This is a genomic window from Butyricicoccus sp. Marseille-Q5471 (assembly GCF_951230135.1).
Lineage (GTDB): Bacteria > Bacillota > Clostridia > Oscillospirales > Butyricicoccaceae > Agathobaculum.
Genome location: NZ_CATNVC010000004.1, coordinates 173,015 through 230,685 on the forward strand (window position 1 = coordinate 173,015; position 57,671 = coordinate 230,685).

Genomic DNA, 57,671 nt, shown 5'->3' on the forward strand with positions numbered 1-57,671 from the left:
GCAGAAGGTATGAACACGGCCCTTGGGGTCGATGGACAGTTCGTCCGTGTGGGCGAACACCACGCCCGAGGTGCCGATGGTGGCAAAGGCCTTGCCCTCTGTGACAACGCCGGTGCCCACGGCTGCCGCCGCATTGTCGCCCGCGCCGCCGACCACGATGGTGCCTGCGGCAAGACCGGTGTCCGCCGAAGCTTCGTCGGTGATGCGTCCGGTCACTTCGGGACTTTCATAGACCTTGGCAAGCAGATTTTTATCAATTTCAAGCTTTTCGAGCACTTCGTCTGACCAGCAGCGATGCGGTACATCAAGCAGTCCCATGCCGGAAGCATCCGAAACCTCGGTGGCGTACGCGCCGGTGAGTTTGAGGCGGATGTAATCCTTGGGCAGCAGAATGTGTCGGCACTTCGCATAGAGTTCCGGCTCATGCTTGCGCACCCAAAGAATCTTGCCGGCGGTAAAGCCGGTCAGCGCGGGATTTGCCGTCAGCTCAATCAGGCGGTCGCGGCCGACGCGGGCATGGATTTCCTCGCACTCGGCGGCCGTGCGTCCGTCGCACCAAAGGATGGCGGGACGCAGCACGTCATTGTTTTCATCGAGCAGCACGAGCGAATGCATCTGACCCGACAGGCCGATGCCGCGAATTTCCTGCGGGTCTACCCCGCTGGTTTTCAGCACGCGCCGGATGCCCTCCCGCGCGGCGTTCCACCAATCCTCCGGGTTCTGCTCTGCCCAGCCGTTTTCCGGCTGCTGCATGGGATATTCGAGCACAGCGCTCGCCATCACGCCCCCCGCGGTGTCAAACAGCGCGGTTTTCGTGCCGGAGGTACCAATGTCGATTCCAAGTAAGTAATTCATTCTTTATCCCTTTCTCATCGGGACTTGTTCTGCTTCTTGCTCACCACGTCAAACACGACCGCGAACAGCAGCACCAGACCCTTGACCACCTTCTGCCAGTTGGCGTCGATGCCGAGGATGGACATACCGTTATTGAGCACGCCCATGAAAATTGCACCGATGACCGCGCCGCCGACTGTGCCCACGCCGCCGTAGGCCGAAGCGCCGCCGATGAAGCAGGAGCCGATTGCATCCATCTCATAGTTGGTGCCTGCGGAGGGCGCTGCCGAGTTGAAACGGCCGATGCAGACGAGCGCTGCGACCGCCGACAGGAACGCCATGTTGACATACACACCGAACATGACCTTTTTGGTGTCAATACCCGAAAGCTGCGTTGCCTTCTGGTTGCCGCCGAGGGCGTAAACGTGGCGGCCGGGTACGGTGCGTGTGGTGAAATACTGATAAATGAACACAACGACCGCGAGCAGAATCAGCACGCTCGGCACGCCCTTGTTTTTGCCGAGCAGATAGAACACGACCAGAATGGCCGCGCAAACCACTGCCAGACGAACCATCAGCATGACCGGAGAGCCGGTCTGATAGCCCTTGCGCTTTTTCTGCACGCGTCCGAGCAGCGTCAGCGCGACAAACACTGCGCAGCACACCGCGCCGACCGCAATGGTCACGCCGAAAATCGTGCCCGCATCCGTGCCCGCGCCGGGCAGGTACGAGGTAAAGTATTTCAGATAATTTTCCGGGAAGGGCGAAATCGTCGTGCCATCCAGAATGATGGTTGCCAGACCGCGCCAGATGAACATGCCGCACAGCGTGCAGATGAACGGCGGGATGTTGACATACGCAATCCAGAAGCCCTGCCAGACGCCGACCAGCAGGCCGATCCCCAAGCAGATGAGCATCGCCAGATAGATGTTCATGTGCCAGTTGACAATCAGCGTACCGGCGACCGCGCCGACCAGTGCGACGATTGAGCCGACCGACAGGTCGATATTACCGCCGGTCAGGATGCACAGCAGCATGCCGGTCGCCAGAATGACCACGTAGCTGTTCTGCATGATGAGGTTTGCAATGTTGGACGGGGCAAACAGCGAACCCTTGCCCGCCCCCATAATCAAAATCTGGAACAGCGCCATGACGACAATCAGCGCCACCAGCATCGTATTCTTTTTCAGTGTCTCTTTTACCTTTGTCATTTACGACACACCCTTTCCGCTTGTCTGCAGGATACGAGCCATAATGGCCTCGCTTGTCGCCTCCGCGATGGGGAATTCACCGACCATGCGTCCCTCGTTCATGACATAAACGCGGTCGGACATGCCAAGTACCTCGGGCAGCTCGGACGAAATCATGATGACCGACTTGCCTTCCGCAACGAGCTGGTTGATGATCGTATAAATTTCGTACTTTGCGCCGACGTCGATGCCGCGCGTCGGCTCATCGAGAATCAGGATATCGGGGTCGGCGAACATCCACTTGGCGAGCAGCACCTTCTGCTGGTTTCCGCCCGACAGATTGCCCACGTTCTGCTCAACGCTCGGGCACTTGGTGTGCAGCTTCTGCCGGTATTCCTCAGCCACCTGCGCCTCTTTATCCGCGTCGATGACGTTGTGCTTTGAAATTTTGTCCATCTTGGCCAGCGTCGTGTTGACGCGGATGGGATTGGACAGAATCAGACCGTTGCCCTTGCGGTCCTCGGTCACATAGGCCAATTTTGCGTCAATCGCGTCCTTGACCTTTTTCAGCTGCACCTCTTTGCCGCCGATTTTGAGCGTGCCCGTGATGTTCGAGCCGTAGCTGCGGCCGAAAATCGACATGGCAAGCTCGGTGCGTCCCGCGCCCATCAGGCCGGAAATGCCGACGACCTCTCCGCGGCGCACATTAAAATCAACCTTGTCGACCACCTTGCGCCCTTCATAAATCGGATGGTACACCGTCCAGTCCTGTACCTCCATCGCAATCTCACCGATTTTCGGCACACGCTTGGGGAACCGGTCGGACAGGTCGCGGCCGACCATGCCTTTGATGATGCGCGTCTCGGAGAAATCATCCACGCCCTTGGTAAGCGTCTCGATGGTCGAGCCGTCGCGAATGACGGTGATTTTGTCCGCTACATAGGAGATTTCGCCCAGTTTATGCGAAATGATAATGCTTGTCATGCCCTGCTTCTTAAACTGCAGCAGCAGCTCGAGCAGCTTCTGGCTGTCCGACTCGTTGAGCGACGCGGTCGGCTCGTCCAGAATGAGCAGCTTTACGTTTTTTGCCAGTGCCTTGGCGATTTCGACCAGCTGCTGCTTGCCCACACCGATATCCTTAATGAGCGTATGGCTGGACTCGGTCAGCCCCACCTGCGCGAGCAGTTCGTCCGCACGGTGATAGGTTTGATCCCAGTCAATGCGCGCGGAGGTGCCGCGCTCGTTGCCGAGGAACATGTTTTCGCCGATGGATAAGTACGGCACAAGCGCCAGCTCCTGATGGATGATGACAATGCCCTTGGCCTCGCTGTCCTTAATGGTCTTAAAGCGGCATTCCTGTTGCTCAAACAGAATGTCCCCCTCGTAGGAACCGAACGGGTAGATGCCGCTCAGCACGTTCATCAGCGTGGATTTTCCCGCGCCGTTCTCACCGACGAGCGCGTGAATCTCCCCCGCCTCGACCTCGAGGTTGACATTGTCCAGCGCCTTGACACCCGGGAACAGCTTGGTGATGTTTTTCATCTGCAAAATTGTATCTGCCATTTGTCTTGCTCCCCCTTTCCGAGGTAAAACCGGGGCAGGCGGTCAGTCAGCCGTCCGCCCCGGTTTTTGTCGTTATGCCAAATCCGCTTCGGTGTAGTATCCGCTGTCGATCAGGATGCTCTTATAGTTGTCCTTATCGGCAAATACCGGGTCGCACAGGTAGGACGGAATCACGCCCGTGCCGTTGTCGTAGGTTTCGGTGTCGTTCACTTCAGGCGCGGTGCCCTTGATGATTGCATCAACCATCTTGACCGTGGCGTCTGCCAGCGTGCGGGTATCCTTGAAAATCGACATCGACTGCACGCCTGCGATGATGTTCTTGACGTTCGGCTTGTCGCAGTCCTGACCGGTGATAACCGGCATGTTATCCTTGTTGTAGCCGGCTGCCAGCAGTGCGTTTTGCACACCGTAAGAGGTGGAGTCGTTCGAGCAGAGCACGGCGTCGAGCTTCTTTGCGTCCGGGCCGTAGCCAACCGAGGTGATGATGTTTTCAAAGCGCTTCTGCGCTTCTTCGGTCGACCAGTTTGCGGTTGCGCACTGTGCCTTCTCGGTCTGACCGGACGGAACGACCAACTTGCCGCTGTCGATATACGGCTGGAGAATATCCATCGCGCCGCCGAAGAAGAAGTTTACGTTGTTGTCATCCGGTGCGCCGGTGACCAGTTCAATGTTGAACGGACCTGCCGCATTGTCCAGATCGAGCGCGTCGCGGATGTACTCGCCCTGCATGGTGCCGACCTTGTAGTTATCAAAGGTGGCGTAGTAGGAAACCGCGTCCGAGTTCATAATCAAGCGGTCATAGGAGATGACCGGGATGTTCTTTTCCTTTGCGCCCTTGAGCGCTTCGGTCAGCGCCGAACCGTCGATAGCCGCGATGACCAGTGCGTCGCAGTCGCCCGAAATCATGTTCTCAATCTGGGAAACCTGCGTCGGGATGTCGTTGTCGCCCGCGTACTGCAAATCGACCTGATAGCCTGCCGTTTCGAGCTGCTGCTTCATGTTCGTGCCGTCCTGATTCCAGCGCTGGAGAGACTGGGTCGGCATCGAAACACCGATTTTCGCTGTAGTGCCCGCGTCTGTCGCGCCCTCTGCCTGCGCGCTGCTGTCCGTAGTCGTGTTTGCGTCCGAACCGCCGCCGCACGCCGTCAGGCTCAGTGCCATTGCCCCTGCCATCAGTGCTGCCAATAACCGCTTTTTCATCATGTACACACTCCTTCGAAATTCTCTCTTGCATTTGTTCCATGCCATCGACTGACCACTTGGAATGATATTTGCTAATTACTTTTGTAAATATCATTTCCTTATGTTGTGTTCACATCATACGTTTGCCGGCCGTAAAAGTCAATAGGATTTATACATATCTTCCAATTTTCAGAGTTTTGTCCAAATCCGTTTTTTATTTTTTATCTATTTTTCCGTCTTTTCCCTTTTCCCGTTTTGAGCACAAAAAGGGACGTATCCAATCGGATACGTCCCTCAAAACCCATTTTCGGGTCATTCGTTGATAAAAGTGTCGACAAAATGCAGCGCTACACCGATGCAGTTTGCCTTGGCGCGGCATTTTCCGAGGTGCAGATAGCGTCCGTCATCCCCAAAGCTATTCAGCGCGGCCAGACGCGTGCGGATATCGGGCAGATAATCCTCCATAAAGGGGGTAATCATGCCGCCCAGCACCACATCGCAGTCCATCACCATGCGGATGGAGTTGATGCCGACCGCCAGATCGTCCATATACTGCTTCCAAATCGCAAAGCAGTCCGCATCGCCCTGCTGCAGTTTTTCAAAAAACTCCTCAATTTGAAGATCCAAATCGTCCGTCAGGCGCGAAACCGAGCAATATGCCTCCAAGCAGCCGCGCTTACCGCAGCTGCACGGACGGCCGTCCGGCACGATGCCCATGTGGCCGAACTCACCGCTGCGGCGGTTGACGCCCGCATACGGCCTGCCGCCAATCAGCAATGCACCGCCCACGCCCTTGCCGAGGAACAGATACGCCATGCTGTCCAAATCGCTGCGGTTCCACCACTCGGCATAGCCGCCCGCCGACGCATCGTTTTCCACGAACACCGGATATGGAAACAGCTCGGTCAGCAGCGCGAGATTCATCTTGCGAATGCCAAGAATGGGCGCGACCTCAATCAGGCCCCGCGCTTCATTGATGATGCCGGGCAGCGTTACGCCAATGCCTAGCAACCGCGCGCGGTCAAGATGAAAGGCATCCAGGAACGCCTCTACCGCCGCGAGCAGCTGCTGACGGTATGCCGCATCGTTGCTGAACGGGCAGGAAATGCGCTGAAACGCGATTTCGTTTGCAAGCAAATCAATTGCGACAATGCGGATATGCTTCGGCGAAAGCTCCACACCGACCGAGAAGCGTGCATCTGCCGCCATCTGCATGGTGCGCGCGCGGCGGCCACCGGTCGAGTCAATCAGACCCGCGTATTCGATGAGTCCCTGCTCCATCAGGTCGCGCAGGTTCTGCGTTACCGTTGGCAGGCTCAGATGCAGCGCCGCGGCAATCTCCTGCTTGGTGCGGGGCGCATCCGCATTATAAAAATAGTGATAGACATTTCTTCGGTTGCGCCTGCGCAGCTCCGCCGTGGACATTTTTTCCGCCATGATCGATGCACCAACTTTTATAAAAGTTATTTTCTTTTATTGTAGCACTTTTAGCGGCAAAAAGCAAGGCAATAATTATTCTTTTGCAGTGATTTTCAAATTTATGGATGCTCTTTTCATTTCACCTTAATTTTTTGCGCTCTTTTCTTTTCTGAAAATCCGTGCTACGATTTCGACATACCACGATATGACTGGAGGGGAATCACGATGGGCATGCTTCGGCAGCAAGCCTTTGGAAAAACAGCGGACGGACAGCAGGTAACGCGCTTTCTTCTGTCCGACGGCACGGTCACCGCCGCCATTTTGGATTTCGGCGGCACGGTGCAATCGGTCCTCGTCCCAAACCGGCAGGGGACGCCGACCGATGTTGCACTCGGCTATGACACGATTGCGGACTACGAGCGGCAGGACAAATTCCTCGGCGCACTCATTGGGCGCTGCGCCAACCGCATTGCGCGCGGCACCTTTTCACTCGACGGCAAGGCGTATTCCCTGCGCTGCAACGACGGACGCAACCATCTGCACGGCGGGCACGGCTTCGACAAGCGCCTGTGGCAGGCGGACGTGCAGGACGATCAGCTTGTGCTGACGCTGGAAAGCGACGACGGGGACGAGGGGTATCCCGGCGCACTTTCGGTTCAGGTGACCTATGCCCTGCAAAACGGCGCACTGTCCATCAACTACGAAGCGCGGGCGGCGGCGGATACGCTCTGCAATCTGACCAATCACACCTACTGGAATCTCGCGGGGCACGATGCGGGCACGGTCGGCGGACAGCTGATTTCGCTCTGCGCCGATGCCTTCACCCCTGTCGATGCGGAGGCGATTCCGACCGGTGCGCTCAGTGCAGTCGAGGGAACGCCGTTCGATTTGCGCTGCCCCACCCCCATCGGGCTGCATTGGGACGACGCGGCAGAACAGCTGACAAACGTCGGCGGCTACGACCATAATTTTATTGTCAACGGCGCGGCAGGAGGCCTGCGTGCCGCTGCGGCGGCGCACTGCGAGCAAACCGGCATCCGCATGGAGGTCGAAACCACTATGCCCGGCCTGCAGTTTTACACCGGCAACGCACTCGCGGGTGCGCCCCTCGGCAAGGGCGGCTGTACGTACGGACGGCGGCACGGATTCTGCCTGGAAACACAGTTCTATCCGGACGCCATCCACCATCCCCGCTGGCCGCAGCCCATCCTGCGCGCGGGCGAAGCCTACCGGCAGCAAACGGTGTATCGCTTCTCGGTGCACCGGTGACGCACACCCCCTCGCAACTCCAAAGACTCCGCCCTGCGCGGGGTCTTTTTTTCTTTGCTTGCAGCAGCGTTTGCAGGTGGTATTTTTCTGTTAATTTTTCCTATTTCTCGCACGGGTTCTCTTGTGATAATCACCTTTTAATCTGCTCATTTTTATGCATTATCAACAAATGAATTCGCCCTTTTTCTATTCATCTTGACACTACATTTAAAAACACCTAAGATGATAGTGTGTGAAATGGGCGTATTCTTAAATTTTACCAGGAGGACAACCCTATGCAGGAGCAACAGCTTGCCCGCGTGCAGGAAATTGCCGCATCATACGGCTTCGATCAATCCAATCTCATCGCTATTTTACAAGAGATTCAGGCGGACGCCAAATACCTGAGCGAAGAAGCGCTGACCCTTGTCGCCAAGCTTTTGGGCGTCAGCACCGCGAAGGTTTACAGCGTCGCCACTTTTTATGAGAATTTTTCTCTGGAGGCTAAGGGACGGCACATCATCAAGGTCTGCGCCGGCACGGCCTGCCATGTGCGCAAATCGCAGCCGATTTACGACGCGATTGCCGCGCATCTTGAACTTTCCGGCAAAAACAAAACCTCAGCCGACGGCATGTTTACCCTTGAGACCGTCGCTTGCCTCGGCGCGTGCGGACTTGCGCCCGTCATGACCGTTGACGGCGAGGTTTACGCCAAAATGACGCCGGACGCAGCGCTCGAGCTGCTGCAGGATATTCGAGCCAAGGAGGGCGCTGCCACATGAACCGTAACCGTAACAAACTGACGCGGGACAGCTTCCACGTCTTTCAGGCCAACGCCCGCAACGCGCTGCGCCAGAGCGAGCGCATTCCCGCCGTGCTGATCTGCGCGGGCACCGGCTGCATCGCCGGCGGCGCAATGAACATCTATGAAAACATCAAGGCCGAATGCGCGGCGCGCGATCTGCCGGTCTATGTCGGACTCAAGCACGACTCCGAGGAGGAGAAGAGCCTGCACGTCAAGATGAGCGGCTGCCACGGCTTCTGCGAAATGGGCCCGCTGGTACATATCGAGCCACAGGGCATCATGTACATCCACGTAAAGCCCGAGGACTGCCACGAAATCATCGAAAAGACCATTCTCGGCGGCGAAATCATCGACCGGCTGGTGTATCATCTGGACGGTGTGGCCTATCCCAAGCAGGAGGACATCCCCTTCTACAAAAAGCAGCACCGCGTTGTGCTCGAAAACTGCGGCAAGAGCGACGCGGAGGACATTGAGGAATACATCGCCAAGGGCGGCTACGCGGCCTTTGAAAAAGCGCTGTTTGACATGACGGATGAGAGCATCTGCAAAACGATTACCGACTCCGGCCTGCGCGGCCGCGGCGGCGGCGGCTTCCCTGCCGGCCGCAAGTGGGACGGTGCGCGCCGTCAGAACTCGCCGCAGAAATACATCGTCTGCAACGGCGACGAGGGTGACCCCGGCGCGTTCATGGATCGCTCGATTATGGAGGGCAACCCCCACAGCCTGATGGAGGGCATGATGATTGCCGGTCTCGCCGTGGGCGCGAACGCGGGCTATGTGTACGTCCGTGCCGAGTACCCGCTCGCCGTCAACCGCCTGAAAACCGCGATTGAAAAGGCCGAATCCTACGGCCTGCTCGGCGACCATATCATGGGCTCGGACTTCAGCTTCCACATCCATGTCAACCGCGGCGCGGGCGCCTTCGTCTGCGGCGAGGGCAGCGCGCTGACCGCCTCGATCGAGGGCAACCGCGGCATGCCGCGCGTCAAGCCGCCCCGCACGATTGAACACGGCCTGTGGGAAGAGCCGACCGTACTGAATAACGTTGAAACCTTCTCAAACGTGCCGCTTATCATCCGCAACGGTGTGGACTGGTACCGCTCAATCGGCACCAAGACCAGCCCCGGCACCAAGGCCTTTGCGCTGACCGGCAACGTGGTCAACACCGGCCTGATTGAGGTACCCATGGGCACGACCGTGCGCGAGGTCATCTTTGACATCGGCGGCGGCATCCAGAGCGGCAAGGAATTTAAGGCCGTGCAGATCGGCGGCCCCTCGGGCGGCTGCTGCTGCGCGTCGAAGGAGCATCTTGACCTTCCACTCGACTTTGACTCGCTCAAGGGCATCGGCGCGATGATCGGCTCGGGCGGCCTTGTCGTCATGGACGAGGACACCTGCATGGTTGAGGTTGCGCGCTTCTTCATGCGTTTTACGCAGAACGAATCCTGCGGCAAATGCGTCCCCTGCCGCGAGGGCACCAAGCGCATGCTGGAAATTCTGGACCGGATTTTGGACAACAAGGGCTCTCCGCAGGATCTTGACCTGCTGGAGGAACTGAGCGATACCATCACGAGCACCGCGCTGTGCGGCCTGGGCAAGAGCGCCTGCAAGCCGGTGCAGAGCACGCTGAAATACTTCCGCGACGAATATCTCCGCCACGTGGTCGACCACCACTGCCCGATTTGCAACAAGGAAAAGCCGCACCCCACCATCGCGGCCGATTTGTGCAAGGGCTGCGGCAAGTGCCGCAAGAGCTGCCCGATGGAAGCCATTGAGGGCAAGGTCAAGCAGACGCACACCATTGATGCCAACAAGTGCATCAACTGCGGCGCGTGCATTCAGAACTGCCCGTTCGGGGCAATCAAGGAGGGTTAAGCGATGGCAAAGGGAATTATGTATATCGACGGCCAGCGCGTGCCCTTCGACGGGGAGAAAAACGTGCTTGCGGTCATCCGCAAGGCGGGCATTGACATGCCTACCTTCTGCTACTATTCGGAGCTTTCGGTCTACGGCGCGTGCCGCATGTGCGTGGTCGAGGACGAGCGCGGCAATATCGACGCATCCTGCTCGATGGAGCCGCGGGACGGCATGAAAATCCGCACCAACACGGCAAAGCTGCTCAAGCACCGCCGGATGATTCTGGAGCTGATGCTCTCCTCCCACTGCCGGGACTGCACCACCTGCGAAAAATCGGGTGACTGCCGCCTGCAGGAGCTAGCGCTGCGCTTCGGCGTGCGCCGCGTGCGGTTTGAGGACACCCGTCCCGAATACGAGACCGATGTTTCCTCCCCCGCCATCGTGCGCGACCCCAACAAGTGCATTCTGTGCGGCGACTGCATCCGCGTGTGCGAGGAAATGCAGGGCATGGGCATTCTGAACTTTGCCCACCGCGGCAGCGATTTGCAGGTCATGCCCGCGTTCGACCGCAAGCTGAGCGAGACCGACTGCGTCAGCTGCGGCCAGTGCGCCGCCGCCTGCCCGACCGGCGCGATTACCATCTTTAATGAAATCGGCCGTGCGTGGCGTGCGCTGCACAACCCCAAAAAGCGCGTCGTGTTCCAGATTGCGCCCGCCGTGCGCGTTGCGGTCGGCGAGGCCTTCGGCCTGTCGTCCTCGGTCAACGCGATTGACAAGCTGGTCGCCGCCCTCAAGATGATGGGCGCGGACGAGGTGTTTGACACCACCTTCGGCGCGGATTTGACCGTCATGGAGGAATCCGCCGAATTTGTAGAGCGTCTGCAGGCCGGCGGGCCGTTCCCGATGTTCACCTCCTGCTGTCCGGCATGGGTGAAATACGTGGAAAACAAGCGGCCGCACTATCTCAAGAACATTTCCACCTGCAAGTCGCCCATGCAAATGTTTGCCGCCGTGCTGCGCGACCAGTACGCCGAAAAGGACGCGGCGGACGAGCGTGAGACCTATCACATCGCCATCATGCCGTGCACGGCAAAGAAAATGGAGGCCGCGCGCGAGGAATTCATCCGCGACGGCAAGCCAGATGTCGATTTGGTGCTGACCACGCAGGAAATCATCAACATGATTAAGGAATCCGGCATCCGCTTTGACGAGCTTGACGGCGAAGCACCCGACCTGCCGTTCGGCATGGGTACGGGCGCGGCGACCATCTTCGGCACAACCGGCGGCGTGGCGGAAGCCGTGGTGCGCCGTGTGGTCGAGGATAAGTCCAAGAACACGCTGCAGGCGCTGCAGTTCTCCGAGCTGCGCGGCACCGACCCCATCCGCACAGTCACTGTGCCGCTCGGCGACCGCACGCTGCGCATCGCCATCGTGCACGGACTGGTGCACGCACAGAAGCTGCTTGACGATATTGAGGCGGGCAACGCCTATTACGATTTGGTCGAGGTCATGACCTGCAAGACCGGCTGCGTCGGCGGCGCGGGACAGCCCTACGGCCTGAGCCCGCTCAAGATGAAGCGCGCAGAGGGTCTGTACGAGGCCGACCGCAACGCGCTCATTAAAAGCTCGGAGCGCAATCCCTTCATCATCGAAATGTACGCAAACGAGCTGAAGGATCGCAGTCACGAGCTGCTGCATGTGCATTATCCGGCCAGCCACTGATTGAAACACACAAAAGGAGGGACGTCCAAACGGACGTCCCTCCTTTTCTATGTTTTCCTTTACCAGCCTGCGGGCAGTGTGTAGGTGTACCAGCCGTTATAGAAGCACAGGTAGGCCAGCCAGCACCCCAGCACCAGCGCGGCGATAAAGGCGACAATTAAGAAAACGAGCTGCCTTGTGGAAACATCTCCGCGTTTCTTTGTCATGCCGTTACGCCCCTTCCTCTCTCCGCATGCCGCAAAGCCCCTTCAGGTAAGCAATCGCCCGCTCCGCAGCTTGCTCGCCGCTCGGATACGGGAGGCATTCGACCGAAAGATAACCGTCATAGCCGGTGTCCTCCAGCGCCTGCAAAATGCTTCCGAAATCGAACTGTCCGCTTCCCGGATAGCGTCTGGAATTGTCGGCCAGATGGAAATAGCCGAGCCGCCCCTTGCAGCGCCGAATTGCCTCAACAGGATCGCACTCGTCAATGCCCATGTGGAAGGTATCCAGATGCGCATAGCAGTTTTCCAGTCCGTATTTCTCTAAAAAGGACATGATTTCATCGGCCGTCGTGAAGATATTGACCTCGTAACGGTTAATGACCTCAATGTTGAGCTTTACGTTCCGCTCACCGGCATAGGTATCGAGAATGCGCAGGTTTTTGGCAAGCCGGTCGAGGTATTTCTCGCGCTTGCCGCCCTTGGGAATGTTGCCCTTGACCCAGCCGATGACCACGTCCGCCTCTAATCGGTGAGCCATGTCGATATACTGGCGCATCCCGTCGAGCGTGGCCGACACAATGTACGGTTCGTCCGCGACCAGCGAGCACATGCCCTCGGTGTTCAGCCGTCCGGTGACGACCATAGCCACGTGAGCGCCCGTCCGCTCGCTTGCGCGGCGAATCGCGTCGTAATCCAGTTCCACGTCCTCACGGGTGTGCACCTCGATCGCCTGATAGCCGAGGCGGGCCGCCGTTTCCAAATTGTGCTCAATCGATCCCTGCAGCAGGATGGGAGCGGTAACGGGCGCTTCATCCGCCGAGGATACAGCAAATTTCCAGTTTTTCATAGCAGCCTCCAAAAATCCGCGTTATTTGGGAACAGGGCCTCCAGGCGGAGGCCCCGTTCGATGAGAGAAGAAGAGAGAGATGTGTATGGGTAAAATGAAAGAGTGGTATGTGGAATTAATCCTCGAAGGTCAGCATGACCTTGCGGGCGATTTCCTGGTTCTGCGCCATCTTCATGGCTTCGTCCAGATCTTCAAACTTGTAGTAGTGGGAAACCAGACCCTTAAAGTCGTACTTGTCCTTGATTTTGCTCATGAAGCGAATGGTACGCGGGAACCAGTTGGTCGTGCCGCCAGAGCCGGAAATGTGCAGGGTCTTCCAGATGGTCTTGCCGATTTCAACCGGCACCTTGCGGCCGATGGAGTGGCCGACAACGCCAACGCGGGCAGAGTGGCCGGCGATGTCAAACAGGGATGCGATGCCGATGTCGTTGCCCGAGCACTCGATGACAACGGACGGGCCGCGGCCGCCGGTCAGGCGCTTGAGCTCTGCTTCGAGCGCACCCGGCTCCTTGAACTGCGAGGGGTCAACCGCCAGTGTTGCGCCATACTTCATGGCGTTTTCGCGGCGGGATTCCACGGGATCGATCACGATAACGGTAGCGCCCGAGGTTGCTGCTACCATTGCGGCCGAGCAGCCGATCGGGCCGCCGCCGATGATTGCAACATCGTCGGATGCGTCCGGATCGCAGCCATTGCCCCAAACGCCCCAGTAAGCGACGTTGAAGTTCTCAACAAAGATGCCGATTTCGTCGGACCAGTCGTCCGGAATGACATGGGTGTAGGCCTCTTCCAGAATCATGTATTCGCCGAAACCGCCGGGCGAGTCGGGGCGGAAGCCAACTTCACGCATGTTCAGGCATGCGGAGGACATTTTGCCGTCCTTGCAGTTTGCGCATTCGTGGCAGGGCAGCACGCAGTCGCCAACGACCTTGTCGCCAACCTTGACGGAGGAAACGCCGGAGCCGATTTCAGCCGCGGTGCCGACCCATTCGTGGCCGGGGGTATAAGGGCCGAGGTCGTAACGGCCTTCTGCCGATTCACCCTCAAAGCACTCAACGTCAGACTTGCAGATGCCGCAGGCCTTCAGTTTGATGAGGATCTGGTTGGGCTTAAGCGGGGGCAGCTCGAGGTCTTCGATGCGCAGATCAAACGGACCGTGCATAAACGCTGCTTTGCACGTGTTAGGACGATTGTTCATATGTAACACTCCTTAATTTAATTTTAGGGCGGGGACGCGGGCGCGCCGCCGCGATTTTTTGTGAAATGGGGTTGGAAAATGCGGGGAATCTATGCGTTTCGTCGACGGCTCGGCCTCTTTCAGCGATAGCAGACTTGACATGCCCCACTAACTCTGTATTCTGTTTCCGGCCAGATACTGTCGGCGTGCTGCACGGGGATTCTGCGGCGGGATTTGAGAGAAGATAGAAGAGAGAATGCTCCCGCCGCAGGAAATGTATGTACATGTATCGTTGGGATACCGATACGCGGATTAATACTCCAGTGTGTAGATGTGGCGGCCGCCGGGTTCGTTCGGCCCCTTAATGACCGCTTCGATGTCCTCGCGCGAGCGCTGGGTCATCTTGTCGATCGGAGGCAGCGTGCCAGCCGGGTACTTCTCCAGAATGTCGGTGACGAGCTTGGTCAGGTAGTCGAGCGTCTTTTCTACGCCCTTTTCGGCCTTCTTGCCGTCTGCCTTGGTTGCATCGCCGATAACGCCTTCCGGCTGGCAGATGCATTCCATGCCGCAGGAACCGAATGCGTTATACCACTTGATCGGGCCTACGCCGTCCTCGGAAGAGGTGTTGATGTGGCCGGGGGGCAGCAGCGGCGCGGACTTGGTGATGATGGCGTCCTCCATGTGGATAAACTCCGGGAACAGCTCGAGGCACCAGGACTGCTCCACCTCATCGGCGTGCACGAACGGCGTCTCGTAGGGGCCGCCCTTGTCGATGGTGGTCATCTGCTCCTTGGCGCAGTTCCAGAAGTGGGTGTACAGCACGATGCCGGGCACCTGCCACTTCTTGCCGAAGGTGTGAATGGCGAGCGGAATGACGTAGTCCTGTCCGTGGCCGTTGACGATGATAATCTTGCGGAAGCCGGTGTTCCAGAAGCCGGCGAGCACGTAAGAGATGTAATCCGCCAGAATCTTTTCGGGAATCATGATGGTGCCCTTCTGGCCGAGATGGTGATAGGGATGCGAGCCGTACCAAATCGGCTGAGCAACCGTGCAGCCGGTGCGCTCGGCAACCAGTTCGCACAGGCGGGTATCCAGATAGGTGTCCTCACCGTAGGGAGCGGACGGGCCGTGGTTCTCGGTCGAGCCGACCGGGATGAGCAGCACGTCGTTCTTTTTCAGGCGCTCTTCCACCATTTTGGTGGTCATGTTCTGGTAGTAAATACCGTCCTGCGCTTCCATATGTCCGCCCTTTGCGGGCAGGTTCCAGTTCGACATAATGTTATTCCTCCTTGAATGGATTGATTTATCGGAAAATTTTATTTGGAGAGACGGGGATAAGCGGTGGATACCAGCACCTTGCCGGCGGTAATCTTCATACCCTCGGCGATGTCCTCTAGGTTGAAGCGGCCGGTGCACATTTTGCGCATATCGATGCGGCCGGAGGCCATCAGCGCGATTACATCGGGATAAATGCCCTGACCGGACTGTCCGTTCGAGCCGGAAATCGTCGCGGCGTTCCACTGCCAGTTGAAGATATCCACAGGCGTGATGCCTACGGTGTGGCCAATCTGCACGGTCTTGCCGCCGATGGCCAGTGCCTTGCCCATGACAGGATAAGTAAACTTGGTCGCGCCTGCGCACTCTGCGAAGAGCGAGATGCCCGCGCCGTCGGTCAGCTGCATCAGCATGTCCGCCTGCTCCTCGGGGCTCTTGAACGAGGTGGGGTCGAACACATAATCCGCGCCGCAGGCCTTGGCGAGCTCAACGCGCTCGGGTACGCTTTCAAAGGCAATCAGCTTGGCAGCGCCTGCCGTCTTGAGCAGCTGGATGGCCGCCAGTCCGATCGGGCCGCAGCCGAACACCGCTGCATGGCCGCCCGGGCGAAGTCCGCCGCCGCGAACAAACAGGCCGTTATAGGCAACGCCGGTCGGCTCAATCATCGCACCCAGCTCGAACGCGGTCATCTTGTCGCCGCCGTAGTAATCCATGATGGCGTTTAAGGGATAACAGTACTTGGCGTGCACTGCTGCATACTCTGCAAAGCCGCCGTCGTAAGTAAGGCCGGGTTCTTCCAGCTCCTTGCACTGGTTGAACATACCGCGGCGGCAGGCGTCGCACTCGCCGCACCAGTGCATGGACTCAACTGATACCAGATCGCCCACGCGCAGCTTCTTCACCTTGCTGCCGACCTCAACAATCTCGCCGGCGAACTCGTGACCTGTGATAATCGGGTATTTGGAGTGGCCGTCATACATCGAGTAGCCGTCCGCGTCCTTTTTCAGCAGGTGTGCGTCCGTGCCGCAAATGCCGGCGGCGCCTACGCGAATCATGACTTGCTCCTCACCGCAAACCGGCATCGGACGGTCGGTCACTGTACCGCGGATATCCTTCCAAATCTGGTTGCCGCGCAGCGCACGGCCGGTCTTTTTTTCACGCTCGGAGAGAACGTATCCCTCGCGCGGCACATGATCCGCTTCTACATAAAATGCTCTCATACTGTCATCCTCTTTTCACAAATGCTATAAATATCGTACTTTTCGGAGCGCTGCGCGCTTTGCACTCCGTCTTTGCTTTTGTGACTTCATTATATAAATTCGAGGGCATTTCCACTATATTTATCTTGTGCGACTTTCCCCATTTTGAGGGCATTTTCCGATGAATTTCATCGGCGCATTTCATTTTCTTGCGCATCTCTTTTGGAGCGTGTATTTTCCCGATAAAACAAAAGAAAAGCGCGCTTTCGCACGCTTTTCCTCGGTTTGTATGGTAAATCAGGCTGCAGCACTGGCTTTGGCCACTGCAAGGCGCTTTGCATTTGCTTCCATTCGGCTGCGCACCACGTCGACGAATACTGCGACGATGATGATCGCGCCGATGACAATCAACTGCAAGTCCGACGAAACGCCCATCAGGTTACAGCCGTTGCGGATGACGGTAATCATAAACGCACCGATCAGCGTGCCCCAGACGTTGCCTTTGCCGCCAAGGAACGATGCGCCGCCGATGATGCAGGACGCGATTGCATCAAGATCCCCCTCCTGTGAGGCGAGCGGCACCGCCGAATTGAGACGGCCGATATAAACAACACCAGCCAGTGCGCAGAAGAATCCGCTGAGTGAGTAGCAGATAACCTGTACGCGGTCGGTATTGATGCCGGCGAGCCGCGCGGCCTCCGCATTTCCGCCGAAGGAGTATATTTTACGACCGATCGGCGAGTTGGACAGAAAAACATGCATCAGAACAAACACAACCATCGTCAGGATAAATGACAGCGGGATACCGAACGGCTCAGCCGTTCCAATCACCAGTGTACCCTTGGGGAACCCTGCGATAGACGCGGAGCCCATAATGACAAGCGTAATGCCGCGGTACATATTCTTCGTGCCGAGGGTCGCGATAAACGGATGCGGCAGATGCAGCTTGGTCAGCAGCAGGCCGTTAAGCATGCCGGCCACCGTACCAACGACCAGGCAAATCACAATTAGAATTACAGCGTTAAACACAGTATCGGCAGTGAAAAATTTCTTCATCAGTACGGCGGTCACACCGGTTGAGATTGCCAGCAGCGAGCCTGCCGACAAATCAATGCCGCCAAGCAAAATGACGCATAACATACCGACCGACATCAATGCGACAATCGGCACCTGACGCAGCAAATTGAAGACATTAGTCGAGGAAAAAAAGTTTCCCTTCGTCGCAATGCCAAGACCGATGCAAATCAGCGCCAAGGCCAGCAGCGGGCCGAGCTTGCTGATCGCGTCCTTTAATTTGGGTGCTGTTTTTTGTTCTGTCATGACAACGTTCCTCCCCATGCGGCTTTCATAATATCTTCCTGATTAAAGTGCTCTGTGTCGCGGTCAATCTCGGCCATAATCGTGCCGTGACGCATGACGATGACACGATCGGACATGCCCAAAATTTCGGGCAGCTCGGATGAAACCATCAACACGCATTTCCCCTTGCGCACCAAATCGTTCATTACATGGTACACTTCGATTTTCGCGCCCACATCAATGCCGCGCGTCGGTTCGTCAAATATGTAGATATCCGCGTCGGTGTTGACCCATTTTCCTATGACCACCTTCTGCTGATTGCCGCCCGACAGCGAACCTACCGGCGTATCGAGTGTCGGCGTTTTAATCTTGTAGGTTGCAATGTTTTCTTCGCCAATACGACGGTGCTTACTTTGATCGAGCAGCAATCCCTTGCGATCACGGTCGATCGTGGCCAGATGCAGGTTGTTGAGCACCGAAGCCTCCAAAATCAAGCCCTCGCCCTTCCGATCCTCTGTCAGAAATGCCATCTTATTATGGATTGCATCGGCCGGACAGCAAATCCGCACCTTTTTGTCCTGAATATAAACCTCCCCGCCATCACGTGGATCTGCACCGAAAATTGCGCGCATGGTTTCGGTGCGTCCCGCACCAACCAGGCCGGAAAAGCCCAGCACCTGTCCCGCATAAGCCGAGAAGCTGATATCATTCAGCACGCCGACACTGTTCAGATGCTCCACGCGGAGCATTTCTTCTCCCTTAGGTGCAATTTCCTTCGGGAACAGATTTTCCAGACTGCGGCCTACCATATGAGAAATCAACAAATCCTTGGTCATTTCTTCGACCGGCGAAGTGGAAATCCATTTGCCGTCACGCATGACGGTTATATCATCGCAGCATTCAAAAATTTCCTCCAGCTTGTGCGATACAAAAACAATTGCAATCCCCTTTTCCTTGAGCATTTCTATGGTTTTAAACAACTGCTCAACCTCAGATTCGGAAAGGGAGGAAGTTGGTTCGTCCATAATAATCAGCCGTGCATCCGACAAGATCGACTTGCCAATCTCAATTGTTTGCTGAACGCCCAAACCCAGTTTGGAGCATTCGGTGTGCGGATCCACCGGCTGACCAAGCTCTTCCATGATTTCCGACGCACGCTTGTGCATGGCTTTATAATCGCACAGCGGTCCTTTTTTCATATAATAATTGAGGAATAGATTGTCCGTTACATTCAGCTCCTGAATGATGTTCAGTTCCTGATAGACACACCCTACGCCCGCGGCCTTGGATGCCATGGGATTGGACAGGTGCACCTGTTTTCCATCAATATAAATTTCACCCTTATCCGGCTGATTGACGCCGGTAAACACTTTGATGAGCGTGGATTTTCCCGCGCCGTTTTCTCCAATCAGGCCGTGCACCGTTCCTTTTCGTACTGTGAACGACATATCATCGAGTGCGACAACACCCGGAAAATACTTGGTGATATGCTTCAGTTCCATTATAACTTCATGCTTCATGCCCGTTATCACCGACCTTTTCTGTTTCTCGTGTATTTGAAAGATGGGATCGGACACATCGCCGATCCCATCCCGCCCGGTCTACTGTTTATTCACCGACCTTGCTCTTAATATCGGCTACAAAGTCTGCAGCCGTATCCTTGGTGACCACAATGGCGCCGGTGTCAATGCGGTTCTCAATCGTTTCGCCCTGCGCGGCCTTAACGGCTTCCTGCACGCCTACAACGCCCATGTTATAAGGATCCTGTGCAACCGTGCCCATATAAGTACCTTCCGCAGTACCCTCCGCAACCGGAATCGTACCGTCAAAGCCCATGACCTTGGTCTTGGCGCCGGCGGCATCTACCGCGCTCTGTGCGCCCTGTGCCATCGAATCAGCGGTGGTGCAAATAACATCAATATCACCGTACTTGGCCAGCAAATCCTGCGTGACGTTCAGCGCCTTTTCCGCCTGTGAATCAGCCGCCTGCACCTCCAGGATTTCAATGCCGCCCGCCTTCAGCGCTTCTTCCCAGCCTGCCTGACGCTCGTCATGGTTGGTGTCACCCAGACGGCCGCGCAGAATAACTGCCTTGGAGCCTGCCGGGAACTGCGAGCAAACATATTCGCCGCCGAGCTTTGCCGCCGGTGTGTTGCCCGTGCCGATGAACGTCAGCTTTTTCTCGAACACTGAGTCCGTATCCACGGCGAGAATCTTAATGCCTGCGTCATCCGCCTGCTACAAAACCGGCAGAACCGCATCCTGCGATGACGGCGCAACACAGATGGCATCCATCTTCTGACCCACCAGGTTCTGAATCATGTCTACCTGTCCCTGTACATCCGACTCGGAGTTGGGCGCAATGAACTTTAGCTCCACATTGCCCATTTTCTTTGCTTCCGCTTCAGCGCCGGCCTTCATCAGCACGTAAAACTGGTCCGACAGGCTTTTTACGACAAATCCTACTTTAACGGTTTCTCCCCCTGTGCTGCCGCCTTCAGCAGACTGTGCGCCGCCCTCTGCCGCCGTACCGCCCTCCGCCGCTGTACCGTCCGTGCTGCCGCCGCATGCGGTCAGCGAAAATACCATTGCACCTGTCAGCAACATTGCCAGTAGTCTCTTCCTCATGTTTCTTCCTCCTTAGATTTGTTGTTTTATATAAACCGTTATCGGTTCATATTCCATTCATCGGGGTCTGAAACCATTCACCTGGGATTCATATCACGGAAAACCTTGTAATACTGCGTGTTCTGATAAACCATACCATTTCTCTTTGAAAATCATTTCAAAAACATGTGACTATCATATCCACTATCCCTCTACTTTGCTATAGTTTTCTTGCGCATGTTTTTCACTTTTAACCGTGAAATATCGCCTTTTGAAATCAACGATTTCATATTCTTGCGTTTTTACCAAATTCAATGCCTTTTTCCAAGTAAATCTTTGTATTATTTGCATAATTTAAGTTCAACTTTTTTGTATTCTTTTTTTGCGTTCTTCGCTCGACGATACAAATTTCACTTTCTTGCGATTTATGCCTTTGAAATCGCTGCTTTGCACAGGCATTTTCCATATAACCTTAGTATTCTTGCGATTTTACCAGTTTCTGTTCGTTTTTTTGTGATTGACAAGCATTTTTTGTCATGATATAACGAGGTTACTCCATCACAATCTTGCGGATGCGCGGGAGCGATTGTGCAAAAATTATCAATATGACAAGGAAGGATCGGTACGATTATGATTCAATGTTTTGTTACCGGAGAACATCAGTCCAGCTTTGCCGAAGGATACACACCGCAGCTGATTTCAGCCAGCAAAATCGACTCCTATTATACAGACCATCCCCGTGTGCTGCACAAGCATAATGATATGCTGGAGCTGCTGTTTGTCCGCTCGGGCACGGGCGTCTATATTATTGATGAAACGCGTTATCCCATCAAGCAGGGCGACATCATTCTCTGCAACGCAGGTATGTTGCACGATGAGGATCCTTCCTGCAGCAAGGATTTGAACACGTACAGCATTGCCATTACCGACGTGCGTGTCAAGGGTCTGCCGGCCAACCACCTGATTGAGGAAGGCTACTCCCCTGTTTTTCCCGCCGGTGAATGTGCCGACATGATTGAATCGCTCATGTCGATGATTCACAGCCTGCTCGCCTGCAATCCCGAGGGCTCGCTGGAAACTTGCCATCATTTGACCATCGCGCTGCTGAGCAAGCTGCTGCTGGTCATCCGCAAATACTGCGACATGGCGGGCGACACGGTACACACGCGCACCGACATCATCGTGGCACAGGTCAAAAGCTACATTAATACCCACTTTGACGAACCGTTCACCCTGCAGGACATCTCGGAGGCCATCCGCATCAGTCCTTATCATCTGTCGCACGTGTTCAAGGCGCAGACCGGCTACTCGCCGATGCAGTACACGCTGCGCAGACGGCTCGGGGAAGCGCAAACATTGCTCATTACCACCAAAATGTCGATTACCGAAATCTCCGTCGCAGTCGGCGTGGGCAATCCGTGCCATTTTAACACCATGTTCTCCAAGAACATCGGCATGACGCCGAGCAAATACCGCGAATCCTACGTGGAAAAGGCCGGCCGCAATCTTCTGGAATCGAGGAATCTGGTATGACCCCCTCTCTTGCTGTTTACATATTCATTATTATCTCGTGTGCCTTTGTCGTCAAAGGACTGGCAGGCTTCGGCGATCCGCTGATTTCCAACCCCATGCTCGCCATGCGGCTGGATAATAAGGACATCACCCCCGCCCTGTTGCCGGTTTCGCTGATCTTAAACGCCTTCATCGTGCTGAAAAACCGCGCGGCGTTCTCGCTCCGCTCGGTCGCACCGATTGCGGTGTGGGTGCTGCTCGGCATCATTCCGGGCACAATGCTGCTCAAGCTTGGCGCACCGTGGATTCTCAAGGTCGTGCTTGGCCTGCTCATCATCGGTCTGGGCGTTGAGATGCTCACGCGCGACCGCGCCAAGGACATGAAGGCCAATCCCGCAGTGCAGGCGATTATGAGCTTTCTGTCCGGTGTGACGGCCGGCCTGTTCGGCATCAACCTGCTGTTTCTGATTTATCTGGAGCGCACCTCCAAGGGTCGGTCAGAATTTCGCGCCAATGTGTGCTTTGTTTTCTTTCTGGAAAATCTGTTCCGCACCTTTGTTTACCTTTATAACGGCATTTTTACGGCGTTTACCCTGCAAATCACCGCCATCACCGTTCCGGCCGCATTCCTCGGCATGTGGATTGGTTCACAGATTGACAAGCGCATCGATGAAACACGCATCCGCAAGCTGATTATCTATGTATTTATCCTCGGCGGCCTGAGCACGCTCATCAAAGCGCTGCTGCTGCAGGCGTAAGGAAAGGAAACCATGAAAAAGCAATCTTTTTTCCGCAGCCTTGCGCCCAACGACCGCTATATGGTTGGCAACCTGTTCTTTCTGTACCTGATTCAGGGTGTGTTCGTCATTCTGATCGGCTCGATTCTGCCGATGCTGAAGGCCGAGTACCAACTGGATTACCGCACCGGCGGCCTGCTCATCTCAGCGCATTCGGTCGGCAATCTGCTGACCGGACTGATTGCCGGACTGCTGCCGCTGGCCATCGGCATTAAACGCTCGTTGCTCGCGCTCAATGTGCTGCCGTTTGTCGGGTTTGCCATCACGCTTGTGACCGGCAATCCCCTGCTGCTCATCTTCGCGCTGCTGCTCACCGGCATCGGGCGCGGCGCGGTCAGCAATTACAACAACCAAATCATCAGCACAATCTCGGGCGGCTCGGCCGCTCCGCTCAATATGCTGCACGGTTTCTTTGCCATCGGCGCGGTTTCGGCTCCCTTTTTAGCGCTTTTCTGCACCCGGAACGGGGACAGCGGCTGGAAAACCGCTGTGCTCGCTGTCATCGTGCTCGGGGTGGTTTCTATGGTCACCTCGCCCTTTATGAAGATGGGCAGCATCCGGTATGAGCATGCTCAGGGGCAATCCGGCGGTTCGTTTGGCTTTGTGCGTGACCCGCGCTTTGTCCGCTCGACTGCCATCATGTTCTTTTACCTGTGCGTTGAGGCCTCGGTCATGGGCTGGATGGTGACCTATTACATCGATTCCGGCGTTGCCACGCAGGAGTTCGCGCAGCTGCTCACGTCGCTGCTCTGGGTCACGATTCTCATCGGCCGTTTTGCGTGCAGTGCGCTTGCGGGTCGGTTTTCGCCCCCGCGCATCATCCTGCTGCTCTCGTCCGGCATTGTGCTGTTTCTGGGCGTACTGCTGCTGAGCACCGGCCTTGTTCCGATGCTGATTGGCACGGTCGGTCTGGGGCTTGCGCTGTCGGGTATGTACGGCACGACTGTGGCCAACGCGGGCGGGGTATTCGGCGAATACCCGCTTGCCATGGGTGTTTTCGTCACCGTGACCGGCATCGGCTCGGTCGTTACACCGACGCTGATCGGCGCAATCGCCGAACGGGTGGGCATGCGGATCGGCATGGGCATTCTGCTTGTGCCCGCGCTGCTGGTGCTGGTGATTGCGCTGCGCAACGCCGTTCGGGTCTGCGCGCCAACTGCACAGCAGCAATAAGAAAAAAGTCTCAAGCCATTACGGTTTGAGACTTTTTTCTTATTTCAGGCCTGTTTTGCTGAATCTTCCCACCCTGACGCGCTGAAAACGCCTTGTCCTGCGCGTTTTTTGCATGACGCATAATTGCTCGAAAAATGTAATTTTTATCAATTCTTAATTGAAGAATGCATAAAAATAAGGTAAGCTATAAAAGCAGCTTGCGGATGATTCCCGTCCCGCGCTTGCCATCGTTTGATACATACCCGCCATGCATGACGGGTATTTTAGCGGAATCGACAAGAGAAAAGAGGTGGCCTTCCCATGAAGCGGCGAAGTTTGTTCCGTTTGCTTCCTTTATTTATGGTGCTGATCCTGCTGCTGCCGTTCTTTCCGCAGCATGCATCTGCCGCTGAAAAGCGGGTCATCCGTGTCGGTTGGCACGCGCTGCCCGGTTATCAGGATCTGGATTCGCACGGACATCCCTATGGTTTTAATTACGAATACCTGACAGATCTTGCGAAATACGCCGATTGGACCTACAAGTTTGTGACCGAAAATAGCGCAGGTCAGCCGCTGACACAGGCTGACGGCCTGTCCATGCTGGCCGACGGCGAGCTTGATCTTTTGGGCTGCATGTTATATTCGGACGAGCGCACCGAACGCTATTCCTACTCCGCCCTTCCGGCCGGACAGACCTTCACCTCCCTTTTCGTGCGCAATGACAGTCCGCTCACCGGCGATGATTTTTCCGCTCTGAACGGTATAACGGTTGCAACCGAGCGTACCTCCCTCGTCGTGGAGCAGCTTTCCGCCTATGCGGAGGAATGCGGGTTTTCCCTTGGCCGCCAGCAGGACTATGCGACTGTGCCCGATGTGACCGATGCCGTGCTCAGCGGAGAGGCCGATGCCGGCGTGCTCATCAGCTATCAGCCGGGCAGTCAAACGCGCATCATTGCCAATTTTGCTCCGGAACCCTTTTATTTTATCACGACAGCAGGCAATACCGACGTTCTGTCCGCGCTCAACCAGGGCATGAACGCGCTTATGATTAACAATCCCTACTATGCACAGGCGCTTTCCGTCAAATACCACCAAACCTACTCAGCTCAGGCGTCTTTTTCGAAAAAGGAACTGGCTTTTCTGCAAAACGCCGATCCCGTACGGGTCTGCGTCAGCGATGCATCCTATCCGCTCCTCGAATTCAACAAGATTACCGGTACGGTTTCCGGCATTGTGACCGATGTTTTCACCGAGCTGTCCGCCGAAACCGGACTACAGTTTGTCTATCAGCATGCCGGCAGCTATGACGAGGTGCTCGAGCTGGTTTCGTCCGGTGCCTGCGATATCCTCGCCTGTTTTCCCTATGAGACACGCACCGCTGAGGATTACGGCATTCTCCCAACCGACCCGTATCTGACCCTGCAGCTTGTGCGCATCACCAAACCGGGGGAAATCAATCCCACCCCGCTCGTCGGCACGCTCGCCGACTGCGCGGGATATGATGATGTGGCAAACAACCCAAACGCCCGTTATCGGTTCTACAGCTCCCCTGCCGCATGCTTTGAAGCGCTGCACAAGGGAGAAGTAGATGAAATTATCGTCACGACTACCGCGGCGGGGTATTATCTCGCGCAAACACGCTATACGCAGCTGATTCGCACCCCCCTGCAGGGTGTGACCAGCAACATCTCCATCGGCGTGAGCGAGCAGTACGACGCGGCCGACCTGCTGCATTCCGCACTCGACAAAGCGCTGTCCTCTGTAACGGATGCGCGCATCAATCAGTATGCGCTTGAAAACACCATCAAAAGCAGCGGCAGCTTAGAGGCCATGATTAACCGCCTGCCCACGACGACGGCGTTGATTATCATTTTGGTGCTATTTTTGCTGCTTCTGCTGCTGATACTGTTTTTCCGCGCCTTTGTGCACCAGTCTCGCCAGGCGGAGCTGCTGTCAGCGGACGCCAAAAAGAAGGCGGAGCTCGCCAGAGAGGCCGCGGAACGCATCAATGAACTGTTGGTCATGGATGAACGCACCGGACTGTACAACGAAACCGGCTTCGCTCTGACCGCGCGCCGCAGCATCGACAACGATCCCAACGCACGCTGGTTCATCCTTGATTTTGATATTGACGATTTTTCGCATTACAATGCAACGTACGGCTTTGCACGCGGCGATGAAGTGCTGCGGCTGCTGTCTGACAGCATCAAATCCGCGCTGTGCGAAAGCGGGGAATTGTGCGCAAGGTTTTATGCCGATCACTTTGTCTGCCTGCTCCACGCAGACAGCATTGACGAGGTTCGCCGCCGCGCAATGACACTTAACACCGCCCTGCGCCGCGCGGACGGGATACACCCCCTGCTTCTCAACTACGGCATTTATCCGATTGACGATGTTGCACTCCCCATTTCTGCCATGTGCGACCGGGCGCAGGCAGCCAAGCGCACCGTCAAGGGCAACTATGAATCCATTATCGGCGTGTTCGACGAGCATGTGCATCAACAGCAGCTGGCGGATGCCATGCTGATTTCCCGCATGCAAACCGGTTTGGAAAACGAGGAATTCATCGCGTATTATCAGCCTAAATATGATATTCAAACCGAACAGATTTCCGGCGCGGAAGCACTGGTGCGTTGGCGGCACGGTGATGAGCTGATTATGCCGGGCCGCTTCATCGGCCTGTTTGAGAAAAACGGCCTCATCAGCAAGCTGGATTTTTATATGCTGGACGCGGTATGCCGCCGGCTGCGCGCGCAGCTCGATGCGGGACTCGATGCGCGTCCGATTTCGCTCAATTTCTCGCGCAATCATCTGTATGATCCCACTTTCCTGACTCATTTGGCCGATGTGGTTGCGCGCAGCCAAGTGCCGCCCCGGCTGCTCGTGATTGAATTCACCGAATACGCCTGTCTGGAAAACGGGCACGATCTGATTCGCGTGATTGACGGCGTACACGCCATGGGTATGCAGGTGTCAATCGACGATTTCGGCAGCGGCTATTCCTCGCTCAACATGCTCAAGGACATGAATTTTGATGAGGTAAAGCTTGACCGCGGCTTCCTCAGCCCGAGCGCCGATGTCGAGCGCGGACAGACGGTCATTCAGGCGGTGCTTGCGCTGTCCAGAGAACTGCACCTCTCCACCGTTGCCGAGGGTGTTGAGACGCGGGAGCAGCTTGATTTTCTGCGACAAAGCGGCTGCGATCATGCGCAGGGATACTATTTTTCCCGCCCCGTTCCGGCGGAGGAATACGACCGCCTGCTGCGCTCCTGACCACAGTCTACTTTTTGTCGGCAAAAAACTGACGGGTACGCCCGTCAGTTTTTTCTTACCGGTTGACAAGACGAAAAAGATGTACTATCATCCAATTAGATGACAGTACATCTTTTTTTGTGACTTGGGGGAATTACGATGGATGACAGCAAGCGGCAAATCACCAAAATCGCGCGGGAGGTGGGCAAATTCACCGTGCGTATGCTCAAAGCCGAAGGAATCGGCACTGCAGAATACGATTTTTTGCACGCGGTGCGCAAAAATCCGGGCATCACACAGGCGGCCATCCGTGAGCTGCTCCATCTGGACAAGGGTGCGGCAGCGCGGCGGGCGGCAAATCTGGAGGCCAAGGGGTATCTCGTGCGAAAGCCCAATCCGGCGGACGGACGCAGCCGTCTGCTGTACGCCACCGACAAGGCCGATGCGCTCAAGGCATCCAAGGCCTCGGTTGAAACGCTGTACTATGAATGGCTGACCGAATCGCTCTGCGCACAAGAGCGCGAGGAGTTTGCTCGGGTGCTCGGTCTGCTCTATGAACGGTCAAAGGCCGAAAGCCGGGCGGGTTTTCCGCACCTGACCGCGCGTTTTGACGCACGAAAGGCGGAGTCCCTATGAGGGCGGACACGCCGATTCAAAAGGTCAGCCACCCTGACCGCATCCTCTCCTATTTCCGGCTTGAAATATGGCCGCTTGCAGTGGTCACAGTATCCGGCCTGCTCTGCAACATCGGCATGACGGCAGGACCTTATTTCGAGGGACAGCTCGCCCAGCGGCTGTTTGATATCATGCGCGGCGAGAAGCGCTTTTTCGACATGCTGTCGCTCGCTGCGCTTTATCTTGCGGTCATTTTTGCCGTGCAGGGCATGCGCTGCGTCAAGCGGTTTTATGTGCGTCGCTTCGCAAACGACACCGCACGCAACATGCGGCACATGCTCTACAACAGTCTGGTACACAAGAGCAAGGCGGCGCTTGCCGAGGAGAGCGTGGGCGCAACGATGACCCGCGCGGTCAGCGATGTGGACGCCTGCGTCGAGGGCATGCGCAAATTCACCACCGAGCTGTTCGACACCGGCGTGCTGCTGATTGCCTACCTCGCGCTGTTGTTCGCTTACGACTGGCGGCTCGCGCTGCTGTCCTGCGTGTTCACGCCCGCCGCCTATTTCATCGCCGGACGGCTCAAAACAGTGGTCACACGATGCAGTGCGGCCTATAAGAAGAGTGCGGGTGCGCTGAACGACGCAACGCTTGACCGCGTGACCAACGCCGTCACCTACCGCGTCCACGGACGCGAGGGCGACCGCGACGAAGCCTACGAGCAGCGGCTTTGCGATTATGAAAAGAAGGCGGTCGCGGCCAACCTCTGGGAAAGCACGATGCAGCCGATTTACAACCTCATTTCGATGTGCGGCGCGGTGCCGATTCTCTATCTCGGTGCAAAAAATGTGTTGGGAACTGGGTGGACAGCATGGGATGTCGCGGCTTTCGCCACCTTTTTCTCCTGTTTCACCAAAATCGCGCTCAAATCCTCTAAAGCGGCGCGGCTGCTCGGCGCGGTGCAGAAGGCGCAGGTGTCCTGGCAGCGCATCAAGCCGCTGATGCAGGACTACATCGAGCCGGACACCCAAACCGATTTGGATTTCACGCAGCCGCGGCCGCTGACCGTGCAGCACCTGTCGTTCGGCTATCCGGACGGTCGGGAAATTCTGCGCGATCTGTCCTTTTCCGCGGTTCCCGGTGAGATGATTGGCGTAACAGGGCCGGTGGCGGCGGGCAAATCGACGCTCGCGCGGGCATTTCTGTGCGAATCTCCGTACGAGGGCAGCATCCGTCTGGGAGACGCCGAGCTGAGCATGCTCAGCGCCTATGAGCGCAGCCGTCTGATTTCCTATCTGGGACACCAACCCGAGCTGATGAGCGACACCGTCGGGGAAAACATCCGTCTGGGTGAAGCGCGAGAAATTACGCCCTATCTGCGCGCCGTCTGTCTCGACGGCGAGGTGGACGGCATGCCGGAGGGCGCGGAAACCTTTGCCGGCAGCGGCGGCGGTCGGCTCTCCGGCGGGCAGCAGGCACGCGTGGCGCTCGCCCGCACGCTGTACAACGGGCGGCAGCTTCTCCTGCTTGACGATCCCTTTTCCGCTGTTGACCGCAAAACGGAAGAGCAAATCATGCAGAACCTCCGCACCCTCGCATCCAATCGGATTGTTCTGCTGTTTTCACACCGTCTGCACCTGTTTCCAATGCTCAGTCAGGTGATTTGGCTGGAAAACGGTCGCGGAACGGTGTCCACGCACGAGCAGCTCATGGGTGAAAACGAAACCTACGCCGCGCTGTACCGCGCGCAGACGACAGGAGGCGAAACGCATGCGAAAAAATGACGGACTCGCGTCAGTCGTGCGCGAGGTTGCCGCCAAAGCAGCGGGACTGACGCTCGGCCTGCTCGTCTGCATCGCCGGCGCGGTCGGCTTTGCGCTGCTGCCGCCGCTCGTGCTTGAGCGCATTGTCAACCGCCTGACCGCCGGGCAGACAGTCACGCTGCGCCTTGCGCTGCTGTATTTCGGGGTGCTCGCAATTTCGGGTGTGTTTGAAGCCACACAGAACGTGCTCATCACCGTGTTTGGACAAAAGGTGACGCACGGCCTGCGGCGGCAAATGTGCCGCAAGCTGTCCCGCCTGCCCGCTGCCTACTTTACCGAAAACGAGGCCGGCAAGATTACCTCGCGCTTCGTCAGCGATGTGGATGCGGTTGATTCGTTGTTCACCAACGGTATCATCAGCATGGCGGCGGACGGCTGCAAGGTCATCAGCATCGTTGCCATCATTTTTGTCAAGAGCCGGGGACTTGGCGTGCTGATGCTTCTTGTCACGCCGCTGCTTTTTCTGATGACGCGGCACTTCCAGTCACGCATGCTCGGCGCGCAGGTGGAAAACCGCGTCGCTGTCGGCAAGGTCAACAACCACGTGCCCGAGACCATCCGCAACATCCGCATGATTCACACCCTGTTCCGTGAGCGCTACATGGAGGAGCGCTACGATGCGTACATCAGCGAAAGCTACCGCGCGACCGAAACCTCCAACCGCTATGACGCACTCTATTCCCCGATTATCATTTTCATCAGCTCGTGCATCATTGCGGTGATGATGATCTGTGCTTCAATCGGCGGCGGAATGCAGCAGTTTTTCGGCCTGTCGGTCGGCACGGCGGTCGCCATCATCGCCTATGTGGGCAAGGTGTTCGACCCGCTCGAGAGCATCGGCATGGAGATTCAGAACATCCAGTCGGCCGTGGCGGACATTCGGCGCATCAATGCTTTTCGGCGGCAGGCGGAGCGCAAACCCGCCGATACTACCCTCACCTGCGACAAGCTGCTGCAGCGGGATGGCGCACGCATTCGTTTTCATCATGTTTTCTTCGGCTACGACCCCGCGCAGCCGGTGCTCACCGACCAGAGCTTTGACCTCGGCGCGGGCGAAACCGCGACGCTCGTCGGACGGACGGGCGCGGGCAAAAGCACGGCGTTTCGCCTGCTGCTCGGCCTGTACAGCCCAGATGCAGGACAGGTAAGCGTGTGCGGCGCACCTGCGGACGAGATTCCCGACACGGAAAAGCGGCGGCTGTTCGGCTATGTCGAGCAGACCTTTCATCTCGTCAGCGGCACGGTGGGCGAGCAGATTTCACTGTTTGACCCCGCCATCGGGCAGGCGCAGATTGAGCGAGCCGCAGCACTGGTCGGCCTGCACGAGGCCATTCTCGCCCTGCCCATGGGGTATGACACACCTGCGGCGGACAGTCTCTTTTCGCAGGGGCAGTTTCAGCTGCTGTCCATTGCGCGGGCAGTGGCGGCCGATCCCGCAATCCTGCTGCTGGACGAAATCACGGCGAACCTCGACTCCGGCACCGAGCGCCGCGTCATTGAGGCGCTGGAACGCGCGTCGGCAAACCGTACTGTGCTCTCCATTTCCCATCGGCTGTACGAGCAGACCTCCGTCGGCCGCCTGATTCATATTCACGGCGAAACCGCATAAACACATAAAAAAAGTCAGGCTTGTGCCTGACTTTTTTGCTGCTTCCCTATCGCGGGCTGCTAAACTCCTTGGGACTGCGGCCGAATTCTCGCTTAAAGGCCTTGAGGAAGTTAGAATAGTCATTAAACCCGCATTGCAGGCACGCATCCATGACCGGATAGCCTTCCCGCAGCATGTCCCGCGCCCTGACCAGACGTTTTTTGATGATAAACTGATAGAGACTCAGTCCTGTATACGCCTTGAACAGATGGTTGAGATAGTATTTGCTGATGTAAAGCGCACCTGCAATCTGGTCGAGCGTCAAATCCTCCTGCAGGTTTTCGTTGATGTACGCCACCACCTGATTGACCTTTTCGTTCTCCGTTACATCCTGATCGAGGTTGGCGGGCGTGGCAAAATATGCACGGTTAAGGTAGACAAGGAACTGCGTCATATAGGCATAGGACAGTGTGCGGCTGCCGAACGCCTGCTCGCTCTGTGCACGCAGAATTTTTTCACAGATGCCCTTGAGGTGCGAAAGCGTCGCGCTGTCCGGCCGGATAAGCTTGTGCCCCTTTTGATCGGCGTCCAAAAAGCAGGCGGACAGATTATCCCCCAATTCCAGCTGCTGCGCAATAAAATCCGGATGAACCCAGAGAACATATCGCTCATAAGGCTTGCCGGGATGAATATTGGGTCGATGAATATCCCGGTTATCGGTCAGCAGAATATCCCCCGGGCGCAGCTGATAGGTGCGTCCGTCAATGATGTAGGACACGTCCCCTCCAAGGAAAAAATACACCTCATAAAACTCGTGCTCATGAAAATCCACCAGAGGCGGGATAGGATCCAGATAGTGATAGCACTCGAAGTGCTTCTCCTCCATCGTCTGCCGCGTATTGAATTCACTCCTCGTCGAAATCACCAAAAAACACCTCCGAATTTTGATTATATATAAATTATATCGCAATTTTCACTGGTTTTCAAGCAGGATATGCCACGTGAACGCCGTTCGCGGTCTGCTATACTGATGTTAAGTAAAGGGGGAACGCCCACCGAAGGCCAAGGCGGTGCGGCCCATTGACCACGAAAGGAAGTAATGGATCATGAACACTTTCATCACAGAAGATTTTCTGCTCAATACCGAACCCGCCCGCACGCTGTATCACGATTTTGCCGCATCCATGCCGATTTTTGACTATCACTGCCATCTCGACCCCAAGGAGATTTACGAAAACCGTTCCTTTTCAAGCATCGGTGAGGCGTGGCTCGCCGGGGATCACTACAAATGGCGGCTGATGCGTGCCTGCGGCGTGCCCGAGCAGTACATCACCGGCAACGCTTCGTTCCGTGAAAAATTCGACCGTTTTGCCGCAATCATGCCCGAACTGGTCGGCAACCCGATTTATCACTGGTCGCATCTGGAGCTCAAACGGTTTTTCGGCATCGACACATTGCTCAGTGCGCAGACCGCGGACGAAATCTGGGAAAAGGCGAACGAAACGCTGCGCACCGCGACCGCCCGCTCGCTGATTACCGACAGCAACGTGCGTGCGCTGTGCACCACGGACGATCCGGCGGACGATCTGCAATACCACCGCCTGCTGCGGCAGGACGAGGGGTTTGACGTCAAAGTGCTGCCCACCTTCCGCCCCGACAAATCGCTCCACATCGAAAACAAGGAGTATGCCGCTTACATTGAGCGGCTCAGTGGAGCGGCAGGCATTGCAATCCGTACGCTTTCCGATTTGGGCGACGCGCTGTCCCGCCGCTGTACTTATTTTGCCACAGAAGGCTGCCGCCTGTCCGACCACTCCTTCGGCGCGCCCGACTTCACTGTCTGGGACGAAACCGCCGCCCAGACCGCAATGGAAACGGCACTTGCAGGCGCAAAACCGACCGATTACGAGGTTTCGGCCTACCAGTCCTATGTGATGAATCTGCTGGGCGAGCTGTATGTGCAGCACGGCTTTGTCATGCAGCTGCATTTGGGTGCGGAGCGCAACCTGAGCACCCGCCAGTTCGTAAACCTCGGCCCAGACGTAGGCTGCGACTCAATTGGTGACACCGTGTCCACCGCATCGCTTGCGGCGCTGCTCGACCGCCTTGCGACGCGTGACCTGCTGCCGCGCACCGTGCTGTATACCTTGAACGCCGCCGATAATGACAAGCTGATTGCCGCCGCCGGCTGCTTCCAGGACGGTACGGTCGCCGGCAAAATCCAATTCGGCTCGGCATGGTGGTTCAACGACCACTTTGAGGGCATGCTCGCACAGCTCAAGTCGCTTTCGAGCATCGGCGTGCTCAGCCGCTCCATCGGCATGCTGACCGACAGCCGCTCCTTCCTCAGCTATCCGCGCCACGAATATTTCCGCCGCATCCTGTGCCGTCTGGTCGGCGGCTGGGTGGCAGAAGGCATGGCACCCGCCGATTATGACACGCTGGGACGCATGATTCAGGGGATTTGCTTCCAAAATGCGGCCGAATATATCGGTTTGAACGGCTGATCGGCGTTTTCACTCGTTTCACAGAGTAAAGGAGGAACCATGAACATCAAACTGCGCCTGACGGCGCTTGCACTGGCGGCTTTGACCGCCCTGCCCGCACTCGGCGGCTGCGCAGCCTCCGCATCGGGCGACCGACGCATCATCCGCATCGGGCACAACCAGTCCACCAACCATCCCACGCATATCGCTCTGCTTGAGTTTGAATCCTTCATTGAAAGCAAGCTTGGCGACAAATATGACGTGCAGGTTTATCCGAGCGAGCTGCTCGGCTCACAGACCGATATGGTGCAGCTGACGCAGACCGGCGCAATCGACTTTTGCGTAGCCAGCAATTCGATTCTCGAGACTTTCTCCGAGAACTACACGCTGTTCAACATGCCGTATCTCTTCGCAAGCGCGGATGCGTACCACGCTGCGATGGACGATGAGGCCGTCACCGGTCCGATTTTCGACTCCACCAAGAAGGCGGGCTTCGAGTCGGTCACGTGGATTGACGCGGGCACGCGCAATTTCTACACCATCAACAAGCCGGTCAACACCCCTGCCGACCTGAAGGGACTCAAAATCCGCGTGCAGCAGTCGCCCACCAACATTGAAATGATGCGCCTGCTGGGCGGCTCGGCCACCCCGATGGGCTTCGGCGACGTATACACCGCGCTCCAGTCCAAAATCATCGACGGCGCGGAGAACAACGAGATGGCGCTGGTCGACAACGGCCACGGCGACGTATGCAAATACTACTCCTACGACATGCACCAGATGATTCCTGATCTGCTCATCGGCAACTGCGCGTTTCTGGACGGGCTGAGCGCCGAGGAGCGCGCCGTGTTTGACGAGGGCTTTGCGCTCATCAATCAGGTCGAGCGTAAGGAATGGGTCGCCGCAATCGAAAACGCCAAGGACAAGGCGCAGAACGAGCAGGGCGTGCAGTTCCTCTATCCAGACACCAAACCGTTCCAGGAGGCGGTCGCGCCGATGCATGACGCCATCCTCGCCAAATACCCCGACCTGCAGCCGATTTACGATTTAATTCAGGGATACAATGCCGAATATCCCTCGACAGCGTCTTAAGGGAGGTGCGCAAACATGAAGCTACGCAATTTACTGACCCGTGCGCTCAATGCGCTGGCCGGAACCAGTTTTCTGGCCATGGTCGTGCTCACCTGCTGGCAGGTGCTGACCCGTTACGTACTCAAGCAGCCCTCCTCCTGGTCGGAGGAGCTGGTTTCCTACCTGTTTGCGTGGATGGCGCTGCTCGGCGCTTCGCTGGTCACCAGTGAACGCGGACACATGAACATCCCCGTCGTGGTCGAGCGCATGAAACCCGCCGCGCAGAAGTTCTTCCTGTGTCTGGGCGAGGTCATCGCCTTCCTGTTCTCCGCCGTCATTCTGCTGTTCGGCGGCGCGCAGATCACAAGCCTTGCCATGGGTCAGATGACCTCCGGCCTGGGCGTTCCCGTGGGCGTGTTCTACATCGTGCTGCCGCTGTGCGGCGTGCTCAACATGGCCTACACCGTTTTGAACATCATCGACCTGTGCCGCGGAAAGGAGGCTGCATAACATGGCAATGCAATCTTTGCTGATTATCATCGCCGTACTGGCAATTCTGCTCATCGTCGGCGTGCCGATTTCCTACGCAATCGGTATTTCCGCACTGACCGCGATTTTGCAGACCGTACCGCTTGATGTTTCCGTGCTCACCGCCGCGCAGCGCACCTTCGTCGGCATGAGCAAATTCAGCCTGACCGCCATCCCCTTCTTCATTCTGGCGGGCAACCTGATGAATCAGGGCGGCATCGCCAAACGGCTGGTGGACTTTGTCATGGCGCTGCTCGGCAAGCTGCCCGGCGCGCTGCTTGTGACCAACGTCGGCGCAAACGCGCTGTTCGGCGCGATTTCCGGCTCGGCTTCGGCCGCGGCGGCCGCTGTCGGCAGCATGGTGGAAAAGGGCGAGGAGGAACAGGGCTACGACAAGGCGCTGTGCGCGGCCACCAACGGCTCTTCCGCTCCCTCCGGCCTGCTGATTCCCCCTTCCAACGCACTGATTACTTATTCCCTCGCCTCGGGCGGCACCTCGGTTGCGGCGCTGTTCATCGGCGGCTATATTCCCGGTATCCTGTGGGTGCTGTGCTGTCTGGTCGTCGCCGTGCTGATTGCCCGCAAAAAGGGCTACACCGGCGTTGCCGGCAAGTTTGACTGGAAGGCGCTCGGCCGTGCTACTCTGCATGCCATTCCCGCCCTGTCGCTGATTGTTGTGGTCATCGGCGGCATCGTAGCCGGTGTGTTCACCGCGACAGAAGGCTCGGCCATCGCGGTGGTATATGCGCTGATTCTTGGCATCTGTTACAAAAACATCTCACTTAAATCCTTCTGGGATACGCTGGTGGACAGCGCCAAAATGAGCGGCATGGTTGTGTTCCTCATCGGTGTGTCCAACATTCTCGGCTGGGTGATGGCCTTCACGCAGATTCCGCAGGCCGTGTCCGACGCGCTGATGGGCGTGACAAGCAACCCGGTTATCATCCTGCTGATTATGAACGTCATCCTGCTCATCGCCGGCACGTTCATGGACGTGACCCCCGCCATCCTGATTTTCACCCCACTGTTCCTGCCTATCGTGCGCAGCTTCGGTATGGATCCCATCCACTTCGGTCTGGTGCTGGTCTATAACCTGTGCATCGGCAACATCACACCGCCGGTTGGCAACACGCTGTTCGTGGCAATCAAGGTAGGGCGCACATCGCTCGCCAAGGTCATGCCCTATATGCTGTTTTACTATGTTGCGATTCTGCTCGGACTGCTGCTGGTCACCTATATCCCGGCAATCAGTATGTGTTTGCCCATCGCGGCGGGACTTGCATAACCCCCTATTCCTTTACTCATTTCCTATATTTCCTCTTGAAAAAGAGCCTGCGGATTGAATCCGCAGGCTCTTTTTCTATTTTACGGTTGTTGTCTGCTCCACGTCCGGCAATGCTGATATGACATGGGCGTTTTCGTGCAGCATCCAGACCCGCCCGAAACGCACCGCGCCCTGCATCTGCCGGTTTTCGCACAACTCCTTGAGCCGTCCAACCGAAACATGGTGGGCGCGCGCAAATTCCGGTATGGTCAGATAAACGTCGGATTGCTTCTTTTTCATGCTCCAGTCCTTCTGCTCGGAAACACTTTCCACAGCGGTATATTGGATACAGACGACACGCGCAGCCCGCACAAAATCCTGCGGGCTTTTCCGAACGCGCTCATCTCTCTCCATTATGATTATATCACCATACTTCTCCCCGCCGCAAGCACAAAATCGTCACAAATTACAAATAATCGACTTGATTTTCGTCCCCATTGCGCATATCGCACAGTTTCTCAGACCCGTTTTTAGTAAAAAATCCTCCCGGCTGCCTGCGTTCCGTCTCGAGTCGCGTGGTCAGCGCGTCCAGGTTTTCCACCGTTGCACGGTCGAGAAAGTGCTCAATCTTCTCAACCTGCTCAAGCTGATTTTCGCTTTGGTTGAGCGCACACAAAAACCGCTGCAACACCCGATGGCGGTACAGCAGATAGCCGCCTGCGCGGCGCCCTTTTTCCGTCAGGCGGATGTAGCCGTATTTTTCCGCGTCGATATAAGCCGCGTCCCGCAGCTGCCCAATCATTTTAGAAGCCGACGAGGGTTTAACATGCAAATGCGCCGAAAGCTCGCTCGTACGTACCACGTCGCTCTCCTCAATCAGTCGGCAAATCATTTCCAAATAGTCCTCCATGGCCGGAGTCAGTTCGTTTTTGGCGTTGTCCTGATAACCCTTGAGCGTATAAAAGCCGTCCGCGCCCTCCATTTGATTTCCTCCCTCCCTTGCCGCATGAATCGTCACCATCCGTCCGGATGCAGAATACCATGCATTAGGAAACAAAGTTTTCCTACGCTAAATCTATTGCCGAGGAGAGAGCATTATGATAGAAACCACTTGCCTGAGCCAGCTGCAGCCGGGCCAGACCGCCATCGTACGCGAGCTGCGCGCGACCGGAAGCATGCGCCGCCGCCTGCTGGACATCGGGTTAATTGATAATACGCCCGTGGAGTGCCTTGGCCGCAGTCCCAGCGGCGACCCCTCCGCTTTTCTGATTCGCGGCGCGGTGATTGCCATCCGCTCGGAGGACTGCGCCAATATTCTGACCTGCTGAAGAAGGGAGAGGGAACATGGGTTTGACCAATGCGGCGGTCAGCATCAAGGCCGTGGACGCCGGACTGACCATCAAAAAGCAGAGTGAAACCGACCGCGTTGTTGCGCTGGCGGGCAATCCGAACGTCGGCAAGAGCACGGTGTTCAACAGCCTGACCGGCTTAAATCAGCATACCGGCAACTGGCCCGGCAAGACCGTGACCAATGCACAGGGATATTGCGCCACTGCACATCATTCGTATGTGATGGTGGATATCCCCGGTACATATTCGCTGATGGCACACTCGGCCGAGGAGGAGGTCGCGCGGAACTTTCTGTGCTTCGGCGACCCCGATGCCGTCGTCGTCGTGTGCGACGCAACCTGTCTTGAGCGCAACCTCAATCTGGTGCTGCAAACGCTCGAAATCTCCGACCGTGTCGTGGTATGCGTTAACCTGATGGACGAGGCGCGGCGCAAAAACATCCGCATCGACCTTACCGGTCTGTCCAAACAGCTTGGTGTGCCGGTCATCGGGACGATTGCGCGCCGCCGCAAAACGCTCGACGAGCTGATGCGCGGGGTCGATCACGTGATTGACGCACCGCCTGCCGGAAGGCCGCTGTGCGTGCGCTATCCCAAGGCCATCGAGGATGCGATTGCAGTGGTTGAACCGGTGGTCACGCGCCTGACCGACGGCCGGCTGCGCAGCCGATGGCTCAGCCTGCGCCTGCTCGACCGCGATCCGTCACTGCTTGCCGAAATTGACGCATATTTCGGCGAAGACCTGCTGCAAAATGAGGAGCTGATTGCCGCGCTCGACCAGGCGGGTGAATTGCTCGCCGCGCAGGACATCACCGCCGACCGGCTGAAGGATCAGATTGTGTCCTCGCTCGTGCTTGCGGCCGAGGAGGTCTGCATGGACACGGTCACACGACAGCGGGACGTATACAACAGCACCGATCAGCGCATCGACCGCGTGCTGACGAGCAAATGGGCGGGGTATCCGCTGATGCTGGCGTTGCTCGCGGTCGTATTCTGGCTGACCATCACGGGCGCGAATTATCCGTCCCAGCTGCTGGCTGACGCGCTGTTTTGGGTGCAGGAGCGGCTGACCGATGTATTCCACTATTTTGGTGCGCCCGAATGGCTGCACGGCATGCTTATTTTGGGTGTGTATCGGGTGCTCGCATGGGTCGTCTCGGTCATGCTGCCGCCGATGGCGATTTTCTTCCCGCTCTTCACCCTGCTGGAGGACGCAGGATATCTGCCGCGCGTGGCTTATAATCTGGATCAACCCTTCAAGCGCTGCCACGCCTGCGGCAAGCAGGCGCTAACCATGTGCATGGGTGAAAAGTGGATGCGCGTGCGCAATAAAACGCTCCCTGCCGCAGTCCGGTGGCAGGGAGCGTAAATGATCTGTTATCCCTCGGCAGCCGGATGGTGGCGATTGTGCCCACATCCTTGGTGCTCTGCATGTCGAGCGTGCCGCCGCTCACCTTTTTGCCGACACCGTATTTGACCGCGTTCTCTACCAACGGCTGCACCGTCAGCGCAGGAATGAGAAATTCCGTGGTCTGAATGTCATAGGCAATCATAAGGTCGTCATCAAACCGCATTTTTCCCAGCGACAGATAAATACGGCTGAATCTGACTGAGCATAATCGCAATGCAACCCTCGGTCAGCTTACTTTCCTGTTTAGCCATGCGCCGCCCCTGTTCCGTCTGCAAAAGCAGCATGTTAAATTAGAAATTAAGCCTTGAACTGAAACAAGCGGGTATCTGCACCGCACAGATACCCGCTCTTCTATTATGATTTGTTTTAAACGCACGGTATGCTGCCACCAACCGGGAGCTACACCGATAAGAGAATCATGTATCCAATTTATGCGCCGAAAAAACGCGTGTTTACATTTTCAAGATGATGTCGAATCGCCAGCTCCGCACGTCCAAAATCCTGCTCAGACAGCGCATCAAGAATGATATGATGCTCCGCACTTGCAGCAACGCTGTTTTGCATCAGTGTACCGGAAAGCGTGTGAAAACGCTTGAAAATCAAGTTGCTGCGCTCGACCAAATCAACCAGAAAGCTATTGCCGGAAAGCTGTGCAAGCATGATATGAAACAGGTAATCCTGTTCAAGAAACGCCTCGGCACCGCCCGCTTCGGCGGCGGCAACCTGCTTATCGTTGCAGGCATGCAGACGCTCAAGCTGCTTTTGTGTCAGCCCTCCGTTTTGCCCGATTAGTCGAGCGGAGAGCGGCTCAAGCTGGACGCGCACGATGCTGACATCCCGCACATCATGCTGCGTTACATCAGATACGACCAGATTTTTGCTGCGCTGTACGACGATTTCCTCAAACAGCAGCCGCTGCAATGCTGCGCGGATGGGGGTGCGGCTGATGCCAAGCTGATCTGCCAGTGTTTCCTCTGCCAAAACAGCGCCCGGAGCAAGCTCGTTGGAAATAATTGAGGCTTTGATTGCTACATAGGCGCGATCTGCAAGAGATGGCTCTTTTTTAATATTCTTGAGTGCCAAGGCGATACACCTCCCGAAAATATGTATCCAGTATACAGTATTGGAGTACTGTGCGTCAACCTTGAAACAGATATGATACGGCAAATGTAAGCAGCGGAACGGTAATGAGGGACAGAACGCTTGTGGCCAAAATAATTTGAGCGCCGTAAGCGGAATCCATACCAAGCGACGAGGTCATCAGTACGCTTGATGCAGCGGATGGACAGCCGGCGCACAGCGTTGCGGTCAGTGCCAGCGCCGCACCCTGCGTGCCCCAGTGTGCAACGCCGCACAACCACAAGAGCGCGACAAACGTCCCGGGCAGCACGGCCATGCGCAGCACAGCGGGGAAAAACACACGCGGATGCAGCAGCGCACTCGGGCGGCACTTGGCGAGGAATACGCCGGTGACCATCATCGCCAGCGGCGTGTTAAGGGAAGCGAGCGACGAAATCAAATCAGCGGCGATGTCCGGCAGCGGAAGGCGTGTGAAATACAGCAGTGCGCCTGCGATTGTACCGAGCACACCCGGATTACACACTGCTTTTTTGAGATTGATACCCTTGCGGCCGAGAAGCAGTGCGCGGCCGTGCGTCCATAAAAATATATTGAATACACCGACAAATGCGCTGCCATAAAAAACGCCTTTGTCGCCGAGCACGGCATGCACAAGCGGGAATGCCATAAAGCCACAGTTGGAATACACCGCCCCCATGCGGGCAATAGCGCGCTCCTCCACTGTCCCTTTGCGAAGCAGCAGCTGTGCCAGCAGGGCGGCCAACGCATGGAACAGCACGCCCAACACGCCGGAGAGTAACAATCCGTGTGCCATATATGCATCAAAGGGCTGATAAAAGGCGTTCAACAGCAGAGCAGGTGTGACAAAACCCAGCAAAAAACGACTCAGCCCATGTGCAACCTCATCGGTGAACCATTGAAGCCGTGCACAGGCGGCTCCGACGGCAATCATCAGCAGCATCAGAACAACTTGATGCACGGTCAGCAACGCGGTTTCCATCAGCTTCCGTAATAGGCTGCGCGCACAATCGGTGCGATGGTTTGAGCCGTCATCGGGATGGGATTTACGGCAGTTGAACCAAGCAGACTGTCCGTGATGAGCGCTTGCTCGTCGCGTAAAAAGACTTGCTCGCTGATGCCGGCATCGCGCAAACAGGTCGGAATGCTGACTGCAGTGGATAGGGCACGCACCTGTTCTACTGCATCCCCGCCCAGGGCGGCAGACAGCTGTGCGAGTTGCACCGCGACCCATGGGTTACGGCGATTGTAATCGAGCACATAAGGCAAGATTACAGCATTGGCCAGTCCATGGGCGGTGTTATACCGTGCGGAAAAGGCGTGCGAAATGCCGTGCACCATACCAAGACCGGCATTGGAAAATGCCATGCCCGCCATGCAGGAGTATTCATGCATCTTTTGACGGCTTTCGAGGTCACCCTTGTGTACAGATTGTGGCAGCGTAGCTAAAATGCCCTCAATCGCACCGCGGGCAAGTACATCGGTAAACGTGTCCTTGGCACGGTTGGTATAACACTCTATCGCATGTGTCAGCGCATCCATACCGGTCTCTGCTGCAATATGCGCAGGCAGGGAAATGCAGAGACTGCCGTCTAAAATTGCGATGTCAGGGCGGAGCGCTTCGGTTTTAATGGCGAGCTTTTGTCCGCGTTCGGGAAAGGTGATTACGGTGACATGAGTGACCTCACTCGCGGTGCCCGAGGTGGAGGGTACGGCAACAAATGCGGTGCTTTGGCGCTCCTGCGGCAACGGTGTAGAAAACACATTGCTAAAGTTGAGTTCGGGCCATTCATAGAAGAGAAGCATGGCTTTGGCCGCGTCAATGGCTGAGCCGCCGCCGAGAGCGATGACCAAATCGGGGCGGAACGCGCGCATGACGGCAAGGCCTTTTTCCACCTCGTCCTGCGTAGGGTTCGCGCCGACGCCGCTGTATACCTCAACCGTCCCGCGGGGGGCGAGCAACGCTTTAGCACGGTCAATCGCGCCGTTGCGAAACATGGATGCCCCCCCTGTTATGAGTAACGCGCGGGTAAAGGATAATTCACCGAGTGCATCGAGTGCATCTGCGCCCGTAACGAGCCGCCTGCCGGTCAGCCGTAAATTTTTCATGGAATAACCCTCCTGCATATTTTAAATTTATTTGTATACTGTATACAATTTATCTTGTGTTCAAACAGATGTCAATATTTAATTTTTAAGCTAAAACTCAGCCAAAATGCGATTTTAATAAGCAAAAAGTGCATGAAATTAAAGTTCAACACTTGAAATATGGCGGAATATCACAAAAACACGCTAGAAAAAATCGTACAATCTGTGGAGAAACCTTAAATTTCAAAAGGCGGTTGACAAGGCAGAAAATGCAGTCTATAATGTGACCATCGAGCAGAGACAAGGACGTCCGTCAAGGATTGCCTTGTCTCTTTTCTTTTATCCCGATATGACAGGAGGGAACTCATATGAAAACCAATGCACTGGCAGTCAGCCGCCGCACCAAGCGTCAGCTAGATAGTTACGGCGTATCCGGCAAAATCTATCACGCAGAGATTGATCCGCTCATTGCAGTCATCGACCTGCACAAGAGCTTCAAGAGTCTCGAGGTGCTCAAAGGAGTCGATCTGTATGTGAAAAAGGGGGATGTAGTCGTGCTGATTGGCCCATCCGGTTCAGGGAAAAGCACATTGCTACGCTGCATCAATCAGCTCGAAACCATCCAGAGCGGCGATGTACAGTTTGAGGGAAGCAGTATCGCTCGCGGCCCCGTAGACATCAACCAAATGCGGCAGCGCATTGGCATGGTGTTTCAGCATTTCAATCTGTTTCCACATCTGACGGTACTGGAAAACATCACACTCGGTCCGCGCAAGCTGCGCAAAATATCGCAGGAGCAAGCCAATGCGCTTGCCGAACAGCTGCTGACACGCGTCGGTCTGCTTGACAAGCGGGATGCGTACCCGAATCAGCTTTCCGGCGGACAAAAGCAACGCATCGCCATCGCACGGGCGTTGGCAATGGCGCCGGATGTAATGCTGTTTGATGAACCGACCTCGGCACTTGACCCTGAAATGGTCGGCGAGGTGCTCGAAGTGATGAAGGATCTTGCCAGAGAGGGCATGACGATGATTATTGTCACCCATGAGATGGGCTTTGCACGTGAGGTTGCAAACAAGGTTGTATTCATGGCAGACGGGACGATTCAGGAATCCGGCGTACCTGAAAAGCTGTTTGAACAACCAAAGAGCGAGAGACTGATTAGCTTTTTAGGTAAGGTGCTTTGAATTTTCACTTGTATACGGTATACAAGTGAACTTTGAACAGGAGGGGAGAAAATGGATATAAATGCTTGGCTGCTTGATGTCGGCGGTTTTTTGAACCGCTACTCGGCGCTTTTTATTGGAGGTATCCGCAACACGTTGATTTTGTCAATCATCTCAGGCATTTTAAGCGTGCTGGTTGGCGGTGGACTTTGCTTTCTTCGTATGAGTCGGCTGCCCCCGCTGCGGTGGTTTGCGAATATTTGGATTGAATTTGTACGCGGCACGCCTGTGTTGGTACAGATTATGATGGTTTATTACGGTCTCCCACTGCTAGGTGTGCATTTGCCCGTTCCAGCGTTTCTCGGCAACACCGGAGAGCGCGCGATGTATGGCATCCTTGCGTTGACCATCAACTCCGGCGGTTATATCTGTGAGATTATTCGTTCGGGAATTCAGTCAGTCGATGGCGGTCAAATGGAAGCTGCGCGATCGCTGGGTTTTGGCTCGGTGCGATCGATGCTGATGATTGTTATGCCGCAGGCCATCAAAAATATTCTGCCGAACTTCGGCAACGAATTTGCCAATCTGATTAAGGCCTCGTCACAGGTGATGGTCATCGGTGTGGCGGAGCTGATGTTCTCATACAACACAATCAGCGGCACCAGCGGACGTGCGTTTCTGCCGCTCGTTGTCATTGCGCTGCTGTATTTCATCATGACCTTTATCGTTGGTCTTGGTGTGCGCGGTCTGGAACGCCATTTCAAAAAGAGCGATCGCTAAAACTTGTTATCATTTCATTATGATAGAAACAAATTGTTTCACCAAAGAAGGAGGAACCTCATTATGAAAAACACAGTAAAACGCACCCTTGCCGCTTTGCTCGCGGCTGCCGGCATGGTAACCGCGCTGTCTGCCTGCGGCAGCCAGCCCCCCGCTGAAACCGATACGGCCTCTACCGGGGGCGATGCCGCGTCTGCGGAAAGCGAGCTTGGACCCGTGCTCACGCGTATTAAGGAGAGCGGGAAAATGGTTGTGGCGACCGCATCCGGCTATATGCCTTATGAATTCGTAGACATTTCCAGCGCAGATCAGCAGGTTATCGGTGTAGACATGGCAATGGGCGATAAAATTGCCGAAAAGCTTTCGGAAAAGCTGGGTGTATCTGTTGAAAAGCAGGTAGAGGATACCACGTTCACCGCCAATCTTGCTGCGGTGGCGGCTGATCAGGTTGATATTATGATCGCTGGCATGTCGCCTACTGAAGAGCGCCGAAAGACCATGGACTTCTCCGATGTCTATTTGAAAGCGGAGCAGAGTTTGCTCATCCGCAAGGAGGATGCCGACAAATACAAGGAGCTGAGCGACTTTGCAGGTAAAACCATCGCGGTGCAGAAGACAACCACACAGGAAAAAATTGCGCAGGATCTGATGACCGATTCGACCGTTACCTCGCTTGAGAAAATTCCGGTCTGTGTGCTCGAACTCACAACCGGCAAGGCGGATGCTGTCGTCATTGAAAACACGGTTGCACAGCCGTATCTCATTGCAAACTCGGATCTTGTGCTGGCAGATGTGTCCTTTCCCGAGGATCGCCTTTATAAAAATACTGCCATCGCGGTACCTAAGGGCAATGAGGATTTTCTTGCAATCATCAATGAAGTAATCAAGGAATCGCAGGACGCGGGTCTGATTGATCAGTGGATTGCTCAGTACAGTGAAATCTGTGCGGAAAACAACAAGGCAGGCTAATACAGGTGCGAGAGAAGGGCTTCCCGCAGGGGAAGCCCTCTTTCACAATATATATTGTATACCGTATACATAGAAAGGGGTGACATCCGGTGACAATGTTTGAAGAGATGCGCGAACTGACAAAAAAACTGGTGGCAGTGCCCAGTGTGAACGGCACAGCGGGTGAGCACGATATTGCAGATGTGATTGAGGCGTATCTACGAGACATTCCGTACTTTCGTACACATCCGGAGCTGGTGATAACGCAGCCGCTGAAGGAAGATTCGCTTGGCCGCCGCAACGTACTGGCGCTTTTGAAGGGCGGGGATGGAAAACAGGCCGATACTATTCTGCTGCACGGCCATATTGACACGGTTGATGTAGATGATTACGGAAAATACAAGCCGTTCGCCTTTGATTGCGACAAGCTGGCTGAGGCGCTGCAAGCTGCAGAGCTTCCCGCTGACGCACGGCGCGACTTGGAGTCAGGCGATTATCTGTTCGGTCGCGGTGCATGCGATATGAAAGGCGGGGACGCAGTATTTCTCGTGCTGGCAAAGCATCTGGCTGACAAAGCGGAACAACTTCACGGCAACCTGCTGTTATCCTTTAACCCGGTTGAAGAAACGCTTCATCAGGGCATTATTGAGGAGCTGCCGCTGCTGAAAAAGTTGAAAAAAGAGCAGCATCTGACGTTTCGCTTGGCCATCAACAATGATTTTATCTGTCCGATGTATGCAGGTGACACAACACGCTATGTTTATACCGGTGCGGTTGGCAAGCTTCTACCCATGTTTTACATTATCGGCAGAGAGACCCATGTTGCGCAGTGCTTCGAGGGCTTTTCACCCGATTTGACTGCCGCCGAGCTGACCCGTATCATTGACCGCAATCCCGCATTTTGTGATGGGTACAACGATGAATACACGCTGCCGCCGACGGTGCTGAAAATGCAGGATCTCAAGCCGCACTATAACGTGCAAACGCCGCACACGGCCTGCTGTTATTTTAATTATTTCGTGCACAACAAGCAGCTCACCGAGATTATGACTATGCTCACCGAAGCCGCGCGGCAGGCGCTCGACAATGTTTCCCATGCAGCAGACGAGCGCTATCAGGAATACTGTCGGCTATCCGGAATGCAGTATTCCTCTCTGCTTGAGCAGACGCAGGTACTCAGCTATCAGCAGTTGTATACCCGTGCAAAGGCTGTGTATGAAGGCGAGTTGGATGCCCTTGTCAACGGTGTGACCGCGGACTCGGTCGCAGCCGGGGACGATATGCGCCTTACTTCACTCCGAATCGTACAGAGCCTAAGCGAACAGTGCGGAATCAAAACACCGACCGTTGTCGTGTTTTTTGCAACACCGTTTTGTCCGCACAACACCCTGAAGCGGGAATCCGCAGACGAAGCGCAGGTGTTTGATGAGATCGCACGCATTGCCGCTGATTTTGCTGATGAGAGCGGTGAAACGATGAAGCTGCAGCAGTTTTTCCCATCCCTCACCGATTCGAGCTATCTCAAAATTGACGATGACGCCGAATCTATCACAATGCTTCAGCAGAACTTTCCGGGTTATAAAACGCTCTATCCTGTACCGCTTGAAACAGCCAAAGCGCTGAACATTCCTGCAGTCAACTACGGGGTATGGGGCAAGGACTGCCACAAATGGACCGAGCGCATCAACATGCCGTATTCATTCGGCAAGCTACCGGACTTCATTTTAAAAACCATTGATTTTTACTTGGGAGGACATTGATATGCCTACTTTACGGGAACGTTCTGCGGCGGTGATGCCGCCGATGGCGCTGCACAATCTGCCGTTCGGGATCGACCATGCGCAGGGCAGCTATCTTTATACCGATGACGGCCGCAAAATTCTCGATTTTGGCAGCGGTATTGCAGTCAATAACCTTGGTCATAATGCACCGACTGTGGTTGCGGCCGCAAAAGCACAGCTCGACAAAATGGTGCACTGCTGCCACAACCTGTTCCACTATGAAGTGGAGACTGCGCTCGCCGAGCGTATCGCAGGCCTGATGGGCAGCGGCTATAAGGTGTATTTTTCAAACTCCGGCGCGGAAGCGGTCGAGGGTGCGGTCAAGCTTGCCAAGCGAGCAACCGAGCGCCCTGCGGTTATCGCGTTCAAGGGCTCGTTCCACGGCCGCACGCTGCTGTGCACCTCGCTGACCGCGTCCAACTCTGCCTATCGCAAGCACTATGAGGGACTTGTCCCCTCCATCTATTTTGCGGAATATCCCAAGTTGTTTGGCACGCCCTATCCGATGGCGGATGGCACATGCCCCAAGCAGTATTTCACGCAGTTTGACGACCTGTTTAAAAAGCTAGTTGACCCTTACACGGTCGCGGCCATTGTGATGGAACCGGTGCAGGGCGAAGGAGGATATGTAGTTCCGCCACGCGAGTGGGTGCAGTATGTACGCGATATTTGTGACAAATACGGTATCATGTTGGTGTTTGACGAGGTGCAGACCGGCTTTGGACGCACAGGAAACATGTTTGCTTGGCAGACACACGGCGTGAAGCCGGATATTATGGCCTGCGCAAAGGGCATTGCCAATGGTCTGCCGCTCTCGGCGGTTGTCGGTAAGGCAGAGGTGATGGATCGATGGACGGCGGGTGCTCATGGCGGCACGTTCGGCGCAAATCCGGTGTCCTGTGCGGCGGCGCTCGCGACCATTGATATGCTTGAGGGCGGCGCGATAGAGAACGGCCGCCATATGGGTGAGTATTTTATGAAAGGCTTGCAGGCGATTACGGCAAAATATGATGCCGTCGGCGACCTGCGCGGGCTGGGGCTGATGATTGGCATGGAATTGGTGTATCCGGATGGCTCGCCCAATCGGGATCTGACCGCACAAATCACTGCGAAAGCGCTTGAACGGGATTTGTTCTTGCTTTCCTGTGGTTGTGATAAGAACGTTGTGCGTTTTATCGCACCGCTGACCGTCTCGCAGGAGGAGATTGACCATGCGCTCTCTATCCTCAGGGAAGTATTTGCCGAAGCAATCGAAGAATAAAGGAGGACGGCTGTGAAAATCGTCATTTCCGATTATCCGGATGTGTTGGGACGCGCACTGGAAAAGGAATTTGCTTATTTACGTGAGGGCATTCCGGATGCTGAGATTATTGTACATCCCTATGTCGAGCCGGAGGCGTTTTACGAGGTCATGCAGGGAGCACAGGGACTGCTGACCGCGTTTATTCCGCTCGGCAAAGCGGCACTTGACCGCCTGCCTGATTTGCGGGCAGTCTCCATTAACGCAACCGGCTATAATTTTGTTGATCTGGCCGAAACACAGCGGCGCGATATTCCGGTGTGTGCCATTGGAGAATACTGCACACAAGAGGTTGCTGACCATACTATCGCGTTGCTGCTCGCACTTGACCGCAATTTCAAGCACTACATGGCCGATATGGACGTGCACTGCCGCTGGCAATACTATTCCGCGCCGCCCCCAATGGGACTTTCGGGCAGCACGCTCGGCCTGTTCGGCTTCGGCAAAATTGGTAGGGCAGTCGCGCAGCGGGCGCGTAGCTTCGGCATGGCGGTGCTCGCCGTTGATCCCTCTGCCAACTCGGCAGACGCGGCATCCGTCGGCGTGCGGCTGACCAATATGGATACTCTGCTTGCCCTGTCCGACGTTGTGAGCAATCATATGAATCTTACTGCGGAAAACACAGGCTTTTTCGACTATTCCCGCTTCGGGAAAATGAAAAAGTGTCCAATTTTCCTGAATGTAGCGCGTGGCGGCAGTGTGGTTGAGAAGGATCTTGTCCGTGCACTGGATGAGGGCTTGGTGCGTGCAGCCGGTCTGGATGTGCTCGAGGCAGAAAAACCCGATTTGGCACATTGCGCACTGACCGGACGCGAAAATGTAATTCTGACACCGCATGCGGCTTTTTACAGTGTGCAGTCCATGGAGGCGCTGCAACGGATTAGCTGCAAAAACTTGACCAACTGTCTGACAAACCGCCGCGGCGAAGCATTCAGGATTGTAAACAGTGTAAAATAACTTAACCCTCTGCAGTTTGCAAATCCGGCTCTAGCTCGCCCACTGCTTCTCCCGTTTTAGCATTCGCTTTTCCCCCAGAATGTGCATAGGTGAAAAGTGGATGCGCGTGCGCAATAAAACGCTCCCTGCCGCAGTCCGGTGGCAGGGAGCGTAAATTATCTGTTATCCTTCGGCAGCCGGATGGGGGCGATTGTGCCCACATCCTTGGTGCTCTGCATGTCGAGCGTGCCGCCGCTCATGGCTGCCAAACGTGCGCGCACGTTGTCGATGCCGATGTGCGTGCGCCGGCCGTCGTACTGTGTGGCGGTCAGATCATATCCTACACCGTCGTCCGCCACGATGATTTCAAAGCAATCTGCGGCTTCCTTCGCCGAAATCGTTACCGTGCCGCCGCCCACCTTTTTGCCGACACCGTATTTGACCGCGTTCTCTACCAACGGCTGCACCGTCAGCGCAGGAATAAGAAATTCCGTGGTGTGAATGTCATAGGCAATCATCAGGTCGTCATCAAACCGCATTTTTTCCAGCGACAGATAAATGCGGACATGTTCAAGCTCCCGCTCGAAGGACACCGGCGCGGTGCGCTTGAGCGAATCCAGATTGCCCCGCAGATAGGTGGCAAAATCGTCAATGGCCGCCTGCGCCTGCGCCGGGTTCTTTTCGCACAGATAGTAAATCGAATTGAGCGAATTATACAGAAAATGCGGCTGAATCTGACTGAGCATAATCGCAATGCGGCTCTCGGTCAGCTTACTTTCCTGTTCGGCCATGCGCCGTCCCTGCTCCGCCTGCAAAAACAGGAAAATGACCACCAGCGAAAATGTGTTCACCAAGTTCAGCAGTGCCAGTCCGTAAACGAATATCTGCACCCCCATTGCAAGAATCGGCAGCAGGATATACAGCCACAGCGCCGTTCTCTCCTGCGTCTCAATGGCGCTGCGATAGCGCACGAGCATCCAGGCGCAAAGTGCCATGCCGATCAGTCCCGTCACATGGGAGACCCAGAACAGGCTTGCGCGGTGATAGACATTCTGAGCATCAATCGTGTAAACAAGGGGGAAAAACTGCGTGAGCACTACGAGCAGCAACGAAATCGCACATAGAATACGGCAGACGGCGAGCGGCCGGGAGGATACCTTGGTGTTTCGCCCCAGCGATACGGTCAGGTAATGTGCAAACGTTGCAAACAGCAGATATCCGCAGGAAAAAGCAACCAGGTTGGAGATTCGCACGCCCCACCAGCAAACCCACCCCGGATGTCCCCGAAAGAACAGTGCCATCACGTCAAAAAGCAAGCTGCCGGCATTGAATGCCAACATACGCAGATACAAGCGATCACATAAGTCATGCGGGCGCTTGCTTACAATCAGGCACACCGCGACGATGATGGACATGATGCAGCCCCAGATTTCCAATGACGCATTGATATAATTGATAACGCTCATGCCATCCCTCTCAATTATCCACAGTTTCCTGTGTTTCTGTGGATAATTGTAGCACAAATGGTCGAACGCTGTCTACTGTCTGCGCAACCCCTCACGTTTCGCCGTCCTGCAGGTTTTGGCTGACTTCGTACCGATAGTCCCGCTCGATTAAATTTTCAATCAGCTGCAGCAGCTGCGCCTTGGCGCTCGCCGGGAGCGGGCGCAGCTCGGACGGTGCATCGTCACACGCACGGTTCATGCAGATTCCCTCCTCCTCACACAGAATAGAAAACAGGTTCGCTCACCGGCGAGCCTTTTTCTTATACCATATGGGCGCAGACCGCTTAAAATGCAGGAAAACAGCTTGCAAAGTGTCCTTTGCTGTGCTATGCTGACCTTGCATCCTGATACCGAAAACAGGCTTTGAGGTAAAAGGTTCGGCATATCGTTTCATAGGGAACGTTCTATTCAGCCGCACCGGAGGTATCAGCCGATGCGGCTGTTTTTTATGTTTTTATAGGAGGAAGGTCAATGGAAACCAGAATCGCCGTCATTGGCATCGTGGTGGAGGAAGAGGAATCGGTCGAGCTGCTCAACGGCATCCTGCACGAGTACCGCGACTATATCATCGGTCGCATGGGAATCCCCTACCGCCAGAAACAGCTGAGCGTCATCAGCATCGCAATCGACGCGCCGCAGGACATCATCTCGGCGCTTTCCGGCAAAGTCGGCAAGCTGCGGGGCGTGAGCTCCAAAACCGCGTATTCCGGGGTCAAGTCATGACGAGTCCGCTTTCCCTTGCGGAAAAGCTGGCGCGGACGCACGACCTGTCGGGCAGTGAACTTCACACGCTGATTGCCGACCGAACCGACGAAACCCGCGCTTATTTGCAGCAGCAGGCGGGGGCCGTGCGCGAGCAGATCTACGGCAGCCGCGTTTTCATCCGCGGCCTGATTGAATTCACCAACTACTGCAAAAACAACTGCTATTACTGCGGCATCCGGCGCGGCAACGACAAGGCCGAACGCTATCGGCTGACCGAGGACGACATTCTCGCCTGCTGCGCCGAGGGGCACGCGCTCGGCTTCCGCACCTTCGTGCTGCAGGGCGGCGAGGATCCCTTCTTTACTGATGAAAAGCTGGTCAGCATTGTCCGCGCGATTCGGCAGGGCTATCCCGACAGCGCGATTACGCTCTCGCTGGGCGAGCACAGCGAGCAAAGCTACCGCGCACTGTTTGAGGCAGGCGCTGACCGCTATCTGCTGCGCCACGAAACTGCGACCAAGGCGCATTATGCCCGTCTGCATCCGCCGGAAATGGATTTTGACCGCCGCATGACGTGCCTAGAGCAGCTCAAGGCCATCGGCTATCAGGTCGGCTGCGGGTTTATGATCGGCTCGCCCGGGCAGACGGTCGACGATTTGGTGCGGGATTTGCGCTTTATCAAAACCTTTCGGCCGCACATGGTGGGCATCGGGCCGTTTCTTTCGCATCAGGACACACCCTTCCGCGATCAGCCCAACGGCACGGCCGAGCTGACGCTTTACCTGTTGTCCATCCTCCGTCTGCTGCTGCCCGAGGTGCTGCTGCCCGCCACCACGGCGCTCGGCACGGCTGCGGGCGACGGACGCGAGCGCGGCATTCTCGCCGGGGCGAATGTCGTTATGCCCAACCTGTCCCCGGTGTCCGTCCGCAAAAAATACCTGCTATATGATAAGAAAATCTGCACGGGAGAGGAATCCGCGCAGTGCATCGGCTGTTTGACTCGGCGCATGGCCTCGGTTGGCTGCACGCTTGCGGTCGACCGAGGGGACAGCCTGCTCCACTGAACTGACGGGAAAGCAATGCTGACCCACAAGAAAGGATACGAAAATGATGTACAACCCCAAATCACTCAAAGCGTCCGAATTCATCAGCCATGAGGAGATTCTCGAAACCCTTGCCTATGCCGAGGCGCACAAAAACGACCTGCCGCTGATTGACAGCATCATCGAAAAGGCAAAGCTGTGCAAGGGTCTGACCCACCGCGAGGCCTCCGTTCTGCTGGTCTGCGAGGACGACGAGCGGCTCGCACGCATTTATCAGCTCGCGGAAGACATGAAAAAGCAGTTTTACGGCAACCGCATCGTCATGTTTGCACCGCTTTATCTGTCCAATTACTGCGTCAACGGCTGCACCTACTGCCCCTATCACGCGAAAAACAAGCACATCGTGCGCAAAAAGCTGACGCAGGAGGAGGTTGCCCGCGAGGTCATCGCCCTGCAGGACATGGGACACAAGCGGCTGGCCATCGAAGCGGGCGAGGATCCGATCAACAACCCGATTGAATACATCCTCGACTGCATCAAAACCATTTACTCCATTCAGCACAAAAACGGCGCGATTCGCCGTGTCAACGTCAATATTGCGGCGACTACGGTCGAAAACTACCGCAAGCTCAAGGACGCGGGCATCGGCACGTACATCCTCTTTCAGGAAACCTATCACAAGGACAGCTACGAAACCCTGCACCCGACCGGCCCCAAGCACAACTACGCCTACCACACCGAGGCGATGGATCGCGCCATGGAGGGCGGCATCGACGACGTTGGCATCGGCGTGCTGTTCGGTCTGGAGCTTTACAAATACGAATTTGCCGGTCTGCTGATGCACGCCGAGCATCTGGAGGCCGTGCACGGCGTCGGCCCGCACACCATCAGCGTGCCGCGCATCAAGCACGCGGACGATATTGACCCGAACGCATTCGACAACAGCATCAGTGACGAGATTTTCGCCCGCCTGTGCGCGCTCATCCGCCTTGCCGTGCCCTATACCGGCATGATTATCTCGACCCGCGAGAGCCAGCAGGTGCGCGAAAAGGTGCTCCGTCTGGGCGTGTCGCAGCTCAGCGGCGGCTCGCGCACCTCGGTCGGCGGCTACGAAGAGGCCGAGCGCCCGACCGACACCGAGCAGTTTGACGTATCCGATCAGCGCACGCTTGACGAGGTGGTGCACTGGCTGATGGATTTGGGCTACATCCCCTCCTTCTGCACCGCGTGCTACCGCGAAGGCCGCACCGGCGACCGCTTTATGAGCCTGTGCAAGAGCGGGCAGATTCAAAATTGCTGCCACCCCAATGCGCTGATGACGCTCAAGGAGTATCTGATGGATTACGCCTCCGAGGAGACGCGCGCGATCGGCGAAGCGCTCATCGAGGCCGAGCTTGCAAACATCCCGCACGAGAATGTGCGTGCCATCTGCGCCGACCATCTGGACAAAATCGCGCAGGGCATCCGCGATTTCCGCTTCTGAGCAGGGAGGATTGTATGGGACTGAACGAAACACCCTCGGCCGAGCGCGTGCACATCGGCTTTTTCGGGCGGCGCAACGCGGGCAAATCCAGCGTGGTCAACGCGATTACCGGACAGGAAATGAGCGTTGTGTCCGAAATCAAGGGCACGACGACTGATCCGGTGATGAAGGCGATGGAGCTGCTGCCGATGGGGCCGGTGGTCATCATCGACACGCCCGGCTTTGATGACGAAGGCGCGCTCGGCGAAAAGCGTGTGCGCCGCACCAAACAGATACTCAACCGTGCAGACTGCGCGGTGCTGATTGTCGACGCGGCGGTGGGCAAAACCGCGGCAGACGACGCGCTGCTCGCGCTGTTTCGGCAAAAGCAGCTGCCCTATGTGATTGCTTACAACAAATGTGACCTTGTCCCGCCGCGTACGGCGAAGGCCGACGCGATCGCGGTCAGCGCCCGCACCGGCGCGGGCATCCAGGAGCTGAAGGAGCGCATCGCCCGTCTGGTCAGCACCGACGCGCCACATCAGCGGCTGGTCGGCGATTTGATTCGTCCGCAGGATGTGGTCGTGCTCGTCGTACCAATTGACGCATCCGCGCCCAAGGGTCGGTTGATTTTGCCGCAGCAGCAGGCCATCCGCGACATTTTAGAGGCGGGCGCGATTTCCGTTGTCGCGCAGGACGGCGACCTCACCGCGGCGCTCGGCCGTCTTGCCGCGCCGCCCGCGCTCGTCATCACCGACAGTCAGGCCTTTGCGCGCGTCAGCCGTGACACGCCCGAAACCGTACCGCTGACCTCCTTTTCCATCCTGATGGCGCGGTATAAAGGATTTTTAGAGCCTGCGGTGCGCGGCGCGGCGACAATCGACCTGCTGCAGGACGGCGACCGCATCCTGATTTCCGAGGGCTGCACGCACCACCGCCAGTGCGAGGACATCGGAACGGTCAAGCTGCCAAACTGGCTGCGGCAGCGCACCGGTAAAGATTTGCACATCGAAACCAGCTCCGGCCGCGAATTTCCGGAGGATTTATCGCCCTATCGGCTGATTATCCACTGCGGCGGCTGTATGCTGAACGAACGCGAAATGCGGTTTCGGCAGAGCTGCGCAGCCGACGCGGGCATGCCCTTCACCAATTACGGCACGGCAATCGCCCATCTGCACGGCGTGCTAAAACGCAGTCTCAGCATCTTCCCTGCCCTTGCCGATTTGCTGCCTTGAGGCGCTCGCCTGCATATGACGAAATTGATATATGAACAAAAATAATAGGAATAAGCAATAATCCATAATAAAGTTGACAAATTACCAATGAAATACTAAGATAAATAAAGGAAAAGCAAAGGCCGCTTTCAACAGCAGCCTTTGCTTTTCCTTTTGTCTTCCATATTTAGTTAGCCTCTTCCGGCTGCATCAGCGACCGGAAGAAGGCTTCAACAAATCGGCAGAAGGTTTGTGTGACCGGCGAACGCGCACCGTTCGGCGTGGATAAATACACCTTTCGGTGCAGCGCATGCCCTTCGATGCGGCGCAGACACAACGCCTGGCTTTCGATTTTCCACGTACGCGCGGGGAAAAACGCAAAACCCATGTTCTCCTCAACAAGCGAGGTCAGCGTTTGCTGAGAATCGCAAACGAGACTGACATTCGAGAGAAGGCCGAGCTCATCGCAATAGTTATGGGTCAGCTCTCCGAGAATATTATTCTTCGTGAGCAGTAAAAACGATTGCTTCCGCAGCTGCTCCAGCGTGATTTGCTGTGCCTGTGCCAGCGGATGATCATGGTTCATGCCAAGCAGGCATTCTTCGTCCAGCAGGCAGACGCTGTTCAGCTTTGCGGCAAGCTCCGGCCATGCGTGAATCATCACGTCACAGTTTTCAGGGAACACATCCGGCCGATTGGCTTTGCACAGCGAAAGCTGAATGCTCGGATGCTGCTCGCCAAAGCGGGCAATCATGCTCGGAAACATGTTGGTTGAGTTGAACATCGCAATGCGCAGCGTTTCATTCGTACTGCTTTTCAGCTCCTCGAGCGCCTGATTGAACAGCAGCCGGGCATGCGTGCACGCAGCACCAACGGCGGTAGCTATCTTTTCGTTGAGCTGCCTGCGCTGTCGGTAGAAATCGGCGATTTTACCAAGATTCTGCGCGTACTGGCGAACGTTACGGTAACGCCGGGCACCGAATTCGGGCCTCAGTTTACAAACAGCTTCCGCATCAACTTCTCGCAGGATCACAAAAAGGCCGTCGCTGCCATGGAGCGTCTGATTGACGTCATGAACCGCTATCGCAAATAACGCGCATGTCTTGCTGAATGGTTACTGCAGTGCAGCCGCGCTGCCGTAGCCATTTTGTGCGTTCCCTCTTTAAAATTGCAAACAAGGAATAAGGAAGAGTCATATGGCTGACAGGATAAAACGCATCCCCCCAATCGGATGCCGCATTTTGAAATCCGCTGTATCGGTGTTTTTGTGTTTTTTGGTCGATTTGGTACGGCGCGGCACTCCGTTCTATTCCGCGCTGGCCGCCTTGCAGTGCATGCAGCCCTACAAGGACAGCACCAGAAAAATCGCAATGCAGCGCCTATTGGGCACAGCGGTGGGTGCGGTATACGGATTTATCGTCATTGTGCTGCAAATGAAGGTTTTAGCGCCGTACGGCCTGGATGGGGTCTGGCGCTATGCGCTCGTCGCGCTGTTTGTTGTGATTGTGCTCTATACCACGGTGCTGCTGCACAAGAAAAATGCATCCTATTTTTCATGTGTGGTGTTTTTGAGCATCACCATGATTCATATGAGCGATGCAAACCCGTATCTGTTTGTGCTCAACCGCGTGGCCGATACCCTGATTGGTGTTGCGATCGGTATGGTGGTCAATCAGGCGCATTTGCCGCGCCGGCTGAAAAAAGATGTGCTGTACGTATCCGAGCTGGACAATGTGCTGCTCAGCGATGTCGATCAGCTGTCGGGGTACAGCAAGGTGGAGCTCAATCGCTTGATTGACGACGGCATTCAGTTCACAATTATGACCATGCGCACGCCCGCCTCCTTTCTGGAAGCGGCACAGGAGATTCAACTCAAGCTGCCCATCATATTAATGAACGGCGCCGTGCTCTACGACATTCAAAACAACCGATACATCCATAAAATCGAGATTCCTCACCAAGAAGCCTGTGAAATCAAGGCGTTTTTCAGCGAAAGAGGCCACAATTGCTTCATGACCGTCATTGCAGAAAACACGGTGATGATTTTGTACCAGCAGCTGCACAACGCAGGTGAAATTGCGGTGTACGAAAAGCTGCGCAAATCGCCGTATCGCAACTACATGCACAAACCGCTGAGTGAACATGAGGATGTGGCCTATTTCATGGTGGTGGACGAAAAGTCTCGCATCGACGCGCTGTACGAGGAGATGGAAGGCAGCCCCTTCGGGCAGCGTTTCCAGATTATTCACTATGATTCGGTGGAATACCCGCACTTTGCATATCTCAAGGTGTACAGCCGGCAAGCGACCAAGCAAAACATGCTAACCTATTTAAAAACCATGCTTGGCGTTGAAAACGCCTGCACCATCG

At 56.0% G+C, this 57,671-nt stretch carries 51 protein-coding genes and 1 pseudogene (2 of these 52 running past the window's edge); 30 read left to right on the plus strand and 22 right to left on the minus strand.

The window, feature by feature from the left end:
• The 5 genes from xylB to QOX26_RS07060 form a co-directional block, all read right to left on the minus strand.
• On the minus strand, positions 1-855 hold the 5' portion of the coding sequence (xylB, locus tag QOX26_RS07040; protein WP_283674264.1) for a xylulokinase. Its footprint begins 669 nt before the window's first position; the window shows 855 of its 1,524 coding nt (coding positions 1-855); its start codon is at positions 853-855; its stop codon lies off the left edge, out of view.
• Positions 856-869: 14 nt separating this feature from the next.
• Entirely contained in the window at positions 870-2,045 is a 1,176-nt protein-coding gene (mmsB, locus tag QOX26_RS07045; protein ID WP_283674265.1) for a multiple monosaccharide ABC transporter permease, read from the minus strand.
• Positions 2,046-3,587: a multiple monosaccharide ABC transporter ATP-binding protein gene (gene mmsA / locus QOX26_RS07050; protein WP_283674266.1), complete on the minus strand. Its 1,542-nt coding sequence runs from the start codon at positions 3,585-3,587 to the stop codon at positions 2,046-2,048.
• Between the two features lie 72 nt (positions 3,588-3,659).
• Positions 3,660-4,787 (minus strand): multiple monosaccharide ABC transporter substrate-binding protein, encoded by a 1,128-nt coding sequence (chvE, locus tag QOX26_RS07055; RefSeq protein WP_283674267.1) that lies wholly within the window; start codon positions 4,785-4,787, stop codon positions 3,660-3,662.
• A gap of 294 nt (positions 4,788-5,081) precedes the next feature.
• Positions 5,082-6,206 (minus strand): ROK family transcriptional regulator, encoded by a 1,125-nt coding sequence (locus QOX26_RS07060; protein WP_283674268.1) that lies wholly within the window; start codon positions 6,204-6,206, stop codon positions 5,082-5,084.
• Between the two features lie 207 nt (positions 6,207-6,413).
• Here QOX26_RS07060 and QOX26_RS07065 point away from each other — a divergent pair, with 207 nt between their 5' ends.
• The 4 genes from QOX26_RS07065 (at position 6,414) to QOX26_RS07080 (ending at position 11,820) form a co-directional block, all read left to right on the plus strand.
• Positions 6,414-7,457, plus strand: coding sequence for an aldose epimerase family protein (locus QOX26_RS07065; protein WP_283674269.1), 1,044 nt, complete (start codon positions 6,414-6,416; stop codon positions 7,455-7,457).
• A 275-nt stretch (positions 7,458-7,732) separates the two neighbouring features.
• Positions 7,733-8,218: an NADH-quinone oxidoreductase subunit NuoE family protein gene (locus QOX26_RS07070; protein ID WP_283674270.1), complete on the plus strand. Its 486-nt coding sequence runs from the start codon at positions 7,733-7,735 to the stop codon at positions 8,216-8,218.
• Positions 8,215-10,116 (plus strand): NADH-ubiquinone oxidoreductase-F iron-sulfur binding region domain-containing protein, encoded by a 1,902-nt coding sequence (locus QOX26_RS07075; RefSeq protein WP_283674271.1) that lies wholly within the window; start codon positions 8,215-8,217, stop codon positions 10,114-10,116. Before QOX26_RS07070 ends, QOX26_RS07075 begins: the two co-directional genes overlap by 4 nt.
• A 3-nt stretch (positions 10,117-10,119) precedes the next feature.
• Positions 10,120-11,820: a [FeFe] hydrogenase, group A gene (locus QOX26_RS07080; RefSeq protein ID WP_283674272.1), complete on the plus strand. Its 1,701-nt coding sequence runs from the start codon at positions 10,120-10,122 to the stop codon at positions 11,818-11,820.
• A 59-nt stretch (positions 11,821-11,879) separates the two neighbouring features.
• Here the strand turns inward: QOX26_RS07080 and QOX26_RS07085 are convergent, their stop codons facing one another.
• From QOX26_RS07085 to QOX26_RS07120, 8 genes and pseudogenes are all read right to left on the minus strand, one after another.
• The gene (locus tag QOX26_RS07085; protein ID WP_283674273.1) at positions 11,880-12,026 is read right to left on the minus strand and encodes a hypothetical protein; all 147 of its coding nucleotides are present in this window, start codon (positions 12,024-12,026) and stop codon (positions 11,880-11,882) included.
• Positions 12,027-12,030: 4 nt separating this feature from the next.
• Complete coding sequence (locus tag QOX26_RS07090) at positions 12,031-12,870, minus strand: sugar phosphate isomerase/epimerase family protein (RefSeq protein ID WP_283674274.1); 840 nt, start codon at positions 12,868-12,870, stop codon at positions 12,031-12,033.
• 115 nt (positions 12,871-12,985) lie between these two features.
• Complete coding sequence (locus QOX26_RS07095; RefSeq protein WP_283674275.1) at positions 12,986-14,068, minus strand: zinc-dependent alcohol dehydrogenase; 1,083 nt, start codon at positions 14,066-14,068, stop codon at positions 12,986-12,988.
• A 291-nt stretch (positions 14,069-14,359) separates the two neighbouring features.
• The gene (iolN, locus tag QOX26_RS07100) at positions 14,360-15,322 is read right to left on the minus strand and encodes a 3-dehydro-scyllo-inosose hydrolase (protein WP_283674276.1); all 963 of its coding nucleotides are present in this window, start codon (positions 15,320-15,322) and stop codon (positions 14,360-14,362) included.
• Between the two features lie 41 nt (positions 15,323-15,363).
• Positions 15,364-16,542, minus strand: a complete 1,179-nt coding sequence (gene iolM, locus QOX26_RS07105; protein WP_283674277.1) for a scyllo-inosose 3-dehydrogenase — start codon at positions 16,540-16,542, stop codon at positions 15,364-15,366.
• Positions 16,543-16,818: 276 nt separating this feature from the next.
• A complete protein-coding gene (locus QOX26_RS07110; protein ID WP_283674278.1) occupies positions 16,819-17,841 on the minus strand; it encodes an ABC transporter permease in 1,023 nt (340 codons plus the stop codon).
• Positions 17,838-19,322, minus strand: a complete 1,485-nt coding sequence (locus QOX26_RS07115; RefSeq protein ID WP_283674279.1) for a sugar ABC transporter ATP-binding protein — start codon at positions 19,320-19,322, stop codon at positions 17,838-17,840. Before QOX26_RS07115 ends, QOX26_RS07110 begins: the two co-directional genes overlap by 4 nt.
• Before the next feature lie 106 nt (positions 19,323-19,428).
• Positions 19,429-20,448, minus strand: a pseudogene (locus tag QOX26_RS07120) (sugar ABC transporter substrate-binding protein).
• 609 nt (positions 20,449-21,057) lie between these two features.
• Here QOX26_RS07120 and QOX26_RS07125 point away from each other — a divergent pair.
• From QOX26_RS07125 to QOX26_RS07155, 7 genes are all read left to right on the plus strand, one after another.
• Entirely contained in the window at positions 21,058-21,960 is a 903-nt protein-coding gene (locus QOX26_RS07125) for a helix-turn-helix domain-containing protein (protein WP_283674280.1), read from the plus strand.
• Positions 21,957-22,697 carry a sulfite exporter TauE/SafE family protein gene (locus tag QOX26_RS07130; RefSeq protein WP_283674281.1) on the plus strand — a complete coding sequence of 247 codons (741 nt, stop codon included), beginning with the start codon at positions 21,957-21,959 and terminating at the stop codon, positions 22,695-22,697. Before QOX26_RS07125 ends, QOX26_RS07130 begins: the two co-directional genes overlap by 4 nt.
• A 12-nt stretch (positions 22,698-22,709) precedes the next feature.
• A complete protein-coding gene (locus QOX26_RS07135; protein WP_283674282.1) occupies positions 22,710-23,909 on the plus strand; it encodes an MFS transporter in 1,200 nt (399 codons plus the stop codon).
• Between the two features lie 339 nt (positions 23,910-24,248).
• Positions 24,249-27,161, plus strand: a complete 2,913-nt coding sequence (locus tag QOX26_RS07140; protein WP_283674283.1) for an EAL domain-containing protein — start codon at positions 24,249-24,251, stop codon at positions 27,159-27,161.
• Positions 27,162-27,299: 138 nt separating this feature from the next.
• Positions 27,300-27,776: a MarR family winged helix-turn-helix transcriptional regulator gene (locus tag QOX26_RS07145; protein ID WP_283674284.1), complete on the plus strand. Its 477-nt coding sequence runs from the start codon at positions 27,300-27,302 to the stop codon at positions 27,774-27,776.
• Positions 27,773-29,539, plus strand: coding sequence for an ABC transporter ATP-binding protein (locus QOX26_RS07150; protein WP_283674285.1), 1,767 nt, complete (start codon positions 27,773-27,775; stop codon positions 29,537-29,539). Before QOX26_RS07145 ends, QOX26_RS07150 begins: the two co-directional genes overlap by 4 nt.
• The gene (locus tag QOX26_RS07155) at positions 29,526-31,187 is read left to right on the plus strand and encodes an ABC transporter ATP-binding protein (protein WP_283674286.1); all 1,662 of its coding nucleotides are present in this window, start codon (positions 29,526-29,528) and stop codon (positions 31,185-31,187) included. The genes QOX26_RS07150 and QOX26_RS07155 overlap by 14 nt, the downstream gene beginning before the upstream one ends.
• 46 nt (positions 31,188-31,233) lie before the next feature.
• Here QOX26_RS07155 and QOX26_RS07160 read toward each other — a convergent pair whose 3' ends face one another.
• Entirely contained in the window at positions 31,234-32,091 is an 858-nt protein-coding gene (locus QOX26_RS07160) for an AraC family transcriptional regulator (RefSeq protein ID WP_283674287.1), read from the minus strand.
• Positions 32,092-32,272: 181 nt separating this feature from the next.
• On the opposite strand from QOX26_RS07160, the gene uxaC reads away from it, so the two are divergent.
• From uxaC to QOX26_RS07180, 4 genes are read left to right on the plus strand one after another with little or no spacing between them, the layout of a single operon-like run.
• Entirely contained in the window at positions 32,273-33,673 is a 1,401-nt protein-coding gene (gene uxaC / locus QOX26_RS07165; RefSeq protein WP_283674288.1) for a glucuronate isomerase, read from the plus strand.
• A 39-nt stretch (positions 33,674-33,712) separates the two neighbouring features.
• Positions 33,713-34,744, plus strand: a complete 1,032-nt coding sequence (locus QOX26_RS07170) for a TRAP transporter substrate-binding protein (RefSeq protein WP_283674289.1) — start codon at positions 33,713-33,715, stop codon at positions 34,742-34,744.
• Positions 34,745-34,759: 15 nt separating this feature from the next.
• Positions 34,760-35,233 (plus strand): TRAP transporter small permease, encoded by a 474-nt coding sequence (locus QOX26_RS07175; protein ID WP_283674290.1) that lies wholly within the window; start codon positions 34,760-34,762, stop codon positions 35,231-35,233.
• A 1-nt stretch (position 35,234) separates the two neighbouring features.
• Positions 35,235-36,536: a TRAP transporter large permease gene (locus QOX26_RS07180; RefSeq protein ID WP_283674291.1), complete on the plus strand. Its 1,302-nt coding sequence runs from the start codon at positions 35,235-35,237 to the stop codon at positions 36,534-36,536.
• 75 nt (positions 36,537-36,611) lie between these two features.
• Here the strand turns inward: QOX26_RS07180 and QOX26_RS07185 are convergent, their stop codons facing one another.
• Both QOX26_RS07185 and QOX26_RS07190 read right to left on the minus strand, forming a co-directional pair.
• On the minus strand, positions 36,612-36,815 hold the full coding sequence (locus QOX26_RS07185) for a hypothetical protein (RefSeq protein WP_283674292.1): 204 nt from the start codon (positions 36,813-36,815) through the stop codon (positions 36,612-36,614).
• A gap of 166 nt (positions 36,816-36,981) precedes the next feature.
• Positions 36,982-37,497: a metal-dependent transcriptional regulator gene (locus QOX26_RS07190; protein ID WP_442870213.1), complete on the minus strand. Its 516-nt coding sequence runs from the start codon at positions 37,495-37,497 to the stop codon at positions 36,982-36,984.
• Positions 37,498-37,612: 115 nt separating this feature from the next.
• Between QOX26_RS07190 and QOX26_RS07195 the strand changes: the two genes are divergently transcribed.
• Genes QOX26_RS07195 through QOX26_RS07205 form a run of 3 tightly spaced genes read left to right on the plus strand, consistent with a single transcriptional unit; the run spans position 37,613 to position 39,400 of the window.
• Entirely contained in the window at positions 37,613-37,843 is a 231-nt protein-coding gene (locus QOX26_RS07195; RefSeq protein ID WP_283674293.1) for a FeoA family protein, read from the plus strand.
• A 16-nt stretch (positions 37,844-37,859) separates the two neighbouring features.
• The gene (locus QOX26_RS07200) at positions 37,860-39,233 is read left to right on the plus strand and encodes a ferrous iron transporter B (protein WP_283674294.1); all 1,374 of its coding nucleotides are present in this window, start codon (positions 37,860-37,862) and stop codon (positions 39,231-39,233) included.
• 26 nt (positions 39,234-39,259) lie between these two features.
• Positions 39,260-39,400, plus strand: coding sequence for a hypothetical protein (locus tag QOX26_RS07205; RefSeq protein WP_283674295.1), 141 nt, complete (start codon positions 39,260-39,262; stop codon positions 39,398-39,400).
• Between the two features lie 304 nt (positions 39,401-39,704).
• Here QOX26_RS07205 and QOX26_RS07210 read toward each other — a convergent pair whose 3' ends face one another.
• From QOX26_RS07210 to QOX26_RS07220, 3 genes are read right to left on the minus strand one after another with little or no spacing between them, the layout of a single operon-like run.
• Positions 39,705-40,358 carry a GntR family transcriptional regulator gene (locus QOX26_RS07210; RefSeq protein ID WP_283674296.1) on the minus strand — a complete coding sequence of 218 codons (654 nt, stop codon included), beginning with the start codon at positions 40,356-40,358 and terminating at the stop codon, positions 39,705-39,707.
• Between the two features lie 55 nt (positions 40,359-40,413).
• Positions 40,414-41,355, minus strand: a complete 942-nt coding sequence (locus QOX26_RS07215) for an AEC family transporter (protein WP_283674297.1) — start codon at positions 41,353-41,355, stop codon at positions 40,414-40,416.
• Positions 41,355-42,482 (minus strand): iron-containing alcohol dehydrogenase, encoded by a 1,128-nt coding sequence (locus QOX26_RS07220; protein WP_283674298.1) that lies wholly within the window; start codon positions 42,480-42,482, stop codon positions 41,355-41,357. The genes QOX26_RS07215 and QOX26_RS07220 overlap by 1 nt, the downstream gene beginning before the upstream one ends.
• Positions 42,483-42,829: 347 nt before the next feature.
• On the opposite strand from QOX26_RS07220, the gene QOX26_RS07225 reads away from it, so the two are divergent.
• From QOX26_RS07225 to QOX26_RS07250, 6 genes are all read left to right on the plus strand, one after another.
• Positions 42,830-43,648 (plus strand): amino acid ABC transporter ATP-binding protein, encoded by an 819-nt coding sequence (locus QOX26_RS07225; protein ID WP_283674299.1) that lies wholly within the window; start codon positions 42,830-42,832, stop codon positions 43,646-43,648.
• A gap of 51 nt (positions 43,649-43,699) precedes the next feature.
• The gene (locus QOX26_RS07230) at positions 43,700-44,407 is read left to right on the plus strand and encodes an amino acid ABC transporter permease (RefSeq protein WP_283674300.1); all 708 of its coding nucleotides are present in this window, start codon (positions 43,700-43,702) and stop codon (positions 44,405-44,407) included.
• Positions 44,408-44,470: 63 nt separating this feature from the next.
• A complete protein-coding gene (locus QOX26_RS07235) occupies positions 44,471-45,376 on the plus strand; it encodes a transporter substrate-binding domain-containing protein (protein ID WP_283674301.1) in 906 nt (301 codons plus the stop codon).
• Positions 45,377-45,471: 95 nt separating this feature from the next.
• Positions 45,472-47,115 (plus strand): M20/M25/M40 family metallo-hydrolase, encoded by a 1,644-nt coding sequence (locus QOX26_RS07240; RefSeq protein ID WP_283674329.1) that lies wholly within the window; start codon positions 45,472-45,474, stop codon positions 47,113-47,115.
• A 1-nt stretch (position 47,116) separates the two neighbouring features.
• Positions 47,117-48,397, plus strand: a complete 1,281-nt coding sequence (locus tag QOX26_RS07245) for an aminotransferase class III-fold pyridoxal phosphate-dependent enzyme (RefSeq protein ID WP_283674302.1) — start codon at positions 47,117-47,119, stop codon at positions 48,395-48,397.
• Positions 48,398-48,409: 12 nt separating this feature from the next.
• Complete coding sequence (locus QOX26_RS07250; RefSeq protein WP_283674303.1) at positions 48,410-49,393, plus strand: NAD(P)-dependent oxidoreductase; 984 nt, start codon at positions 48,410-48,412, stop codon at positions 49,391-49,393.
• 155 nt (positions 49,394-49,548) lie between these two features.
• Here the strand turns inward: QOX26_RS07250 and QOX26_RS07255 are convergent, their stop codons facing one another.
• Complete coding sequence (locus QOX26_RS07255; protein ID WP_283674304.1) at positions 49,549-50,838, minus strand: sensor histidine kinase; 1,290 nt, start codon at positions 50,836-50,838, stop codon at positions 49,549-49,551.
• 91 nt (positions 50,839-50,929) lie between these two features.
• Positions 50,930-51,076, minus strand: a complete 147-nt coding sequence (locus QOX26_RS07260; RefSeq protein WP_283674305.1) for a hypothetical protein — start codon at positions 51,074-51,076, stop codon at positions 50,930-50,932.
• Between the two features lie 272 nt (positions 51,077-51,348).
• On the opposite strand from QOX26_RS07260, the gene QOX26_RS07265 reads away from it, so the two are divergent.
• Genes QOX26_RS07265 through hydF form a run of 4 tightly spaced genes read left to right on the plus strand, consistent with a single transcriptional unit; the run spans position 51,349 to position 55,322 of the window.
• Positions 51,349-51,600: a TM1266 family iron-only hydrogenase system putative regulator gene (locus tag QOX26_RS07265; protein ID WP_283674306.1), complete on the plus strand. Its 252-nt coding sequence runs from the start codon at positions 51,349-51,351 to the stop codon at positions 51,598-51,600.
• Positions 51,597-52,646: a [FeFe] hydrogenase H-cluster radical SAM maturase HydE gene (hydE, locus tag QOX26_RS07270; protein WP_283674307.1), complete on the plus strand. Its 1,050-nt coding sequence runs from the start codon at positions 51,597-51,599 to the stop codon at positions 52,644-52,646. Before QOX26_RS07265 ends, hydE begins: the two co-directional genes overlap by 4 nt.
• Before the next feature lie 46 nt (positions 52,647-52,692).
• Complete coding sequence (hydG, locus tag QOX26_RS07275; protein ID WP_283674330.1) at positions 52,693-54,108, plus strand: [FeFe] hydrogenase H-cluster radical SAM maturase HydG; 1,416 nt, start codon at positions 52,693-52,695, stop codon at positions 54,106-54,108.
• Between the two features lie 14 nt (positions 54,109-54,122).
• Entirely contained in the window at positions 54,123-55,322 is a 1,200-nt protein-coding gene (hydF, locus tag QOX26_RS07280) for a [FeFe] hydrogenase H-cluster maturation GTPase HydF (RefSeq protein WP_283674308.1), read from the plus strand.
• A gap of 166 nt (positions 55,323-55,488) precedes the next feature.
• On the opposite strand, the gene QOX26_RS07285 is transcribed toward hydF, so the two are convergent.
• Positions 55,489-56,229, minus strand: coding sequence for a LysR family transcriptional regulator substrate-binding protein (locus QOX26_RS07285; RefSeq protein ID WP_283674331.1), 741 nt, complete (start codon positions 56,227-56,229; stop codon positions 55,489-55,491).
• Between QOX26_RS07285 and QOX26_RS07290 the strand changes: the two genes are divergently transcribed.
• Entirely contained in the window at positions 56,155-56,394 is a 240-nt protein-coding gene (locus QOX26_RS07290) for a hypothetical protein (protein WP_283674332.1), read from the plus strand. The two genes, QOX26_RS07285 and QOX26_RS07290, sit on opposite strands and share 75 nt — an antisense overlap.
• A 103-nt stretch (positions 56,395-56,497) precedes the next feature.
• Positions 56,498-57,671: the 5' portion of an HAD hydrolase family protein gene (locus QOX26_RS07295; protein ID WP_283674309.1), read on the plus strand. Its footprint extends 119 nt past the window's final position; only the first 1,174 of its 1,293 coding nucleotides appear in the window; the start codon lies at positions 56,498-56,500; its stop codon lies beyond the right edge, outside the window.

Bases quoted from the DNA above. Each gene is read 5' to 3' on its own strand.
- mmsB (WP_283674265.1), bottom strand. From the start codon at position 2,045: ATGACAAAGGTAAAAGAGACACTGAAAAAGAATACGATGCTGGTGGCG.
- mmsA (WP_283674266.1), bottom strand. From the start codon at position 3,587: ATGGCAGATACAATTTTGCAGATGAAAAACATCACCAAGCTGTTCCCG.
- chvE (WP_283674267.1), bottom strand. From the start codon at position 4,787: ATGAAAAAGCGGTTATTGGCAGCACTGATGGCAGGGGCAATGGCACTG.
- QOX26_RS07060 (WP_283674268.1), bottom strand. From the start codon at position 6,206: ATGGCGGAAAAAATGTCCACGGCGGAGCTGCGCAGGCGCAACCGAAGA.
- QOX26_RS07065 (WP_283674269.1), top strand. From the start codon at position 6,414: ATGGGCATGCTTCGGCAGCAAGCCTTTGGAAAAACAGCGGACGGACAG.
- QOX26_RS07070 (WP_283674270.1), top strand. From the start codon at position 7,733: ATGCAGGAGCAACAGCTTGCCCGCGTGCAGGAAATTGCCGCATCATAC.
- QOX26_RS07075 (WP_283674271.1), top strand. From the start codon at position 8,215: ATGAACCGTAACCGTAACAAACTGACGCGGGACAGCTTCCACGTCTTT.
- QOX26_RS07080 (WP_283674272.1), top strand. From the start codon at position 10,120: ATGGCAAAGGGAATTATGTATATCGACGGCCAGCGCGTGCCCTTCGAC.
- QOX26_RS07085 (WP_283674273.1), bottom strand. From the start codon at position 12,026: ATGACAAAGAAACGCGGAGATGTTTCCACAAGGCAGCTCGTTTTCTTA.
- QOX26_RS07090 (WP_283674274.1), bottom strand. From the start codon at position 12,870: ATGAAAAACTGGAAATTTGCTGTATCCTCGGCGGATGAAGCGCCCGTT.
- QOX26_RS07095 (WP_283674275.1), bottom strand. From the start codon at position 14,068: ATGAACAATCGTCCTAACACGTGCAAAGCAGCGTTTATGCACGGTCCG.
- iolN (WP_283674276.1), bottom strand. From the start codon at position 15,322: ATGTCGAACTGGAACCTGCCCGCAAAGGGCGGACATATGGAAGCGCAG.
- iolM (WP_283674277.1), bottom strand. From the start codon at position 16,542: ATGAGAGCATTTTATGTAGAAGCGGATCATGTGCCGCGCGAGGGATAC.
- QOX26_RS07110 (WP_283674278.1), bottom strand. From the start codon at position 17,841: ATGACAGAACAAAAAACAGCACCCAAATTAAAGGACGCGATCAGCAAG.
- QOX26_RS07115 (WP_283674279.1), bottom strand. From the start codon at position 19,322: ATGGAACTGAAGCATATCACCAAGTATTTTCCGGGTGTTGTCGCACTC.
- QOX26_RS07125 (WP_283674280.1), top strand. From the start codon at position 21,058: ATGATTCAATGTTTTGTTACCGGAGAACATCAGTCCAGCTTTGCCGAA.
- QOX26_RS07130 (WP_283674281.1), top strand. From the start codon at position 21,957: ATGACCCCCTCTCTTGCTGTTTACATATTCATTATTATCTCGTGTGCC.
- QOX26_RS07135 (WP_283674282.1), top strand. From the start codon at position 22,710: ATGAAAAAGCAATCTTTTTTCCGCAGCCTTGCGCCCAACGACCGCTAT.
- QOX26_RS07140 (WP_283674283.1), top strand. From the start codon at position 24,249: ATGGTGCTGATCCTGCTGCTGCCGTTCTTTCCGCAGCATGCATCTGCC.
- QOX26_RS07145 (WP_283674284.1), top strand. From the start codon at position 27,300: ATGGATGACAGCAAGCGGCAAATCACCAAAATCGCGCGGGAGGTGGGC.
- QOX26_RS07150 (WP_283674285.1), top strand. From the start codon at position 27,773: ATGAGGGCGGACACGCCGATTCAAAAGGTCAGCCACCCTGACCGCATC.
- QOX26_RS07155 (WP_283674286.1), top strand. From the start codon at position 29,526: ATGCGAAAAAATGACGGACTCGCGTCAGTCGTGCGCGAGGTTGCCGCC.
- uxaC (WP_283674288.1), top strand. From the start codon at position 32,273: ATGAACACTTTCATCACAGAAGATTTTCTGCTCAATACCGAACCCGCC.
- QOX26_RS07170 (WP_283674289.1), top strand. From the start codon at position 33,713: ATGAACATCAAACTGCGCCTGACGGCGCTTGCACTGGCGGCTTTGACC.
- QOX26_RS07175 (WP_283674290.1), top strand. From the start codon at position 34,760: ATGAAGCTACGCAATTTACTGACCCGTGCGCTCAATGCGCTGGCCGGA.
- QOX26_RS07180 (WP_283674291.1), top strand. From the start codon at position 35,235: ATGGCAATGCAATCTTTGCTGATTATCATCGCCGTACTGGCAATTCTG.
- QOX26_RS07185 (WP_283674292.1), bottom strand. From the start codon at position 36,815: ATGAAAAAGAAGCAATCCGACGTTTATCTGACCATACCGGAATTTGCG.
- QOX26_RS07190 (WP_442870213.1), bottom strand. From the start codon at position 37,497: ATGGAGGGCGCGGACGGCTTTTATACGCTCAAGGGTTATCAGGACAAC.
- QOX26_RS07195 (WP_283674293.1), top strand. From the start codon at position 37,613: ATGATAGAAACCACTTGCCTGAGCCAGCTGCAGCCGGGCCAGACCGCC.
- QOX26_RS07200 (WP_283674294.1), top strand. From the start codon at position 37,860: ATGGGTTTGACCAATGCGGCGGTCAGCATCAAGGCCGTGGACGCCGGA.
- QOX26_RS07205 (WP_283674295.1), top strand. From the start codon at position 39,260: ATGGTGGCGATTGTGCCCACATCCTTGGTGCTCTGCATGTCGAGCGTG.
- QOX26_RS07215 (WP_283674297.1), bottom strand. From the start codon at position 41,355: ATGGAAACCGCGTTGCTGACCGTGCATCAAGTTGTTCTGATGCTGCTG.
- QOX26_RS07220 (WP_283674298.1), bottom strand. From the start codon at position 42,482: ATGAAAAATTTACGGCTGACCGGCAGGCGGCTCGTTACGGGCGCAGAT.
- QOX26_RS07225 (WP_283674299.1), top strand. From the start codon at position 42,830: ATGAAAACCAATGCACTGGCAGTCAGCCGCCGCACCAAGCGTCAGCTA.
- QOX26_RS07230 (WP_283674300.1), top strand. From the start codon at position 43,700: ATGGATATAAATGCTTGGCTGCTTGATGTCGGCGGTTTTTTGAACCGC.
- QOX26_RS07235 (WP_283674301.1), top strand. From the start codon at position 44,471: ATGAAAAACACAGTAAAACGCACCCTTGCCGCTTTGCTCGCGGCTGCC.
- QOX26_RS07240 (WP_283674329.1), top strand. From the start codon at position 45,472: ATGTTTGAAGAGATGCGCGAACTGACAAAAAAACTGGTGGCAGTGCCC.
- QOX26_RS07245 (WP_283674302.1), top strand. From the start codon at position 47,117: ATGCCTACTTTACGGGAACGTTCTGCGGCGGTGATGCCGCCGATGGCG.
- QOX26_RS07255 (WP_283674304.1), bottom strand. From the start codon at position 50,838: ATGAGCGTTATCAATTATATCAATGCGTCATTGGAAATCTGGGGCTGC.
- QOX26_RS07260 (WP_283674305.1), bottom strand. From the start codon at position 51,076: ATGAACCGTGCGTGTGACGATGCACCGTCCGAGCTGCGCCCGCTCCCG.
- QOX26_RS07265 (WP_283674306.1), top strand. From the start codon at position 51,349: ATGGAAACCAGAATCGCCGTCATTGGCATCGTGGTGGAGGAAGAGGAA.
- hydE (WP_283674307.1), top strand. From the start codon at position 51,597: ATGACGAGTCCGCTTTCCCTTGCGGAAAAGCTGGCGCGGACGCACGAC.
- hydG (WP_283674330.1), top strand. From the start codon at position 52,693: ATGTACAACCCCAAATCACTCAAAGCGTCCGAATTCATCAGCCATGAG.
- hydF (WP_283674308.1), top strand. From the start codon at position 54,123: ATGGGACTGAACGAAACACCCTCGGCCGAGCGCGTGCACATCGGCTTT.
- QOX26_RS07290 (WP_283674332.1), top strand. From the start codon at position 56,155: ATGCGTGCACGCAGCACCAACGGCGGTAGCTATCTTTTCGTTGAGCTG.